Below are 57,671 nucleotides of genomic sequence, written 5' to 3' on the forward strand. Positions count from 1 at the left end.
ATGCCAGCACAGGAAGGCCAGGGCGAAGGTGAAGATGGCAGTGCCATGATTGCTAGGGAAAGAACTGTCTGGTGCATGCGCCAGGAAGGTATAGCCGATACCGGTGACAAACGGGCGCTCATGGGGTAACAGCGCGCCGATAGCTGCCGAAGCGCTCATGGCAAATAATAGCGCAATGGTCGTTTTGGCTACCACTTCTCGCTGTGCTGCCAGTTGGCTATGTGCCCCCCAGAACCACAAGCCGACAATCAGCAGGGAGATAATGGCGATCAGATCCCGTGCGATGAAGGTGGCAAGATCGATTAACCATTCTGGGCTGGCCGGGGTGGCATCGATCCAGGCGAAAAGAAGATAGTTCAACTGCTCCATTAAATATTACCTCGTCTTACGGCGAAAATAGCCGCTGATACACCAATAAACAGCCAACTGGCTGAACCAAACCCACCACCCGGCCCACAGGTTATGGGAAAGAAAATGTGCGCCCCGCATGATCTGGCCAAAGCCCATCAGCATGCCAAGCGTGATGCCGGCCAGCCAGCACCAGTAAGCCAGGCGCGGGCGTTGCGGATAAAACAGAAAGAACAGTGCCATCACGGCGAAGCCGCTGGAAGCGTGGCCACCGGGGAAGCAACGGCCAGGCCCCGGAAACGCTGGCGTGGTGCCAAACAGTGGAAATGACATTGCTTTGCCACCGTACTCCAGCAGATCCCAAGGGCATGAGTGTGCGCTAGTGGCCTTCAGGATCCCCACCACTAACGGCCCAATCCCGATCAACAGCATGGCGACGATCAGCCGCGCGTTACGGCGATAAATTCCCCAAAGCAGCGCCAGTACCGCTCCGGCGATCACCGAAATCTTTAACAACCGATGGTTGATCAGATCCAGCCAGTAGTTGTTCTGCCACGGAAAACGCTGGCTGGCGGCGTCATACCAATAATTACTGACTACCCAATCCAGCTGTTCATTGCGTGACAACCAGATAAACAACAGCGCAGCCACCACCAGCCCAAAGGCTTGCCAACGGTAAAAGGATGCGGGCAAGGAGTAAAGGGCGTCAGTCTGAATTTTGCTAGCCGTTGAGGATTGATTTAATGACGATTGTTTGGCGTTTGATGGGTTCACACGAAGGCTCATAGGCGGTAATGGATCAGACTACTGTAATCATCTCGTCTTAAGAAAACCTTAATGGATGGCGAGCGGCTTGGGGACGATATCCAGAATTGACCTATAATTTAACGGCGTAAAGTATGCTAGCGTAGTTGGGTATTTAGGTTATGAATTGTAAGGATAAAAAATGAACAAGCTTTCTATGGTAGTGACCAGCCTGCTGATGGCCGCGTCTGTCAACGTCGTTGCTGCAACCACCGCAAGTACTGACGATCTCAATATGCAGCCGTTGGAAAAAGTAGCACCGTTCCCGAAAGCGGAGCCGGGCATGAGCCGGCAGGTCATTTATTTACCCAAGCAGGAGAATGAAGAAAACTTTAAGGTTGAGCTGCTGATTGGCCAAACGCTGGAAGTGGATTGCAACCGCCACATGATGGGCGGCAATCTGGAGAGTAAAACGCTGGCCGGCTGGGGTTATGACTATTTTGTACTGCCGAAGCTCTCGGCTCCGGCCTCTACCATGATGGCTTGCCCGGATAATAGCAAGCGTCAGGAGTTCGTTGCCGCTCATCTGGGGGATGCCGCGATGCAGCGCTATAACAGCCGCTTGCCGATCGTGGTTTACGTGCCGAAGGACGTCGAGGTGCGCTATCGCATCTGGTCTGCCAGCGAAAATACTGGCCGTGCGGTAACTAAATAAACGACTGTAGACTCCGCTACGTAGGGGCGCCGCATGTGAACTGAACCCCAAATGTTGGACAAACATCTGACATTTGGAGGTACAGTTCTGATGAAGTATTCACTTCAGTTCAAACTTGACGTTGTCCGGTACTATCTTGCCGGACTCGGCGGTCAAAAACAGACCGCTAAGAAGTTTTCTATTGCCCATGTCCAACTACGCAGATGGATTGCCGCTTATCAGCATCATGGGGAACAGGGGCTGCGGTTAGGACGCAAGCAACATTACACACCTGACTTCAGGCTCTCTGTTGTCGAATTCGCGCTTTCAAATCCGCTCTCTTTAGCGACAGTCGCCGCTAAATTCAATATTCCTTCTTACCTTACTGTGGAACGCTGGATTAAACTCTATCGGGAGAATGGGGCTGAAGCCCTCAACCTGAATAAGCGTAGTCGCCAAATGCGTCAGCATCCCAAAACCCCCCATGCCGATAAATCGCCTGATGAGTTGACCCCCGAAGAGATGCGGGAGGAAATCGAGTTTTTACGTGCGCAGAATGATTACATAAAAAAGTTGAGAGCCTTGATGCAACAGAAGGAAGCCCAGACTCGTCGAAAAGGGCAAAAATAATCAGAGCATTGAGGTCAGAACACCGTTTGGAGGTTTTGCTGTGGGCCGGAAAACTGCCGCGCAGTACGTATTACTATTGTTGTAAAAGCCATCAAGCACCGGATAAGTATGGTGAAACCAAGCAGCAAATAATGGCTGTTTTTAACGAGCATAAAGGCCGTTACGGCTATCGCCGGGTGACCAGTGTTCTTCGAAAGATGGGGGCTGTGCTAAATCATAAAACCGTGCAAAAACTGATGGTTGAGCTGCAATTGAAATCGCCCGTTCGCCGTAAAAAATACCGTTCGTACAAGGGACATGTCGGTAAAGTGGCCCCGAATACCTTGCAGCGCGATTTTACCGCTCTGGAGCCTAACCAAAAGTGGGTGACCGATATCACGGAGTTCCAGGTGGCGGATAAAAAGCTGTATTTATCGCCGGTACTCGACTTGTTTAACGGTGAAATCATTGCCTATGAGATGTCCCGTAAACCTGTGTTCAGTCTGGTAAAAACGATGCTGGATAAGGCGCTCAGTACGCTAAAAACGGAAGAAAAGCCGTTGCTGCACAGTGACCAAGGTTGGCACTATCAGATGGCGGCTTATCAGCATCAGTTGCAGGAAAATGGGATAGAACAGAGCATGTCTCGCAAGGGTAACTGCCTGGATAATGCGGTAATGGAAAACTTCTTTGGCCATCTGAAAGCTGAACTGTATTATTTACAACGCTTTGAGAGTGTGGAACAGCTGTCTGAAGAGATAGACATGTACATAGATTACTACAATAACCATCGTATCAAACAGAAGCTCAAAGGCCTGAGCCCTGTGGAGTACAGAACGCAGGCTTTGATGGTTGCTTAATTTTAAACCGTCCAACTTCTTGGGGTCAGTTCACATGCGGCGCCCATCTGAATATTCAATGGCAGCGCCTAGCGGATAATACCGCGCGCCGAGCGTGAGAAGAAAGAAGTAAACCATTGCAGTAGCGGATAGGTTTCGCTCAAGCGCTGCACTTCCTGTTTCACCTCATTGATCGCCAACGCATTGTGATAAAGCATGTTATACAGGGTTTGGATCACCTGCTGTTGCTGCTCGCTAAGTGATTGGAAAGCTGCCGCTGAATCGTTTACCCCGATGGGGGCTGCGTGGTTGCCACTGGCACTGACAAAAGGTGGAACATCCTGCACCACGCCGGACTGATGGGCGATATGCGCATGGGCACCCAGCAGACAAAACTGATGTATCGCGCACATATTGCCGATCTGCACAAAATCATCCAGCTCAACATGCCCGGCCAGCCCCGAGTTATCACCGATAACCGTAGTATTGCCGACAATACAATCATGGCCAATATGGACGTTGTTTAAGAACAGGTTGTCATTACCGATGGTTGTCCGCCGATAGCCTTGAGTGGTGCCGCGATGAATGGTCGCATTCTTGCCGATCCTGTTTCTGTCGCCGATCACCACGTCCGTAGCTTCACCAGCATATTTCAAATCCTGATTCACTTCGCCGATGATGGAAAACTGCCCGATAACGTTATTGCAGCCAATCCGGGTGAGGCCGTTAATGCTTACATGGGAGGCTATTACCGTGTCATCACCAATCTCGACGCCGGCTGCGATGATGCAGAAAGGGCCAATGCTGACGCGCGCACCGATAATCGCCCCCGGTTCAACCAAGCTATTGCTTGCGACCCGGGCAGAGGAAGAAATTGACATTGCGTTATCCTGATGATGGCGCGTGGCGTTTCCGGCACTCAAGGCCAATCATGGGTAAATGATTAAGCCTTAATTTGGATTAATCTGAGAGTAAGCGTCGAATGTGAGGGGAAAGGGGTGGTCGTTGGAGGTCAGGTGATTTTTCTTATCGACAGGGCCGAGTATAAGGAGTTCCCGGGTATATCACACCATCTTATATTTTCTTTATTTTCTGAACTTTTTTGTAATGGAAGATGGGGCAGAGGAGATAAAGGTGAATCGGTTAACCGAGACCGCAGTTGGCTCACAACGTTGGGGCGCTGCCTACAGATTTTGCAGTAGTGCCTGGTGCCGAGATGGATTGTTCCAGCAGTAAAATGACAAGAGGATAAGCAACCACTCTCAGGCTAGACTAGAATTAATAGGTAGGTTATCAGGCTGGGTATTAGGTAATACGGAGGGCCGACAATATGACTTATCAACATATCGTTATTGCAACCGATCTGAGTGACGATGCCGAGCTGTTAGTGCGAAAGGGGGCTGAATTGGCTGACACACTGCAGGCCAAGCTGTCGTTGATTTATATCGATGAGCAAGCTAACCACTACAGCGAGTTTGGTAGTGGCGAATTCAACTATGCCGATAAGACCTTCTCCGAACGAGTTAAGAATATGCTTAACGCTATCCAGCAGCAGGCGGAGTATCCCATCAGTGAAGTGATCATTGGCCGTGGTGAACTCAGTGAAGCGCTGAATAGTGCCATCCGTGAGAAGGGGATTGATTTGGTGATTTTTGGTCACCACCACGATATGTGGAGCCGTTTGGTATCCAGTACGCGCCGCACGATCAACCATATTGCGGTTGATATGCTCGTAGTACCGCTCGAAAAACATTGATGGGGAAACGTTGGATCTGAATGGCGTTGAGAGTGAAAGGCATCACAATAATTAGGTCAGAGCAGTGATTCGCCCATGGATATAGAGGCCGAATCATTGCTTCTCGCCAGCACGCTATTGCCACACCCAAGTTCAAGCATATCTTATTGTGTTTTTTAGCTTTTCTGGTGATTGGATGCTGATTTTAACTCCGCCCGCTATTCTGTTATGGTAGTGTTCAGCATTATAGCAGGGGCACTTATCTGATTACTTTGTTGATTGAAAGCTTTTCTCCACAAGGTAGTTCAGTACCTTGAGCTCATCATCAAGCAGGTTAGTGGGGATGTTTTTTAGGATTTTATTTCTCACATCGGTTCTTATAAAGAAGAGTGAGGTATTGGAAAAGAAGAAAGGATCCATCAAATAAATCAAAACACCGGCGTTGTAGAGTTCCATATAGTCACTGCCGATAAACGAGGTTTTCTTTACGGCGGTGGTGTATTTTTTAGCTAGAATTGCACTGATAACGCTAAACTGATCGGTTTTCAGTTGTAAGTGTAATGCGGCTAAATTTTTATTCTCATCAAACAAGACAAAAACATCTTTAGTACTTTCAAAAACGATATCGCTTCGTTTGTCCTTATTGTTATCGGGTGTTTCTTTATAGATATTCCCTTTCAGTTCGCTGTTAAACCCCACATTTACCGCTTCAGGGTGAGTTATCTTGAACGTATCCTCCGTTGTCTGACCAAACTTCACCGTAAGCGTGCCTGTGCTAGCTGCACTTAAGTGCTCACTAAAAAAGAAGCTGGTTAAAACTAGAAAAAGGTAAGCTAAGAAACTCATTTTCATGATGCAATCCTATAAATCCTTTTGGGATTGTGAAATGACACATAAATAATCATTAAACTGCCAAAATTCGGTGTTTTATTTCTGGTGCTGTTATTGTGTTGGTTTTACATGCTCACCTCCATGGTGTAAATGATATTTATAACCGATGTCAGACGCCCTTTATGGAGCGACAATACCTCGGTGTTTCACTACGTTGTCATTAAAAGAATAGTGTTGTCAATAACCTCGATAGGTTAAATTTTGTTAGTGTAAAATATGATGTTACGGATAACGTTATTTGTAACAGAAGTCTCCTCCAGCTTTAACGCACTCCTGCATTCGGTATTTTATATTGCATTAATATAGAAATGCGTTAATTTCCGTTTGGATACTTTGCTCAATGAGTAATATGCTGCTGGTGTAAACGTGCTGATCGGCATTTATGTGTCGTACCGACAGGGTTGAGTATAAGGCGTACCTGAGCGTATCACATCATCTATGTCATCTGCCCAACCAGCATCAATATAAGCTGGGTTAAATGTTGATGCTTGCTGATGCATGAATGGAAAGATTTACAGGCCGGTGTAGTGGAGGTTGTCGGCCTGGGAAAGAATATAACCTAATAGTCCGCGATTGCCTTACCCTAACGTTCGGTGTTGGAAGTGTCAGTGCGTCGAATGAATTAAATTTATATATATCAATCAGTTGATTTATTTAAGGTTTAAGCAAGCTTCGCGTGATCAGCTTGCAATGAAATTAATAGTTGCAAACTGTATATGCATACAGATAATTGTAAGCATCGGAAGAAGGTAGGTGATGTTTTATGAGGAACAACATGAAATTTATCGCAACTGGGCGACATCGAAGTGAGTATCCAGATCCTATAACGTTCACAACTGGAACTCCGCTTACGATAGGGGGCATATATGAGGGCGATGAAGGTTGGGATGATTGGTATTTCTGTACCATAGCTAATCATTCCGGTGGATGGGTGCCAGAACAGCTGATAGAACGAAGCGACAAACCTGGCCATGGTATAGCGAAAGATGACTATACGGCCAAAGAACTTGATGTTAATGAAGGAGATGAGTTGCTGGCGATAAAATTCTTAAATGGCTGGGTATGGTGCCAGCGACTCTCGGATCAAGATATTGGCTGGGTACCGAAAAGCATTCTTCAGAACATCAAATAAGGCCGTTATTTTACATCAGAGTCTGAGTGGCGACGGATTTTAGGCTGTGCCCCTCAGTTGATTGTGGCACCGTCGCAGTCCCGAAAGCCCGTGATCAAGGCGGATAGCTCTACGTTCAAGCCCGATAACGCGTAGCACCGGCTTGGGCGCATGCTCTCTTCGGGCTGGAGCCATTTGAACTTTCTCCCCGCTTATTTGGGTCACCAAATCTCATGGATCGTGCTAGCTAGCGTCCAAATGGCCTTCAGCGTCTCATTACTAACATCGCGATGTGTAAATCAATGGGGGAAGGTCAGGCGTAAATTTCAGGCAACAAAAAACCCGCTAATCTTGAACCTAAAAAGGCGGGACTAACGGGCTCCACAAAATGGGGACATCAAAGAAAAGCAGTGGCACTAATTCAGACTATGTCCCGATCGAAAAGTTCTACCCGTTGCTAGAAAAATAAAAAAATATTTCGCCGTAGCGGCACTTCTCAGATCGCCTTGCTACCCCATTAGTCCTGGCCAGATCACCACGATGAGCGAGCCTGCCAAGGTTAACAACACGTTAGCGATGGCGTAGGTGCCTGCATATCCCAACGCAGGAATATTACTACGTGCAGTGTCACTAATGATTTCCATCGCCGGGGCGCAGGTACGTGCCCCCATAATGGCACCAAATAGCAGGGCACGGTTCATGCGCAGAATGTAGGCACCGAACAGGAAGCAGATCACTACCGGTACCAGGCTGACGATCAAGCCTGCGATCAGCATCTGGCCACCTACTGCGCCAAGGGTATTGCCGATACCTGCCCCTGCGCTCAGGCCCACACCAGCCATAAACACCATCAGGCCGAACTCTTTCACCATATTCAACGCGCCCTGAGGGATATAACCAAAGGTCGGGTGGTTGGCACGCAGGAAGCCCAGCATGATGCCGGACATCAATAGCCCTGCGGCGTTGCCGATACCAAAGGAGAAGCTGCTGGTGAACTGAATGGTGATCTGGCCGATCAGCAGGCCGATGATAAAGAAGGCACAGAACGCCAGCAGATCGGTAACCTGGCTATGAATGGAAATAAAGCCGATCTTCTCTGCCACGCTTTTTACCCGGCGGGCATCGCCGCTAACCTGCAGCACATCGCCTTTGTTCAACACGATGCTGTCATCGATCGGCATTTCAATCTGGCTGCGGATCACGCGGTTGAGGAAGCAGCCATGATCGGTCAGCTTCAACTGGCTCAGGCGCTTGCCTACCGCATTGCTGTTTTTGACCACGATCTCTTCGGTTACGATGCGCATATCCAGCAGATCCCGGTCGAACACTTCCTTGCCGTTACGGAAGCTTGGGTCCAGGCGTGCGTGAGCATCAGGGTAGCCGACCAGTGAGATTTCATCCCCGACCTGTAACACCGCATCTCCGTCCGGGTTGGCCAGAATGCCGTTGCGGCGAATCCGTTCGATGTAGCAACCGGTTTGGCGGTAAATGCCGAGCTCGCGCAGGTTCTTGCCGTCTGCCCAGGCAACCAGTTCCTGGCCAACGCGATAGGCGCGGATCACCGGCAAATAAACCTTGCGCTGGCTATCGGTATCCAGGCCGCGCTCACGGGCGATTTGTTGGGCAGAGGTAGAGAGGTCCTGATGCTGCAGTTTTGGCAGATAACGAGCGCCGAAAATCAGGCTGACCAGGCCAATCAGGTAGGTCAGGGCGTAGCCCAGGCTCAGATGGTCTTGGGCTGCAAGCAGTGCCGGGCCGCTGGTGATGGTATTACGTAGCGTATCGCCTGCACCCACCAATACCGGTGTGGAGGTCATCGAACCGGCGAGCATACCGGCGGTAAGGCCGATATCCCAGTGGAACAGCTTACCGAGTCCGATGGCGATCACCATCGCTGAACCGACCATCACCAGCGCCAGCATGAAGTAGTTTTTGCCGTCGCGGAAAAAAATTGAGAAGAAATTGGGACCCGCTTCAACGCCGACGCAAAAAATAAACAGCATGAAACCGAGGCTTAACGCTTCGGTGTTAATGGCAAAGTGCTGCTGGCCAAGCAACAGCGAGACCACTAAAACGCCAATGGAATTACCGAGTTGAACGGAGCCAAGACGAACCTTTCCGAGGCAGAGCCCCAGGGCGAGTACCACAAACAGTAACAGGATGTAGTTACCGTTTAACAAACTTGCGACGTTTATGTTCACGGGGGATAACTTATTGTTTACCAGTAAGTTCTTGATAAAGAACACTATAAGAGTTAGATTCAGCCATAGAGTATATGGATAAAGCTTAGATAACAACCAACCATCGGAAGGCGATCCGAACCATCGAATGGCGGCGCTTATTCTAGTCGCTATCACGTATGACAGCCAGCATAAAGCTGTGTCGGCATACGTATTTAACCCTTTTTGACCAAGGAAAAAGTTCAGCCAGCGCTGTCGATTTCGGCTGTGTGTCGCAGGGTCGGTGCGATAGGCTGTGTTTTACGATGTAGTCAGCGGTCACATCGCGATATCCGTCATTTTCGGGTATGGAGGGGAGAGGTGGATGGTAAGTTATCGATACTGGGTGGGCATTTTTAGCTGTTTTCTACTGTTTAGTCTGGTTTTTCTGGGCCTGAAGAGCGGTGCCGTCGGCGTGACAGAATCCGAGCATCATGGTGAAACCGGCCTGCTGTTGTTTATTATTCCCGGTTTTATCGCCAGCTATTTGTCGAGCAAGCAGCGTATTCTGTGTCCCTTGCTTGGCGCACTGTGTGCGGTACCGCTGTGTTTACTCATTCGCCACTTTTGGTTGACCCCCGGCCATTCGTTTTGGCAGGAGTTAGCTTATGCGGTCAGCGCCGTATTCTGGTGTGTGTTGGGTGGGATGTTGTATTTATTAATGCGCATGGTGTTCCATGCGTGGCAACAGTTCTATCGGCAGCAAAAACCCTAATCGTAAAAAAGGCCACCTGAGTTCGGTGGCCTTTTTTGTTCGAGCTTGAAGCTTACTGGAACAGGTTCAGGTTTTCTTTGGCGTAGGCTTCAAAATCGGTGCAGCCGCCAATGTGGGTCTGATCGATAAAGATTTGCGGCACGGTTTCTACCGGTTTGCCCACGGTTTTTTCCAAATCGGCCTTGGTGATGCCTTCGGCGTGGATATCAACATAACGGAAGTTGAAATCGTCACGCTCTTCAGTCAATTTCTCTGCCAGCTCTTTAGCACGGACACAGTAAGGACAGCCCGGACGCCCGAAGATTACAGCAAACATGTAACACTCCTAGTCTGTTATTAATCATTAACCGTTATTGTAACGACATTCCTTCCGTCATAAAAAGACTTCAGTTGCGCAATCACTCACGTCATGGCGCTTACTATGCCCGTTGGCTGAGCTAAAAAAAAGCAGGATCTGCCTCTTGGTCTGATTTATAGAACCGATTAATCAACTAGAGCTGTTGCAGCGATGGCGAATTTACTACACTGGACACAGTGAGTCTGGAGAAAAAAATATGCGTTCATTCGGTGACTTACCGCGTTCTGTGCTGGTGCTTGAAGGATTGGGCATGGTGCTGTTGATACTCTCTTATCTGAGTATTCATGACTACGTCCGCTTACCGGGTATGCTGGCTTCGCAGCAGGCGGCGGTTGGCATGATCTTTCTAGGCGTCTTCATGATGGTTCCTGCAGCCGCGTTTTTGGTCTGGCGTGTGGTTCAAGGGTTCGGCCCGCTACTGCGCGGTGGCCAGCCGCCGCAGAACGATCGGCGTACCCCGCCAAAAGATAAACAAGACCAGGGACCGCAAGACTAAACGCGGCTATGGGGAATGCCTGCCAATGCAGGTGATAACGCCTTTAGGGGTGACGAGTGAAAATTGCCATTCTTTCGCGCGATGGTTCGCTGTACTCATGTAAAAGACTGCGTGAGGCTGCAGAGCAGCGTGGGCACCGTATCGATGTTATCGATCCGCAGTCTTGTTATATGAATATCAACCCGGCGGCACCGAGCATTCATTATCGTGGCCGCCGGTTGGAACATTACGATGCGGTGATCCCGCGTATTGGTTCCGCTATTACCTTTTATGGCACTGCCGTGCTGCGCCAGTTTGAACTGCTCGGCAGCTATCCACTCAATGAGTCAGTGGCCATTACCCGCGCGCGTGACAAACTGCGTTCGCTGCAACTGCTGGCGCGCCAGGGGATTGATCTGCCCATTACCGGCTTTGCGCATTCACCGGATGACACCGGTGATTTGATCGAACTGGTGGGCGGCGCACCGCTGGTGGTGAAGCTGGTTGAAGGGACGCAGGGGATCGGCGTGGTATTGGCCGAAACTCGCCAGGCGGCGGAGAGCGTGATCGACGCCTTTCGTGGCCTGAACGCCCATATCCTGGTGCAGGAGTATATCCGTGAAGCCAATGGCTGTGATATTCGCTGCCTGGTCGTCGGCGGCAGGGTCGTTGCAGCGATTGAACGTCAGGCAAAGCCTGGGGAGTTTCGCTCGAACCTGCACCGTGGTGGCACGGCTCGTAAAGTGCATATTACCGGCAAGGAACGCGCTACGGCGATCAAGGCCGTAGAGACGCTGGGGCTGGATGTTGCCGGGGTTGATATCCTCCGTGCCGATCGTGGCCCGCTGGTGATGGAGGTGAATGCGTCACCGGGGTTGGAAGGCGTTGAAACCACCACCGGGTTGGATATTGCCGGCATGATGATTGAGTACATTGAACAACGAGCCCGACCTGGCTTTCGTCTGAAATCTGGCGGATGAGAAATGGTGCTTTCCTCTGTTGCGCCAAGCGTATACGGGGGATAGCAGGTGCGGACATGTTGTGCGATGTGACCGTATTAGTGAATTAAGCGCCTTTGATCGTGGCATCTCGATTGAATATTCCGTAAGCTATGCGCCTTTTCATGTCATTGAACCCTGTGAGGCTGGTAATTTATGGATTCACTCATCGTCCCCGATTTGGCGTTATTACGACGTTGGTTGGATCAGTTGGGGATCTCGTTTTTTGAATGTGACTCTTGCCAGGCGTTACACCTGCCGCACATGCAAAACTTTGACGGCGTATTCGATGCCAAGCTCGATCTGGTGGATAACGTGATCCTGTTTTCCGCGTTGGCCGAAGTCAAGCCAACCGCACTGATCCCGCTGGTGGCCGATCTCAGTCAAATCAATGCCAGCTCGCTGACCATCAAGGCCTTTGTTGATATACAAGACGATAACTTGCCAAAGCTGATCGTTTGCCAGTCTTTGAGCATTGCCGTGGGCGTGGCCCATGAGCAGTTTGCCCACTTTATGCAACAGGGCGAAGAACAGATCTCGATGGTGATCCTGGAAGCCAGGGCGAACGATCTGCTGTTTATGGGTGATGAAGAAGAGAACCCGGCTACCGTAGCCAGCCAACCGATGCTGCATTAATCTTCGCTGTACATTATGTGTGCCGCAGATCTGGCGGCACGCAGCCCGGACTTTCCTCCACAACCAGATATTCTGCGTTTCTCCCCTGATTGCCAGATATTTCTCGTCTTTTAGGCCGTTATTGCCGCATCACATACAGACCCCGTGCATAATTAATCGATAAACGGCGTTTTTTACCCTGGAGGCTGGCACCGTCTGGCAACTCCGGTTATGCTGCTGATCTTGCTAAAGGCTCACGCTCCTGTTTGTGACCTCGTGGGCTGGCAGGTGAGAAAATCGCATGCAATCAACTGCATAGCTATTCACTCGCGATCGCAACGATTGCGCTCGGCTAATCAAAGGCGTTGTATCCTTTCAGGATACAAATTTACCCCTTGTTTTGGAGGAAGTTACGGATGGTCACCCAACGTAAAAAGTGGTTATCGGGTGTGGTTGGCGGCTTGCTGATGACGGCTTGCCTCACCGCGTCGGCCGCAGACAATACGCTGCACATCTACAATTGGTCCGACTACATTGCGCCGGATACCCTGGCCAAATTCCAGAAAGAAACCGGCATCAAAGTGGTGTATGACGTCTTTGATTCCAACGAGGTTCTGGAAGGCAAACTGATGGCGGGCAGCACCGGTTATGACTTGGTGGTTCCTTCCTCCAACTTCCTTGAGCGCCAGTCCAAAGCCGGTATTTTTGAAGCGCTGGACAAGAGCAAGATACCTAATTACAAAAACCTTGATCCCGAGATGCTGCAACTGGTTGCGCATAACGACAAGGAGAATAAGTACGGTATCCCTTACATGATGGTGACCACCGGCATTGGCTATAACGTCGATAAGGTCAAAGCGGTGCTGGGTAAAGATGCCCCGGTCGATAGCTGGGATCTGATCCTCAAGCCAGAAAACCTGGAGAAGCTGAAAAGCTGTGGTGTCTCCTTCCTGGATGCGCCAAGCGAAGTCTATGCCACCGTCTTGCACTATTTGGGTAAAGATCCTAACAGCACCAGTGCGGAAGATTACACCGGTGCGGCCAACGATCTGTTGATGAAGCTGCGGCCGAATATCCGCTATTTCCACTCGTCCCAGTACATCAACGATCTGGCTAACGGGGATATTTGCGTGGCCATTGGCTGGTCTGGCGATATCATGCAGGCTGCCAACCGTGCCAAGGAAGCCAAAAACGGCGTCAATGTGGCCTACTCCATTCCAAAAGAGGGGGCGCTGACCTACTTTGACATGTTTGCGATGCCAGCCGATGCCAAAAACAAAGATGCGGCCTACCAGTTCCTGAACTTCCTGCTCAAGCCAGAGGTGATCGCGGATATCAGCAATCACGTGTTTTATGCCAACGCGGTGAAAGACGCCACGCCGCTGGTGAATGCCGAGGTGCGTGATAACCCGAACGTTTACCCGCCGGCAGATATTCGCGCCAAACTGTACACGCTGAACGTACAGTCGCCAAAACTTGACCGTGTAGTTACGCGGGCATGGACTAAAGTTAAAAGCGGGAAGTAAATACCCGATTCTGATGATCGGCAGGCGGGGTTAACCCGCCTGCATTGCCATTTTGGGCCATGGCAATTGCTGTGGTTGTTCGTACTGCTTTAGCCGGAGAGCACCCCGATTGAACGACGTTATCCCTCGTCCGCTAGCCAAATCGCAGAAGGTGTTCACCCCTCTGCTGGAAATCCGTAACCTCACCAAAACCTTTGACGGCCAGAATGCGGTAGAAGACGTCAGCCTGACGATCTACAAGGGCGAAATCTTTGCGCTGTTGGGGCCTTCTGGCTGTGGAAAATCGACGTTGCTGCGCATGTTGGCCGGTTTTGAACAGCCGACGGAAGGGCAAATTGTCCTCGACGGTCAGGACATGTCCCACGTGCCGCCATACCAACGCCCGGTCAATATGATGTTCCAGTCCTATGCGCTGTTCCCCCATATGACGGTGGAGCAGAACATCGCGTTTGGCCTCAAGCAGGACAAAATGCCGCGCGCGGAAATCAACGAGCGCGTCACCGAAATGCTTACGCTAGTGCATATGCAGGAATACGCCAAGCGTAAGCCGCACCAGCTCTCCGGGGGGCAACGCCAGCGTGTGGCACTGGCACGTAGTTTGGCAAAACGACCAAAGCTGTTGCTGCTGGACGAACCGATGGGCGCGTTGGATAAAAAACTGCGCGATCGCATGCAGCTGGAAGTGGTCGATATCCTGGAGCGCGTGGGCGCGACCTGCGTCATGGTCACCCACGATCAGGAAGAAGCGATGACCATGGCTGGCCGTATCGCCATCATGAACCGCGGCAAGTTTGTGCAAATCGGTGAGCCGGAAGAGATCTACGAGCACCCGAACAGCCGTTTCAGCGCCGAGTTTATCGGTTCGGTCAACGTGTTCGATTGCGTGTTGCAGGAGCGGCGAGACGATGCATTGATCTTGCAAAGCCCCGGTTTACGGCATGCGCTTAAGGTCGATCCTGATTCATCGGTGGTAGACGGTGTGCCTATTCAGGTCGCTCTGCGCCCGGAAAAGATCATGCTGTGTGAGGAAGTGCCAGAAGACGGCTGCAACTTTGCGGTGGGTGAGGTGGTGAACATCGCCTATCTAGGCGATCTGTCAATCTACCACGTGAAGTTGCTTAGCGGGCAGATGATCAGTGCGCAGTTGCAGAACGGCCATCGCTTCCGCAAAGGCATGCCGACCTGGGGTGATGAAGTGCGCCTGTGTTGGGACACCGACAGCTGTGTGGTTCTGACGGTGTAGTTGAGAAAGTGAGGAGTAACTGTCATGACATTGCTTTCTGAACGTTCGCCGGAGCCTCCGGCAAGAGTACCCGGCCCGATTAAGGCGTTTATCCAACGTTTGCAGATGGCCCATGGCCGCAAACTGGTGATCGCGCTGCCGCTGCTGTGGTTGCTGCTACTGTTTATGCTGCCGTTCCTGATCGTGTTCAAGATCAGTCTGTCTGAGCTGGCTTTGGCGGTACCGCCTTATACCGATCTGATGAGTTGGGCAGACGGCAAACTCGATATTGCGCTGAACTTTGCCAACTACCTGCAACTGACCGATGACCCGTTATACATCGATGCCTATCTGCAATCCTTGCAGATCGCGGCGGTTTCAACGCTGTGCTGCCTGGTGATCGGCTATCCGCTGGCGTGGGCGGTGGCGCACAGTAAACCGTCGACCCGCAACATCCTGCTGCTGTTGGTGATCCTGCCTTCCTGGACGTCATTCCTGATCCGCGTGTATGCCTGGATGGGGATACTGAAGAACAACGGGGTGTTGAACAACTTCCTGATGTGGCTGGGGGTAATCGATCAGCCATTGGTGATCCTGCATACCAATCTGGCGGTATATATCGGCATCGTTTATTCCTATCTGCCGTTTATGGTGTTGCCAATTTATACCGCGCTGACGCGTCTTGATTACTCGCTGGTTGAAGCCTCGCTGGATCTGGGGGCCAAGCCGTTGAAAACCTTCTTCAGCGTGATCATGCCGTTAACGCGGGGCGGTATTATTGCCGGCTCGATGCTGGTGTTTATCCCGGCGGTGGGGGAGTTTGTGATCCCGGAACTGCTCGGCGGGCCAGACAGCATCATGATTGGCCGCGTGCTCTGGCAGGAGTTCTTCAATAACCGTGACTGGCCGGTCGCCTCGGCGGTTGCTACCGTGATGCTGCTGTTGCTGATTGTACCTATTCTCTGGTTCCACAAGCACCAGAACAAGGAAATGGGAGGGCAGGGATGAATAACTTGCCGGTAGTGCGCTCACCGTGGCGCATAGCGATTCTGGTGGTTGGTTTCACCTTCCTGTATGCACCGATGCTGATGCTGGTGATCTACTCGTTCAACAGCTCCAAGCTGGTTACCGTATGGGCGGGTTGGTCGTTCCGTTGGTATATCGAACTGTTCCATGATTCGGCGATGATCAGCGCGGTTGGTCTGAGCTTGACCATTGCGGCGGCTTCCGCCACGGCGGCGGTGATCCTCGGCACCATTGCCGCGATGGTGATGGTGCGCTTTGGGCGTTTCCGGGGGTCGACCGGGTTTGCCTTTATGCTCACCGCACCGCTGGTGATGCCAGACGTGATCACCGGTTTGTCGCTGCTGCTGCTGTTTGTGGCGATGGGGCATTCCTTTGGTTGGCCTTCTGAGCGTGGGATGTTTACCATCTGGTTGGCGCACGTCACCTTCTGTACTGCCTATGTGTCGGTCGTTATCAGTTCGCGCTTGCGTGAGCTGGATCGTTCGATCGAAGAGGCAGCGATGGATCTGGGTGCTACACCGCTGAAAGTGTTTTCCGTGATCACCTTGCCGATGATTGCCCCGGCGCTGATCTCGGGCTGGATGCTGGCGTTTACTCTCTCGTTGGACGATCTGGTGATTGCCAGCTTCGTGGCCGGGCCTGGGGCTACCACCTTGCCAATGCTGGTATTCTCCAGCGTGCGGATGGGGGTTAACCCGGAGATTAACGCCTTGGCGACGCTGATCCTGCTGGTGGTTGGGATCCTCGGGTTTATTGCCTGGTGGTTTATGGCGCGGGCGGAAAAACAGCGTGCGCGTGAGCTGCAAAGGGCCGCTCGTGGCTGATGCTGCTGACGATTAATCGAGCTTTAAGCGCCGCCTGACCAGGCGGCGTTTTATCTTCTACTGCCTGGTAAGTAAGTTTTTATCCGCGTTGGGTGGTACAATCTGCGCCCTCATTGGTCATCCTGATTTAACGGTTACTATTCATGCATTGCGCTTTGTACTCGGCGGGCACCTGCCGTTCCTGTCAGTGGCTGGAAAAACCTTATCCCCAGCAACTGGAAGAAAAACAACATCATCTGCAATCCTTGCTGGCGGATCGCGATGTCGCGCAGTGGTTGCAACCGGTGACGGGTGAACAGAGTGCATTTCGTAACAAGGCGAAAATGGTGGTCAGCGGTAGCGTTGAGCGGCCGTTGCTTGGCATGTTGCACCGTGATGGCACGCCGGTAGACCTGTGTGATTGCCCGTTGTATCCGGTCAGCTTTGCTCCAATTTTCGCGGTATTAAAAGACTTTATCCCTCGCGCCGGGTTAACGCCTTATAACGTGGCGCGCAAACGTGGCGAACTGAAATATTTACTACTGACGGAAAGTACCTTCAGCGGCGGCCTGATGCTGCGCTTTGTACTGCGTTCCGAAAGCAAGCTGGCGCAACTGCGTGCGGCCTTGCCTTGGTTACAAGAACAGTTGCCGCAGTTGAAGGTGATCGCCGCCAATATTCAGCCAGTACACATGGCGATCATGGAAGGTGAGCATGAAATCCCGCTGACCGAACAGCAGGCGCTGGAAGAGCGATTCAACCAGGTGCCGTTATACATTCGCCCGCAGAGCTTTTTTCAAACCAATCCGCAGGTGGCCAGCCAGCTGTATGCCACCGCACGGGATTGGGTACGGGCGCTAGGTATCGCCAGCATGTGGGATCTGTTCTGTGGCGTTGGCGGCTTCGGGTTGCATTGCGCACAGCCGCAAACCAGGCTGACCGGCATTGAAATCAGCGCCGAGGCGATAGCCTGTGCCAAACAGTCCGCGAAAACCCTCGGCTTGCAGCAGGTGGATTTCCAGGCGCTGGATTCGACCCGATTTGCCACCGCCGAGGGAGAGGTTCCTGAGTTGGTCTTGGTGAACCCGCCGCGCCGGGGGATTGGCAACGAGCTGTGTGATTATCTCAACCGCATGGCGCCGGGTTATATTCTTTATTCCAGCTGTAATGCGTTAAGTATGGCGAAGGATTTAGCGATGCTGCCGGATTACCGCGTTGAACGTGTACAGCTATTTGATATGTTCCCGCATACTGCCCATTACGAAGTGTTGACGCTACTGGTGCGGAAATAATGGCCCTCCAGTGAGGGCCAGTAGTCTAGCGGAGGGTATTACTGTGGGAACCACTTATCGTTGATTGCCTTGTAGGTCCCATCCGCCTTGATCGCGTCCAGCGCAGCATTCAGCTTGGCCAGTAGTGCCTGATTGTCCGGGCGTACGGCAATGCCCAGGCCGGTGCCAAAGTACTGCGCATCGGTTACGTGCTCGCCTACGGCAGCCAGTTCCGGGTTATTCTTCAGCCATTCATTAACCACCGCAGTGTCACCGAACACGCCATCGATACGGCCATTCTTCAACTCCAGCACGGCGTTTTGGTAGCTGTCATAAGACACGGTATTGATTTCCGGGTGCTTGTCCTGCATGTATTTTTGATGCGTGGTGCCGTTTTCCATCCCCAGCTTTTTGCCTTTCAAATCCGCCAGCGTAGTGAACTTGCCTTTCTGAGCAATGACGATAGCCGAGTTGGCATAATAGGGCTGGGTAAAGGTTACCTGCTTGCTACGCTCTGGTGTGATGTCCATACCGGAAATCACCGCGTCATATTTTTTAAATTTCAGCGCGGCGATCAGGCTGTCAAAGGCCTGGTTGGTAAAGGTGCAGTCGGCCTGCATTTGCTTGCACAAGGCCTTGGCCAAATCGATATCAAAACCGACGATCTGGTTATTGGCATCCAGAGATTCAAACGGCGGGTAGGTCGCTGAAGAGGCGAAACGGATGGTGTCTGCGGCGGCAGCGTTAAAGGTGATCCCGGCGAGAAGGGTGGCGGCAAGTAACAGCTTTTTCATCGGTACGGCTCCTGTCGTAAATTTGATTGTTGTCTCGCCACCTTTTTTTCTGACAACGCCCCAAGGGCATTGTGAGTGGCTATGCCGATAACAATGCCATTTAGTGAATGACTATGCAATATAAATGACTGGAAAATTATTTTCGGTCATAAAAAAGCCCTGCGTAAGGCAGGGCTAGTTCAGCGAGGCTTGATTCAATTACGACGTTCAAAAGCCAAAGCGCGGCGTTCAACCAAACGCATCAATAACGTCAGCAGGCCATTCACGCACAGATACACAATGCCAGCGGCACCGAACACCATCACGTCATAAGTCCGGCCGTACATCAGTTGGCTATAGCCCATCACTTCCATCAGCGTAATGGTATAGGCAAGCGAGGTGCTCTTGAACACCAGAACCACTTCGTTGGAGTAGGATGACAAGGCACGTTTGAAGGCATACGGCAGCAGAATACGCAGCGTTTGCTTACGTGACATGCCCAGCGCTTCACAGGATTGCCATTGGCCCGCCGGGATAGCGCGTACCGCCCCATGGAACAGCAGGGTGGTGTAGGCCGCACTGTTCAGCGCCAAGGCAATCATCGCGCAGAGCCAAGGTTGCGACAGCAGGTTCCACAACCAGGGATATTCACGGATTGACGGGAACTGGCCAGGGCCGTAGTAAATCAGGAAGATCTGTACCAGCAACGGCGTACCGGTGAACAACGTAATATAGACCTTCACCAACTGCGTTAGCACCGGGGTTTTTAACGTCAGGATCACCGTCAGCACCAGCGACATCAGCAAGGCAACAATCAGTGCGACGATCGTCAGCGACAGGCTGGTATGCAAGCCTTTGAGGATTTCGGGGATGAATTCAAGCATCAGGCAGGCCCCCGCTCAAAACGCGTGGTGCGCAGCTCGATCCGCTTAAGGATGTACTGGCTCAGCAGGGTGATAACCAAATAGATTGCTGCCGCAATCACATACCAGGTAAACGGCTCCTGAGTGCGGGTGGCAATGCTTTTGGTCTGCAACATCAAATCGTTAACGCTAATCAACGACACCAGCGCGGTATCTTTCAGCAGCACAAGCCACTGGTTGCCCAGCCCCGGCAGCGCGTGACGCCACATTTGCGGCATGATCAAGCGGAAGAAGATAGCCGTCTTGCTTAGCCCGAGAGCCTGGCCGGATTCCCACTGACCCAGTGGCACCGCTTTCAGTGCCCCACGCAGCGTTTGCGACGCGTAGGCAGAATAGAGCAGGGCCAGGGCGATAACGCCGCACAGGAACGGGCTGACTTCGAAATTGTCGATGGACAGTTGCACCGGTAACTGGAACAGGCCGAAGTTCAGGACGAAGCCGTCGGACAGCATCATCAGCAGCTGTGAGGAGCCAAAGTAGATAAACAGCACTACCAGAATTTCTGGCAAGCCGCGCAGCAGGGTCACCCAGGCGGTGCCGAGCCAACTGACCGCTTTCCAGCGGGATGACTCCCAGACGGCAAACAGCATCGCCAGGATCAGGCCGAGGATCAGGGCACAAACTGCAAGGCCGACGGTCATCCCGGCGGCGCTAGCTAAAGGTTGGATTTCATTCATGGATGATGATTACTGCTGGAACCATTTTTTGTAGATGGTTTCGTAAGTCCCATCCTGCTTGATTTTATCCAGGGCGGCGTTGAATTTGCCCTGCAGTTCGGTATTTTGCAGGCGCATGGCAATGCCCAGACCGCTACCGAAGTAGTCTTTATCGGTCACTTTATCGCCCACGGCGGTCAGCGCAGCGTTTTCTTTCAGCCACTCGTTAACCACGGCGGTATCGCCGAACACCGCATCAACACGGCCATTTTTCAGATCCAGAATGGCATTCTGGTAGCTGTCGTAGCCCACGGTGGTGATTTCCGGGTGTTTATCGGTCAGGAATTTCTGGTGCGTGGTGCCGTTTTGCACGCCAACGCGTTTGCCTTTCAGCGCGGCCACGTCGGCCACTTTGCCTTTCTCGGCAATAAACAGGGCCGAGTTATCGTAGTAAGGCTTGCTGAACAGCACCTGCTTTTCGCGCTCAGGGGTGATATCCATACCGGCCATCACGGCATCGAAACGCTTGAATTTCAGGCTTGGGATCAGGCTGTCGAAGCCTTGGTTAGTAAAGGTACACTCGGCCTGCATCTCTTTACACAGAGCGTTGGCCAGATCGACGTCGAAGCCCTGGATTTTGTTATCCGCCGCGACGAATTCGAACGGAGGGTAGGAAGCTTCGGTAGCGAAACGAATAGTTTCGGCTGCTGAGGCAGAAACGCTGATGCCAGCCAGAACGGCGGCGATTAGTAGTTTTTTCATCGCAAACTCCCTGAGAACAGCAAATATCGCTATTAGTGTGATAAGTAATTGGCAAACTCTACGGTTTGCGGTTGTGCAAAGTGGCTGGCATCGCCCTGTTCGACGATATGGCCATTTTCCATATAGACCACGCGGCTGGCGGTTTTACGCGCGACTTCAACCTCATGGGTGACGATCACCTGAGTAATACCGGTGCCCGCCAACTCGCGAATGATGCTGACGATCTGTGCGGTAATTTCCGGATCCAGTGCGGCCGTAGGTTCATCGAACAGCAGCACCTGAGGTTCCATCATCAGCGCACGGGCAATGGCTACGCGCTGTTGTTGGCCACCGGAGAGATGCAGTGGGAAACGGTCGGCAAAATCGGTCAGGCGTAACCGGGTCAGCAACTTGTCGGCACGCGCCATCGCTTGTGCCTTGGTCAGGCCAAGTACGCGGCAGGGCGCTTCGATCAGGTTTTGCAACACGGTCAGATGTGGCCAGAGATTGTACTGCTGGAACACCATGCCCACGTTTTGGCGCAGTTCGCGGATGGATTTCTCCCCCGGTGACTGTTTAAAGTCGAACTGATTGCCCGCGATTTGCAGGTGGCCAGAGCGTGGCATTTCCAGCAGGTTAAGCACCCGCAGCAGTGAACTCTTACCCGCGCCGCTTGGACCAAGCAGCACCAGAGTCTCGCCGGCAGGGCAATCCAGTGTAATGTTAAACAGCGCCTGATGTGCGCCATAAAAGCAGTTGATATCTTTTAGTTGAATACTCATGCGCTGAAATTGAATAGACATTGATGCCGGGAATGGTAACTTCCACAGAATACTTATGCAATCTTTGTGAGTTAAAATTTATTAGTACGTCGCAGAATGACTAAATAATAGCAGAAGATACCGTGAGCGCTGGCGGAATGGCGGATTTGTCGCGCACACTGTGAGATAGCTAGCTATTTTTCTCAGGGCGATGGAATTTTGAGCATTTCTGAGGGGGGAATTGGCAACCGGGAAGGTGATACACCCGGCTGCCATCTTGGTGTTACTGGTTCTCAAGAACCTGACGCAGCGTACCGCTGGCGGCATGCGGCGGGATGTTGAGGAAGCGGATGTCGTCAACTACCCAGCAGGTGCCTTCACGGACCATCAGCACTTCGTCCTGCCAGTTGATTGTGTTGGCACCTTCATTCTGGTGGGTCAGCTGTACACGCAGCGGGATGTTTTTGGCATCGGTGTTAGGAATGGTGGAGGCGCTGGCAACCGATGCGCTGGTTGGCCCCTGGGCATTGCCAGAGAACAGATCGCCGGTGATGGCGTGTTTGCCAGGGTGCTGAGCGGCACTGACCAGATCCTGATACAGCACCTGGCTCAGGTAAGGCTGCAACTGTGCCAGACGGCTGCTGTCCGGCAGAGCGGTGCTTGGGCCTTGCTGAATGCGCAGGTCATAGAATTTCTGGGCTACCGTATCCGGGCCACCGTCCACGCAGGCGCCAGTGCGGACGCCAACATCCTTAAAGGCCGGTTCGACGTTGGTACAGGCGCTTAAGAACAGGGCCAAGGGTAAAACAACAGCAAGCGTTTTTGTTTTCATCTCATAACCTTATGTAAAAGTCTCTCAACCATGAAGACCGAAAACCACGGGACTAGCCTACAGTATAAAGGCGTTTTTGGTCCTTGCATTGGTGCTGTGTGCCATTGTGACACAGAACATCCGCTTAAATTAGCTGTCCTACCACAGCAATGATTTGATTTTATAAGGAGTTCTTGATGCAATTGTCCACTACCCACACCCTGGAAGGGTTTACCATCACCGAATATTGCGGCGTAGTTACCGGCGAGGCGATTCTGGGTGCCAATATTTTCCGCGATTTTTTTGCTGGTGTGCGTGATATCGTTGGTGGCCGTTCCGGTGCCTACGAGAAAGAGCTGCGCAAGGCACGTCAGCTGGCCTTTCAGGAGATGCAGGAGCAGGCCAAAGAACTGGGGGCTAACGCGGTAGTCGGCATCGATATCGATTATCAAACCGTGGGTAAAGATAGCACCATGCTGATGGTCAGCGTCAGTGGCACCGCGGTAAAAGTCAGCCGCTAAACGGGGATAACGTGAGATAACCAGGAAGTGAAATGAAAAATACCGAGCAGGGAAGCAGTGAACTGCAACTGAAAATCAGCCAACTAACCCAGGTGATGACCTGGTTGCTGATTGGGGGAGCCGCCACGCTGGGAAGGGTGTTGTTTAGTTTCTTTAGCGGCGAGTTCGATCCCATTTATGATTCGATTGAAGGCGCGCTAGGGGCGTCCTGCCTGGCGTCGTGGGGCAAGTGTTATTACGATAGACGCAAGCTGATGCAAACCTTGCAAGCGGCTGAGACTGTACCAGACTCGGTCATCCCCTGATGGCGGCGCATCACTGCGGAAAGGAGCATACTGTGGCCAAGTGGTTGTGGATCGCCGCCATTGGCGTTTTGACGGGGTGCCAACAGCAATCCACCAGCACGCTGGTGGATCACGGTAGCTATCAGTTGGAAACCCTGCATCAGGCACCGGGGGCCGATCAGCGTATTCGTTTCCTGGTGATGCATTACACCGCAGAAGACTTTCACTCCTCGCTGAAAACGCTGACGGACGAGCACGTCAGCGCCCATTACTTGCTGCCCGCCCATCCGCCACTGCAGGGCGGTAAACCGGTGGCGTATCAACTGGTGCCCGAAGAGCTGCGAGCTTGGCATGCGGGTGCCAGCAACTGGCGTGGGCGTACCAATTTGAACGATACCTCGATCGGTATTGAGATCGTCAACCGGGGCTTTACGCGTAACTTGCTGGAGACAGACTGGCAGCCTTATACGCCAGAGCAAATTGCGTTACTGATCCAACTTAGCCGCGATATTGTACAGCGTTACGCGCTGCAACCGACGGACGTCGTAGGGCATAGCGATATCGCCCCGCAGCGCAAACAGGATCCTGGTCCACTCTTCCCATGGCAACAGCTGGCGCAGGCAGGTATTGGTGCCTGGCCGGAAGAGCGGGAGGTGGAACGTTACCTGGCAGGCCGTGATAAGCATGAGCCGGTGGCGATGGCATCACTGTTGGAAAAGCTGGCGCGCTACGGCTATGGCGTTGATCCTACATGGGATGCCAAGCAGCAGCGGAATCTGGTAGCGGCGTTTCAGATGCATTTCCGGCCCAGCGATTATCGCGGTGAGCCAGATGCAGAAAGCGAGGCGATTATAGAGGCGTTGCTAAGCAAATACGGAGCTATGCGCTAACGCCAAAAGAAATGCCCTCACGCTCTCCCACAGTGGATCGTTCGAGTTTGCTGAGATTATCTTTTTACTACCAAATGTGCAGGGACTAACAGCTCCCTCTCCCTGTGGGAGAGGGTTGGGGTGAGGGGTTAGTTATAGCCCGTGCAGATTACCGTGCTCTTTCAACCAGCGAGCGGTACGGCTAATGCCTTCTTCAAGCGAAACCACGGGTTGATAACCCAGTTCCTGCTGTGCGCGAGTGGTGTTCAGCGTCAGATCGAAATTGAGCTTGGCGACGCTGTAATGGGTCAACACGGGTTCTTTATCGCTTTTACTGCCCAGCTTTTCCATGCCACGAGCCATCATATCGAGCATCGGGTAGGGCACCGAGCGGATGCGGCACTTCATGCCCAACTCATCGATCAGCTGTTGCAGCACGGTGCGTAGCGTGCAGGCTTGCTGGTTGGAGATGTTGTAGGCCCGGCCAGAAGGAGTCTCTTCCTTCACTGTGGCCAGCCACATGGCGTGTACCGCATTATCCAGATAGGTCATATCGACCAGTGCATCCCCGCCACGCGGTAGCAGCAGGCTACCGTAATGTTTGATCATATGCAGCAGGCGCGGCAGCATGATTTTGTCGTGTGGGCCAAATAGACCCTGTGGGCGCAGGATGGTGAAATGGGTTTGCGGGTTGGACAGCGCCAACTGTTGCACCACCTGTTCTCCGGCGGCCTTGCTGCGGGCAAACTCGTTGGCATAACGAATCGGGCGGAAGTCTTCATCCACATTGCGGTGATGATGATAATCAAAGTAAATCGCCGGCGACGAAATATGAATGAACCGTTCTACACCGTAGGCCGCAGCCCATTCCCCCAAACGACGGGTAGCGCGGACGTTGGCCAGTTCGAAGGCTTCTTCCGTGCCCCATGGGGAAGTGAAACCGGAGCAGTGCCACAGCACGTCGACATCCGCCAGCATAGCTTTGGCCTGTGAAGAGATCAGGTTGGTGAGATCGGCATGGATGAATTCGGCACCCATTTTTTCCAGCAGGCAACCCATGGCCTGATTGCGCCCGGTGGCACGTACTTTTATGCCTTGGCGGCGGAGATATTCAACGGCGTTACGGCCTAACCCACTGGTTGCACCGGTGACCAATACCTTCATAACTCACTCTGTTCTCACCAAAAATCAGGATGCTGAGGGCGTTTTAGCGCGCCCCAGCAAATAAGGTGCCATTCTTTCGTGATTTTGTGCGCTATGCAATGAGAAAGGACCTAACCGCAGCAGCAAACTGTGCGGTTGATCGAGAATTCGACTAATGAGGACGCTGGTTATCGTACTCTTCGGCCAATTGGGCAATCCGTTTGGCCATGCCACGGAAAATAAACAGGTGGGCAGGCATCATGACAAACCAGTATAACAGCCCGCTGAAACCGGCAGGATGCCACCAGGCGCGGACATCGAGTTGGCGGCGATCGCCCAGGTCTTTGATGCTGAAGGTCAGGCGGCCAAGCCCCGGAGCTTTCATCCCGAACATCAATGCCAGCTGCCGTAATGGCTTCTTGGTGATCACCTTCCAGCCATCGACCAGATCGCCGATTTCCAGGGTGTCACGCTGCGGTCGGCCATAAACGACGCCGTTGCCGATCATATCGTCCATGCGGGCGCGGATTTGCCACAGAATGTTGGCGTAGAAGTATCCCTCTTTACCACCCAACTGCTGCACAACGTGCCATAGCGCTTCGCTGGAAGCCTGGGTATCCACCTCACAGCCTGCATGTTTGGGGTAGAAACCATAACCGGGGCGCCAGCGGGCTCGGGCTTCAGGATCGTAACCCCAGTCGGCAGAGTCGACCACCTCGTCTTCGCGGCGTAGCGTTTCCTTCACGGCCTCATCAAAGGTTTGTAGTGGCTGTGGGATCAAGGCTTGCAGCGGTTTGCCATCGGCAGGTAAGTCATGGTTCAGCCCCTGAATGAGCGCGCTGGCAATCGAGGTTGGCACAGAGGTGATCATGCTGATAAACCATACCGAGATAAAGCGTGTCGGCAGCGGCACCGGGATCAGCCAGCGCTTTTTGCCGCTGATCTTGATAAAGCGCTCGAACAGGGTTTGGTAACTGATGTACTCCGGCCCGGCCACGTCAAAAATCCGGTTTTCCTGCGCCGGATGTTGCAGTAGCTCGGTCAGGTAAGTGAGCAGGTTATCCAGTGCGACCGGGGACGATTTTGACCGCACCCAACGCGGTGGCGTCAGGATCGGCAGGTTATAGACCATATCGCGCATAATCTCGAACGCGGCTGAACCAGGGCCAACCACGATACTGGCGCGCAATTCGGTGACGGGAATGCCGCTTTGACGCAGGATTTCGCCGGTCAGTTTACGGGCGATGAGGTGGGGGGAGCTATTGCCCTCTGGTTGCAGTGCGCCAAGGAAAATAACCTGTTTAACGTTGGATCCTCGCAAGGCATCGCGCAGGTTCTCCGCCGCCTGGCGTTCCTTTTCGATAAAATCATCGCCATCGCCCATGCCGTGGATCAGGTAGTAAACGGCATCGATCTGCCATAGCGCCGCCGTTAGCGTTTCTGGGCGATAGACATCCACGTAGCGGCAGCTTACGTGCGGCCAGTTTTGCTCTTCCAACCATTCTATACGGCGTGCTGCGGCGGTGATTTCGTGGCCCTGCTCGGTCAAACGGGGGATCAGGTGTTGGCCAATATAACCGCTGGCTCCAAGAACCAGAATACGTTGGGAGGTCATTGCGCTGCCTTAGTTTATTGATGTTAATGTGAGCATGAACGACAGGATGCCAAATTAGCGGGATAAATGCACTTTATGTATGGGTATCAATGGTTGCATCTGCACGGAGGGCGGTTCACACTACGCGGCGATCAAGCAACGAGCCCATGCCCGATGAAAATCAATTCCCTGTGTTATTTGCTGCTGCTAATTGCTCTGGCTGGCAGCCTGTGTTTTCCCGCTCCGCTGTGGACGTGGTTGCTGCTGGTAAACTTGCTGACCCTGCTGATCTACGGAGCTGATAAGCTGGCCGCCTGCAAAAGTTGGCAACGGGTGCCGGAAATCACCCTGCTGCTGTTCGGCGTGCTGGGCGGTTGGATAGGGGCCATTATCGGGCAACGGATGTTCCGTCATAAAACACAGAAACAGCCGTTCAAAACCTATTTTATTCTCAGCGTAGTGCTGAACCTGCTGCTGATACTGGTTGTGGGTTACTGGCTCTATGGCCGGATGGTGGTTTGAGTTACCGCACTATGCGTCATTAAACGGGCGCCGCATGCGCCGCCCGTTGTCAACAATCTACGTTAAGGTTTCTTCTCGCCAACGACCACCGGTGCATATTCAACCGGCACCCACGCATAACCTTTGCCTTCGACGCGTACGTGGCCCAGGCCAGGGAACGGTAAGTGCGCTCCGCCAACCCACAGCTTGTTTTCAGCCGCATCGGCAAACACCTTCTGCCGGGTAGCGATCGCCTGTTTGGAGTCCGTGTCAAAGTCCACCGCGACTTCAGGTTTGGCAAACTGCAAAGAGTGGCTGTGGACGATATCCCCCCACAACAGCAGTTTCTGGCCGCCGGAGCTGAACAGGTAAGAGGTATGCCCAGGCGTATGGCCCGGTGTCGCTATCACTTCCAACCCAGGAAGTAACTGCTCCCCAGGGCTGTACAATTTCAGCTTGCCCTGTTCGGCATAAGGGGCCACTGCGTCCTGGGCCATTTTGAACATCGGCTGCGCGTCTTTCGGGGCTTTGGACGCTATCTTTTTACTCAGCCAATAATCGCCATCGGCCTTGGAGGCATAGACAGTAGCGTTAGGGAAGGCGGCTTTGCCCTGATCGGTGATGCCGCAGGCGTGATCGGGATGCAGATGCGTCAGCAATATCATATCAACCTGCTCTGGCTGATAACCTGCCGCGCGCAGGTTGTTTTTGATAGCCCCCAAGGTTGGTCCAAAACACTGCGAGGTACCGGCATCGACCAAAACCAGATGCGTACCGGTATTCACCAGAAACGCGTTAACCGCCGTCTGTATGCCTGACTTACTGTCGGTGAACATGCGGGCGAACAGCTTTTGCATATCCGGCTCACTGACGCCATGGAACAGCTTGGTCGCAAGGTGGGTATAACCGTCATACAGCGCTGTCACCTCCAGGTTACCCAACATCATGCGGTAATAGCCGGGAGCCTGTGTCTGCTGTTGGGCCGGTGCCGGGGTGGCGCTGGCTGGCAAGGTAAACATCATTCCACTGCTAGCGAGGGTGAGAGCTAATAACGTCTGGCGCAATTTATGACTCATAGATGATATCCCTTCAGGTTTTGAAACTAGGCTGAGATAACGGGTTTGGCGAGAACCGGGAAGCGGGGCCTCCCGGTGTTACTGCAAAAAAATCAAGCGTGCTGCTGCAAGAACTCCCGCCATAGATCGACGACTTTTTGCAGATCCTGGCGGCTAACGTTCAGATGCGTCAGGATACGGGTTAACGGCCCGGCGCTGATCAACACACCACGTTCGCGCATCCAGGGGCCGAGCTTGGCCGCCAGCTCCGGGGATTGGCGTAGGTACAGCACGTTGGTTTGTGCGCCCGGTTCGGCAATATCCACGCCAATGTCACGTAGCTGTTGTTCGAGCCATTTGGCGTTGTCATGATCTTCTTTCAGCCGCTCGACATTGTGCTCCAGCGCATAGAGCCCGGCCGCCGCCAGAATACCGGCCTGGCGCATTCCGCCACCGGTCATCTTACGCCAGCGGTTGGCACGTTGAATAAATTCTTTGCTACCGCATAGCAGGGAGCCGACCGGTGCACCCAGGCCTTTCGACAGGCAAATAGTGAAGGTGTCGCAATACTGGGCAAGGGTTTTCAGCGGTACGTTAAGCGCTACCGCCGCGTTGAAAATACGCGCGCCGTCAATGTGCAGAGCCAGTTTGTGCTCACGAGTGAACTGCCAGGCCTGTTGCAGATATTCCAGCGGCAGCACGCGGCCGCTGATGGTATTCTCCAGACTCAGCAGACGAGTCTTGGCAAAGTGAATATCATCGGGTTTGATGGCGGCGGCGACTTTATCCAACGGCAGCGTGCCATCGGGATTGGCTTCGATCGGCTGCGGCTGAATGCTGCCCAGCACGGCGGCGCCACCGGCTTCATATTTGTAGTTATGCGCCTGCTGGCCAACGATATATTCCTCACCACGCTGGCAATGGCTCAGCAGGGCTACCAGGTTGGCCTGGGTACCAGTGGGCAGGAATAATGCCGCCTCTTTGCCAGAGAGCCTGACCGCTTCGGCCTGAAGGGCATTGACGGTGGGATCGTCGCCATACACGTCGTCGCCGACGTCAGCCTGCGCCATGGCGGTGCGCATCTCTGCGCTAGGTTGGGTAACGGTGTCACTGCGTAAATCGATAAGCATACGGGTCCTTGGTAGCCAATGAGGAAGAGGCTTTCATCATAACCGGATTGGCGCAGGGCAAAAGCGGAAAATGCAGGGGACAACCAACTTCATTGCCCCCAGAAGCGATTAGCGCAGCCAGTTGGTTTTAGCCAGTTCGACAACTTCATCACCCCGGCCATTGATGATGGCGCGCAGCATATACAGGCTGAACCCTTTAGCCTGTTCGAATTTAATCTGCGGCGGCATCGCCAGCTCTTGTTTGGCCGTGACCACGTCGAGCAAGGCCGGGCCAGGATGGGCTAGCATTTCCTGCAATGCCGCGTCCAGCTCGGAGGCCTTTTCTACCCGAATGCCTTTGATGCCTGCCGCATTGGCGATAGCGGCAAAGTCCGGGTTGTGCAGATCGGTGCCGTCGGTAAGGTAGCCACCGGCCTTCATCTCCATTGCCACAAAGCCCAGCACGCTGTTATTGAATACCACCACCTTGACCGGCAGCTGCAACTGGGCCAGCGACAGAAAATCCCCCATCAGCATGGTGAAGCCACCGTCACCGCACATGGCGATCACTTGCTTATCCGGTTCGGTGGCCTGGGCACCAATCGCCTGCGGCATGGCGTTGGCCATTGAGCCATGGTTGAACGAACCGAGCAGGCGGCGTTTGCCGTTCATTTTCAAATACCGAGCCGCCCACACCGTCGGCGTGCCGACATCGCAGGTGAAGATGGCGTCATCCGTGGCTGAGTTGCTGATTTGCTGTGCCAGATATTGTGGGTGGATCGGCTGGTCATCGTTGGCGGTTGCCAACCCGTCAAGATCTTTACGCGCTTCCCGGTAATGCTCCAGCGCTTTATCCAGGAACTTGCGGTCGCTCTTGGCTTGCAGCTGCGGCAGCAAGGCGCTGAGCGTCGTTTTGATATCGCCCATTAGCGCCATATTAACCGGACAATGAGCGCCGATGCTGCCGGGGTTGATATCGATCTGAATGATATTGGCATTGCCAGGATAAAACGCCCGATAAGGGAACTGAGTGCCTAGCAGCACCAAGGTATCCGCGTTCATCATGGCGTGGTAGCCGGAGGAGAAACCGATCAGCCCGGTCATGCCGACGCTGTAAGGGTTATCCCATTCGATGTGCTCTTTACCGCGTAGGGCGTGCACAATCGGGGCCTGCAGCAGTTCGGCCAGTTTGACGACTTCGTCATGCGATCCGGCGCAACCGCTGCCGCACATCAGGGTGATATTTTTGGCGCTGTTCAGCGTTTCTGCCAGCTTTTGTAGTTCGCTCATCGGTGGCTGCATCAGTGGGTGCGCAGGCGTATGCCACACCATGCTGGCATCTTCTGGCGCCATTTGCAGGGCGACATCTCCAGGCAGCACGATCACTGAGACACCCCGGTTGAGGATCGCTTTGCGCATGGCGATCTCAAGCACTCGCGGCAGTTGCTCTGGATTGGAAACCAGCTCGCAGTAGTGGCTGCATTCGCGGAACAGCTCTTGTGGGTGAGTCTCCTGGAAGTAGCCGCTGCCGATCTCGCTGGAAGGAATATGGGCGGCGATAGCCAGCACCGGGACGTGATTGCGGTGGCAATCGAACAGGCCGTTGATCAGGTGCAGGTTGCCCGGGCCGCAGGAGCCTGCGCAGACCGCCAGTTGGCCGGTGAGCTGCGCTTCGGCACCGGCGGCAAAGGCGGCGACTTCTTCGTGGCGGGTGCCCATCCAGGCGATGGTTCCCATCCTGTGCAGGCTGTCACTCAGGCCGTTGAGCGAATCGCCGGTGACGCCCCAGATCCGTTTTACCCCGGCCTGTTCCAACGTTTTGGCGATCAGCGTGGCTACTGTTTGCTTCATAGTTCCTCCAGTCATTATCCAAAATGAGGGGTACTCGCCCGATTAAAGGCAAACAGAAAGTGTAGAAGGGCATCAGGGAATACGCTTACCGATATGTGCCCCATCGGGAAGATGGGGCAAAGCTTCAGGCGAGGGTGACGTCACTTTGTAGCTGACAGCTACAGGCTAGCACGTAACCCTGCTCGATTTCCGCCGGGGTTAACGTCATGGTGCTGGTGGTGGTGTATTGGCCGTCGATAATACGGGTTTTGCACGAGCCGCAAACGCCAGCCCGGCAGGCGGCATTGACCGGTAATTTATGGGCTTCTAAAGCGGCGAGCAAGGTGCTGCCGACCGGTACGCGGAATTCACGCAGCGGCTGACCGATGCGCAATGTTAATTGTTCGTTTTTCCCATCATCCAGCTTTGCCGAGGTGTGGAACTGTTCCTGATGGAAGTTGGCAGCGGGGACACCGAGCGCCAGACAAAGCTGCTCAACCTGTTGCATGTAAGGGGCAGGGCCGCAAGTCATCACGATGCGTGAGCTGATGTCCGGCGCGGCCTGTTGCAGCACCTGTTCATTGATGCGGCCAGACAGGAAGCCGGGCTGTGCATCCTGCTCAGCCATCAATGTCAGTTGCAATTGCGGATGGGCGGCGCATAGCCGTTGCCACTGTTCGGCAAAAATCACATCGGCCGGGGTGCGGACGTTAAAGATCACCCGGATATCGCATTGCGGCTTGTTCACCACCAGCCAGCGGCACATCGACATGATCGGCGTGACGCCACAGCCGGCAGCCAGCATCAGGTAGCGATCGCTGGGGTGTTGCACGCAGCTGAATTCTCCCTGGGCGTCTGATAACCAGAGCGTTTGGCCAGGTTTGACCTCTTGCGTCAGCCAGCGTGAGCCGAGGCCATCCGCCAGACAACGTACGCTGATGCTGATAAAAGGACTCAGGCCGGGCGAAGAGGAGAGGGTATAGGCTCGCAGCGTGTCTGCACTGTCGCGAATGCTGACCAATGCAAACTGACCGGGCTGATAAGGATAAAAGTCGTTATTGATCAGGTTCAGCGTCCAGACGTCGGCGGTTTCCTGTTGCAGCGAGTGCACCTGCATCGGGTTGGGGCAAAGTGGGCTGGGTTGGCTCATGGGGCACCTCAAAACAAACGGGGCCGCCGCGATGGGCAGCCCCGGAACAACGGCCTTAGCCGAGAAGGGTTTGCATATCCTGCTCTACGGTGGTGACCGAACGCAGGCCGAATTTTTCATTCAGCACCGCCAACAGATTGTCGGTCAGGAAGGCCGGGGCGCTTGGGCCGGTGACGATATTTTTCACCCCTAGCGACAGCAGCGTCAGCAGAATGACGATCGCTTTCTGCTCGAACCACGACAGCACCAGGCTGAGCGGCAGATCGTTGACCGTGCCACCGACTTTCTCGGCGAGTTTGACCGCCAGCATCACGGCGGAGTAGGCATCGTTACATTGGCCAACGTCCAGCAGGCGCGGTAGCCCTTCCAGCGTGCCGAAGTCCAGCTTGTTGAAGCGGTATTTACCGCACCCCAGCGTCATGATCAGGCAATCTTGCGGCACGCTGCGGGCAAAATCGGTGAAATAGCTGCGTTCGTCACGGCTGCCGTCACAGCCACCCACCAGAAATACGTGGCGCAGTTTTTTCTGTACTACCAGATCAACCACGGTATCGGCGGCGCCGAGCAGTACCTGGCGGCCAAAACCGACGGTGATTAGTTGTTCGATTTCGCTGTAAGGGAAGCCAGCCAACTGCTGAGCTTGAGCGATCACGGTGCTGAAATCATCCCCTTCCAGATGGTTGACACCAGGCCAGCCAACGATGCTGCGCGTCCAGATGCGATCGCCATAGTTGCCGACGTTCGGATCGATAATGCAGTTGGAGGTCATGACGATCGAACCCGGGAATTTGGCAAATTCGGTCTGCTGATTTTGCCAGCCGCTACCGTAGTTACCCACCAGATGTGGGAATTTTTTCAGCTCTGGATAGCCATGGGCCGGTAACATTTCGCCGTGGGTATAGACGTTGATGCCGGTACCAGCGGTCTGTTCCAGCAGCAAGCGCAGATCTTTCAGATCGTGGCCGGAGATCAGGATCGCCTTGCCTGCCACTGGACGCACGTTGACCGTGGTCGGTTGTGGGTCGCCAAAGGCACCGGTTTCGCCGCGATCCAGAATAGCCATCACGCTGAAGTTCATTTTGCCGATGGCCATCGAGTTGTTCAGCAGGGTGTCCAGATCGCTCGGTTGGGTACCCAGCCAGGCCATGAAGGCGTGGTAATCGGCATAGATCTGGTTGTCGAACTGGCCCAGCACATGGGCATGTTCCATATAGGCGGCGGCCCCTTTCAGGCCGTAAAGGCACAGCATCCGCAGGCCGTGGATATCGTCGCCTACCTCGGCTTTATCTTTATTGAGGGCAAACTGCGCGGCCTGTTGTAACAGCGCAGGCATATCGTTACCAGCCAGTTGCAGCTGGGCCAGCGGATGATCGACCTGCACGCTGGCGTCGAGCAGGCGGCAGCGAACCGCCAGCGAGTCACGCAGGGCAATGGTGTCACGTGCATAGCCGATAATGCGTTCGGAATCGAAGTTAACGTTGGTCAGCGTAGAGAAGAAGGCGCGTGGGGAGAAACTGTCGACATCATGATCGATAATACCCAATGCACGCGCCTGCAAGGCCCAGGCAGAGAGCCCTTGCAGCGCCGCTATCAACAGATCCTGCAGGTCGGAGGTTTCTGCCGTTTTGCCGCACATCCCTTGAGCGTAGGAGCAGCCGTTACCTGCCGGTGTCCGGATGGTTTGTTCACATTGCACACAGAACATAATCGCTTCCTTTTTTAAAGTTGCATTTATAATGCTTGTTTTGAAGCATAGATCGATGACGCAACCTTAAAAAGGCTTTTGTGATACAACTTTAACAAAGTTTGATTTAGAACAAGTTGGCGTGCGGATGGGAATTATTACGCTTTGACAGCAGGCGCGGCGAGCCGCGCCCGTGGGCGTCAGGAGAACAGGGCGATTAACACCGGAGCCAACAGGCTCAGCAAGAATCCGTGCACGATGGCGGGAGGCACCATTTCTATCCCGCCGCTGCGTTGCAGAACCGGCAGGGTGAAATCCATCGAAGTGGCACCACATAAACCTAACGCAGAGGAGCGACTACGGCGCACCAGCGTAGGGAGCAGCATTATTGCCACCAGCTCACGAGCCAGATCGTTGAAGAAGGCGGCGCTGCCCATCACTGGGCCATAGGCGTCGGTGATCAGGATGCCGGAAAGGGAGTACCAGCCAAAACCCGAAGCCATCGCCAAACCGGCTTTCAGCGGCAACCCCAGCAGCAGTGCGGCCACTGCACCACCCGCCAGCGAACTGAGCGCCACCACCACGGCGACCATCATGCCACGGCGATTGAGGGCAATCTGGCGTAGCGTCATCCCACTGTTGCGTAACTGTGCGCCCACCAGAAGCAACAGAAACAGCAGGGCGTATTCACTGCCTTGGCCAGCAAATTGCAGCCAGTGCCACTGGGTGAGTCCCAAGGCAAAGCCACCCACCACCACCCCACAGAGCTTCAGGGATTCCAATGCCATATGCAGGCGTGAAGGTAATGTTTCTTGCTTGTGAGTACTGTGCCAGGGGCGGCGGCGTTCAAACAGCGATAACCACAGAAGATTGGCGCAGAAAATGCACAGAAAAAACACCAGGGTGTACTGAAAGATCAGCATCAGGTTGCTACTGAGGTTTTCCAGGAATGCCAGGCTGATCCCCATAATGAACAGGATCACATACACCATCCAGCTCAGCAGCCGGTTAATGGCCCGGATCAGGGTGACGCTACGCAAGGGGACAAGATAACCGACAATTAGCGGTATCAGTATAATCAGCAGTCCTGAATACATGTGAAACAAGCGTCCTTTAATCTGGAGGGAATACGGCAAACCTAACACGCTAACCAAAATGGGCGGCGGAGTAAAGTGGCGGATTTACGCGGTTTGCAGCACGCGGTGGCAATGTCTGCTTGACCTGTAATGGCTTTATTGCTCATCCTCAAGGTATCAGGCGAATAAAGGAGTCAGCAGATGTACCTGGAGCGTATTGAGATTGTAGGATTTCGCGGTATCAACCGGCTTTCACTGACGCTGGATGATAATACCGTGCTACTTGGGGAAAATGCCTGGGGCAAGTCCAGCCTGCTGGACGCCATGACCTTTTTGCTGGCCCCCGAACAGACGCTGTATCGCTTTGAAGCCAAAGATTTTTACTTCCCGCCTGGCGACGAAGCGGCCAAAGATCGTCATTTGCAGATTATCTTCACTTTTTGTGAAAAGGATACCGGCCATGCGCATCTGCCGCGCTATCGCCATCTTTCGCCGCTTTGGTCGAAGGGGGAAGATAACCTGAGCCGCATTCACTACTGCTGTGTGGGAGAATTAGACGATGATGGCACGGTATGCACCTGGCGGCGTTTTCTTGATGCCGAGGGCAACGCCTTGCACCTGCACCATATTGATCAACTGGTGCACGCCCTGATCCGTATTCATCCGGTGCTGCGGCTGCGTGATGCGCGCTTTATTCGCCGCCTGCGGCCCAGCTCACTCAGCGATCGTCTCCCTGCCGATAACGAAGCCTTGGCACAGCAGTTGGATCAACTGACGCGCGAACTGGTGCGCAATCCGCAAAAGTTGACTAATGCCGAACTACGGCAGGGCCTGGCGGCGATGCAGCAACTGCTTGAACACTATTTTGCCGAGCAAGGTTCGCAGATTGCCGGGCCTCGCCATCGTCGCCAACCGGAACAACAGGCGTGGCGATCGCTAGACAGCATCAACCGCATGATTGCCGAACCTAACAGCCGCAGCATGCGACTGATCCTGCTGGGGATGTTCTCTACGTTACTGCAGGCCAAGGGAAACGTAAAACTCGATCCCCATGCACGGCCATTATTGCTTGTAGAAGACCCGGAAACGCGCTTGCATCCCATCATGCTGTCGGTAGCCTGGGGGTTGCTCAACCAGATGCCGTTGCAACGTATTACCACCACCAACTCCAGCGAGCTGGTGTCGCTGGTGCCGGTGGAGCATATTTGCCGCCTGGTGCGCGAATCGGCCCGGGTTGCCACCTATCGCCTCGGGCCAAAGGGGCTAAGTGCGGAGGACGGGCGGCGCATTGCGTTCCATATCCGCTTTAACCGGCCCGCCTCGCTGTTTGCCCGCTGCTGGCTGCTGGTGGAAGGGGAAACCGAGGTCTGGCTGCTTAACGAACTGGCGCGCCAGTGTGGCTATCGTTTCGAGTCCGAAGGTGTGCGGGTCATTGAGTTTGCCCAATGCGGGCTGAAACCCTTGCTGAAGTTTGCCCGGCGCATGGGCATTGAATGGCACGCCCTGGTGGATGGCGACGAAGCCGGGAAGAAATATGCCAATGCCGTGCGCAGCATGCTGGATAACCACGAGGATAACGAGCGCGATCGTTTGACCGCACTGCCTGCGCCGGATATGGAACATTTCATGTATCGGGAGGGATTCAGCTCGGTTTATCACCGGGTGGCTTCGGTACCGCTAAAGGTACAGATGCCGGTGCGTAAGGTGATCCTCAAGGCGGTGCATCACACTTCAAAACCCGATCTGGCGATTGAGGTGGCCATGCAGGCCGGGGCGTGGGGCACCGACTCGGTGCCACCGTTGTTGAAGAAAATGTTCTCCCGCGTGATGTGGCTGGCGCGGGGCCGGGCGGATTAACAAAAGTGTTTGCTAATCCCCTCTTGAAGCTCATCCAGTAACTGGTAACGGCGGCGATATTCCGCGCGTTTTTTGCTGGCGATGGTTTCCATCGGCTTGCGGCCAATGCGCTCGGGTAACAGGAAATAGCCGTTATCGAGTTGCTTGCCGCCCATGGAAAGCCAGAACTGATCGTAATCGGCATGCAGCTGGCTTTTCTTTTTGTGGTGGTAGCGCCAGTTCTGGTAAATATGGGTGGTGTTGCCTACCGCGATCAACTGCCGGATCCCCAGCTGTTGGGCCAGGTGGCAAATGCCTTCCAACACCAGGCGTTTTGGAAACAGGCCGTGGCAGGCTTTGGTCGTATTCTGGATCTCAGCGTGCGGCACCGTGGAGTTGGCGCCTTGCATACCGCCGATAAATAACGTGGGTTGTTGCTGGTAATTCATCAAGGTGAAGGTCATTTCAGCCAGCATGATCCCTTGGCTATTGCGCAACAGCAGGGTCGTTTCACCCTCTTTATTCAAGTGGTCCAGAGAGGCCAGTTGCAGGCAGATCTGCTCGCCATTTTTGTCCTGTGCACGGCTTAAGGTAAAGGGATGGCTACCCAGTTGGCCGAGGTGCACCTTCAGCGGCATGCGTTGAGAGAGCAGATCGTAGTGATCGCGCAGGGCAAAAAGACGGTCGATGCGGCTCATGTTGTTCGCCAGATAGGGGCGATGCAGTTTGCAGGGTAGATTGGGTTGTGCGCTTAAAATCTCATCCAGCAGCGGGTTGGCGGCCAGCGTATTGAGCAGGCTGCGAGTCGTGGGCCAGCACAGTAGCGAACGGCCAAGAAACTTAAGGCGGAATGACGTTTTTTTCCAGGCATTGCTGGGCACTTTCTCGCCGTTGATCAGTGCCGTCATCAGTTGGCTGGCCGGTTTGGCCGATATGAGTGGATAGCTGAGCTGAGACATGATGAAATCCTGGTCTGTGTCTAAATGACTATTTCATCAAGGCTTCACTAAACAGAAGTTCAATACGGTACGGCAAAATTGCCTTGCTCGAAATACGTTGAGCCTTGGTTTAGTTATCGGAAACGCAACATGCTAATTTACTTGGGTTGCCATGGTTGGCAGCCTGAGAATGACAGGAAATAGGTAGGAACAAACATTGACGTGGTTATTCAAAAGTAAGAAACGTGGGTTGCTGGTGTGTGCCGTTCTGGTGGTGCTTGCCGTTGTGGCTTATTGGCACTTTAGCCATCCGGCTCCGGTGGAGTTTAAAACCGTCAAGGTCGCTAAACGCGATCTGGAACAAAGCGTATTGGCAACCGGCCAACTGGACGCGGTGCGTAAGGTTGATGTGGGGGCTCAGGTCAGCGGACAGTTGGAGAGCCTGAAGGTCGAGATTGGCGATAAGGTGCAAAAAGGCCAACTGCTCGGCATTATCGATCCCGAACAGGCACAAAACAGCATTCGCGAAGGCGAAGCCACGCTGCAGCAACTGCAAGCCCAGCTGCAACAGGCTTTGGCAGAGCAACAACTTGCGGCGGTGACCTTGCAGCGTAACCGCGAACTGGCCAAGGTGCAGGCGGTGTCGCGCCAGGATTTGGATAAATTCACCACTGAGCTGGCGGTAAAAAAAGCGCAGGTTGAAACCACCAGAGCACAGATCGCCAAAAATCAGGCCAGCCTGGATACCGCCAAGATCAATCTCGCTTATACCCGTATCGAAGCGCCGATGGACGGTGATGTGGTGCAGATCACCACCTTGCAGGGACAGACGGTGATCGCCGCGCAGCAAGCGCCCAACATTCTGACGTTGGCAGACATGAGTAGCATGATGGTGAAGGCCCAGGTTTCCGAGGCGGACGTGATCCACCTCAAGCCGGGGTTGAAAGCCTGGTTTACCGTGCTGGGCGATCCGAGCAAACGTTTTGACGGCGAGCTGAAAGACATTCAGCCCACGCCAGAGAAGGTCAACAATGCCATTTTCTATTATGCGCGTTTCGAAGTGCCAAACCCACAGGGCTTGCTGCGTCTGCAAATGACCGCGCAGGTGCATATTCAGCTGGCTGGCGTCAGCGATGCGCTGGTGATCCCGCTGGCGGCATTGGGGGATCAGATCGCCGATAACCGTTACCACATTTCGGTACTGAAACAGGGCAAGGAAGAGAAGCGCGAAGTTACGATCGGCATTCGCAACAATGTGGATGTGCAGATTGTCAGTGGGTTGCAGGCCGGTGAAGAAGTGATTGTCAGCCGCGGCGGCGCGGAGGCCAGCTGATGACGGCACTGTTAGAACTGAGTGATATCCGGCGTAGCTACCTCTCCGGCGACCAGACCATAGACGTGCTGAAAAACGTCAGTCTGCGCATCAACGCTGGTGAGATGGTGGCGATTATGGGGGCTTCTGGCTCCGGTAAATCGACGCTGATGAACATTCTCGGCTGCCTGGACAAGCCCAGCGCCGGGACTTACCGTGTGGCCGGGCAGGATGTGGCAACGCTTGATGGCGATGCGCTGGCCCAGCTGCGGCGCGAGCACTTTGGCTTTATCTTCCAACGCTATCATCTGCTACCCCATCTGAGTGCGGCGCATAACGTGGAGGTGCCTGCGGTTTATGCCGGGCTGGGCAAGGCAGCACGGCGCGAAAGGGCGGCGGCCTTGTTGCAACGTCTGGGGCTGGGGGAACGTATCACCTACCGGCCAAGCCAGCTTTCGGGGGGGCAGCAGCAGCGTGTCAGTATTGCGCGGGCTTTGATGAACGGTGGTCAGGTGATCCTGGCGGATGAACCGACCGGTGCGCTCGACAGCCATTCCGGTGAAGAGGTGATGACGATCCTCAAGCAACTGCGCGAGCAGGGGCACACGGTGATTATCGTCACGCACGATCCGGCGGTAGCACAGCAGGCAGAGCGGATTATCGAAATCCGCGACGGCGAAATCATCGCCGACTCTCGGCCACAGGCGCAGGGTAACCCGCAGGCCAAAATGCTGGATATGGCCAAGCCAGCGCCTTCCTGGCAGCAGGTAGCTGGCCGTTTCCGTGAGGCGTTGGTGATGGCTTGGCGTGCTATGGCAGCCAACAAGATGCGCACGGCGTTAACCATGTTGGGGATCATCATCGGCATTGCCTCGGTGGTCTCAATCCTGGTGATCGGCGACGCGGCCAAGCAGATGATCCTGGCAGACATCAAATCCATTGGCACCAACACCGTGGACATCTATCCCGGCAAAGACTTTGGTGATGACGATCCCAGCTTCCGCCAGGCGTTGAAGTATGGCGATCTAAGCGCGTTGCGTGAACAACCCTATGTCAGTGCGCTTTCGCCGAGTATCAGCAGCAGCATGCGGCTACGGTTTGGCAATATTGATGTGGCCGCCAACGTCGCGGGCGTCGGTGAACAATTTTTCCGAGTTTACGGCATGACGCTTTCCCAGGGGGTAGGCATCGATGCCCTACAGGTGCAATCCCAGGCGCAGGTGGTGGTGATCGACGCCAATACCCAGCGGCGGCTGTTCCCGCATAAAAAAAACGTGGTGGGTGAGGTGATCCTGATCGGCAATATGCCAGCCACGGTGGTTGGTGTGGCCAAGGAAAAGCAGTCGATGTTCGGCAGCAGCAAGGCGCTGAGCGTATGGGTGCCCTATAGTACGATGGCCAATCGCCTGATGGGCAACGACTATTTTGACTCGATCACCGTGCGTATCCGTGAGGGCTATAACAGCCAGGAAGCGGAACAGCAGTTGACGCGGTTGCTGACGCTGCGCCACGGCAAGAAAGATTTCTTCACTTACAACATGGACAGCCTGGTGCAAACCGCGGAGAAAACCACTCGCACGCTGCAACTGTTCCTGACCCTGGTGGCGGTGATATCGCTGGTGGTTGGCGGGATTGGGGTGATGAATATCATGCTGGTCTCGGTAACGGAAAGGACGCGTGAAATCGGCATTCGCATGGCGGTGGGGGCGCGCTCTGGCGATGTCCTGCAACAGTTCCTGATCGAGGCGGTGCTGGTCTGCCTGGTGGGGGGCGCGCTGGGGATCGCGCTGTCGTTCGCGATTGGCCTGCTGGTGCAATTGGTGATGCCGGGCTGGCAGATCAGCTTCCCGCCGGTGGCCTTGCTAAGTGCGTTCTTGTGTTCCACCGGTATTGGCGTGGTGTTCGGCTATCTGCCGGCACGCAGCGCTGCCCGCTTGAATCCGATTGACGCCTTGGCGCGCGAGTAACGGCAAAAATAAAATGCCAGCCGTATGGCGGCTGGCATTTTGAGTTGACAGTGCAGAAGTGGCTGAAGGGGAGCGTTTAGGCCATTGCCTCGCTTTCCAGCGGCATAATCAGGCTCGCGTGGTTCCCTTTCGGCCCTTGATGTACGTCGAACCTGACCTGTTGGCCCGCTTTCAACGTTCGGTAGCCATCCATTTTAATTGTTGAATAATGCGCGAAGATATCTTCACCGCCGCCTTCCGGGCAGATAAAGCCGAACCCTTTGGCGTTATTGAACCATTTAACAGTACCCGTCTCCATGTTGCTACATCCCTCGCAATGCTATTTTTAAAATGAGATGAATAACTGATCCAGGTGAGCACCAACTGGTCAAAAGACCAACAACTCACAAAATTACACTCTAGAGCAAATGATCAACACGTCAAGGGATCGGCCAATGACCGCGTCGGGCAGTTCACCAAAGTTTGAAGTAGTTAACGCTATTGACATGGTTTGGTAACAAATTGTGGCCGCGATAAGGGTGATTAATCGCGTTGTGCTGCGGCACGTTAACCGCGAAGATGGTAAAATAGTCTTGATACTCCCGTTTGAATAACCCGAACATGGCCCCATATACTGAGGCATGGCAGAGAAGATGAGCAGCAATGGGCAATAGCAACGATTGGCTAAATATTGAACACTTGGCCGAAGAAAAACAAATCGATGCGGTAAAACCGCCGTCAATGTATAAAGTTATACTTAACAACGACGATTACACACCGATGGAATTTGTGATTGACGTTCTGCAAAAGTTCTTTTCTTATGATATTGAACGTGCAACGCAACTGATGCTCACGGTCCACTATCAAGGCAAGGCGATCTGCGGTGTTTTCACCGCTGAGGTCGCGGAAACCAAGGTGGTCCATGTGAACCGTTACGCAAGGGAGAATGAGCATCCGTTGCTCTGTACGCTGGAAAAAGCCTGAAAAGGCAATCTATTGGGGAGGTGCCTATGCTCAATCAAGAATTGGAACTCAGTCTCAACATGGCTTTCGCCAGAGCGCGCGAGCACAGACATGAGTTTATGACCGTGGAGCACCTGTTGCTGGCGTTACTCAGCAACCCTGCCGCGCGCGAAGCGCTCGAGGCTTGTACGGTGGATCTGGCCGCGTTACGCCAGGAGCTGGAAGCCTTTATCGAACAAACCACACCAACGCTGCCCACCAGCGAAGAGGAGCGCGATACTCAGCCGACGCTCAGCTTCCAGCGTGTACTGCAGCGTGCGGTATTCCACGTGCAGTCCTCCGGCCGGAGCGAAGTGAGCGGTGCCAACGTGTTGGTGGCGATCTTCAGCGAACAGGAGTCCCAGGCGGCATACCTGCTGCGTAAACACGACGTCAGCCGTCTGGACGTGGTGAACTTCATTTCACATGGTACACGTAAAGATGAGCCGGGCCAGGCACCTAATGCGGAAAACCCGGTAAACGAAGAGCAGCCTGGAGGGGAAGACCGTATGGAAAACTTCACCACCAACCTCAACCAACTGGCCCGCGTCGGCGGTATCGATCCGCTGATTGGCCGTGACCGTGAACTGGAGCGCGCCATTCAGGTGCTGTGCCGCCGCCGTAAAAACAACCCGCTGCTGGTGGGGGAATCCGGCGTAGGTAAAACCGCCATTGCCGAAGGGCTGGCCTGGCGGATCGTGCAGGGCGACGTGCCAGAGGTGATGGCAGACTGCACCCTCTATTCGCTGGATATTGGCTCATTGCTGGCGGGCACCAAATACCGTGGCGATTTCGAGAAGCGCTTCAAGGCGCTGCTCAAACAGCTGGAGCAGGATAAGAACAGCATCCTGTTTATCGACGAAATTCACACCATCATCGGTGCCGGTGCGGCTTCCGGTGGGCAAGTGGATGCCGCCAACCTGATCAAACCGCTGCTGTCGAGCGGCAAGATCCGGGTGATTGGTTCCACCACCTATCAGGAGTTCAGCAATATTTTCGAAAAAGACCGTGCGCTGGCGCGTCGCTTCCAGAAAATAGACATTACCGAGCCGACGCCGGAAGAGACCATTCAGATCATCAATGGTCTGAAAACCAAGTATGAAGCGCACCATGACGTGCGTTACACCGCTAAAGCGGTTCGTGCTGCGGTAGAGCTGTCGGTGAAATACATCAACGACCGTCATCTGCCGGACAAGGCAATCGACGTGATCGATGAGGCTGGTGCGCGTAGCCGGTTGCTGCCGGTGAACAAGCGTAAGAAAACGGTCAACGTGGCGGATATTGAATCCGTGGTCGCACGTATTGCGCGTATCCCGGAAAAGACCGTCTCTGCCAGCGATCGCGACGTGCTGAGAAGCCTGAGCGACCGCCTGAAAATGCTGGTGTTTGGCCAGGATCCGGCCATCGAGGCGCTGACCGAAGCGATCAAGATGAGCCGTGCCGGTCTGGGCCAGGATCGCAAGCCGGTGGGGTCCTTCCTGTTCGCCGGGCCGACCGGGGTAGGGAAAACCGAGGTTACCGTGCAGCTGGCGAAGGCGCTGGATATCGAATTGTTGCGGTTTGATATGTCCGAATATATGGAACGTCATACCGTCAGCCGTCTGATTGGCGCACCTCCGGGCTACGTCGGTTACGACCAGGGCGGCCTGCTGACCGATGCGGTGATCAAACATCCGCACGCGGTGGTCCTGCTGGATGAAATCGAGAAAGCGCACCCGGACGTGTTCAACCTGCTGTTGCAGGTGATGGACAACGGGACGCTGACCGATAACAACGGCCGTAAAGCAGACTTCCGTAACGTGATCCTGGTGATGACCACCAACGCCGGGGTACGTGAAACCGAACGCAAATCGATTGGCCTGATCGAACAGGACAACAGCATCGACGCGATGGACGAGATCAAGAAGGTGTTTACGCCAGAATTCCGTAACCGTCTGGACAACGTCATCTGGTTCAACCATCTGTCTCCTGCGGTGATCCAGCAGGTGGTCGACAAGTTTATCGTCGAACTGCAGGCGCAACTGGATGCGAAGGGCGTGTCGATGGAAGTGAGCGACGAAGCGCGTGACTGGCTGTCGGTGAAAGGCTATGACCGTGCGATGGGCGCTCGTCCAATGGCGCGTGTGATGCAGGAAAGCCTGAAAAAACCGCTGGCCAACGAACTGCTGTTTGGCTCACTGGTGGACGGCGGCTCGGTGAAAGTCGAGCTGGACGCAGACAAGAAACAGCTGACTTACCACTTCCTCAGCGCGCAGAAGCGTAAAGCGGATGAAGGTGCGGTGCACTAAGCGGTAGGCTGGTAACGAAAAAGCGATGCCTTGGCATCGCTTTTTTTATACGTGAATTTCACGGCCTACGAAATTGAACCAGGTCGGGGCGAACAGATTCGCCTCAACAAAATGAGTGAGCCCTCTCAGTTTACCTGCGCCAACACAACTCGGTGGAGAACGTTGCTGCGGGGGTAAACGGAAAGGGCTCTTTTGAGGGATCACATCCTCGGTGTCGCCAGTGGCTGGCGACGGGTGAGCCGATTAACGGCTACGGAAGACAATGCGGCCTTTGCTCAGGTCGTACGGGGTCAGCTCTACAGTGACTTTGTCACCCGTCAGGATGCGGATATAGTTTTTGCGCATTTTACCGGAGATATGAGCGGTAACCACGTGCCCGTTTTCCAATTCAACACGGAACATGGTGTTCGGCAGCGTATCAAGAACGGTGCCCTGCATTTCAATATTGTCTTCTTTGGCCATCGAATCCTCTAGGTGTAACTACCTTAGTTTTTAACCGGCAAGATAATGCCGAAAAACCCACATTATGTAAAGGAGTGTCGGTGAACAATGCACCGATTCCACAAAATTAGTCAGTTTGGGAGGGCAGTTCAACCAGCTGTGGGGGTATGACTTGCGCTGTCCAGCATTCCGGCGCTAACACCCTGCGCTGAAGGTTGCTCAACTGCTGCAAAAATTGGCGGCGGGGAATTTCTCTCGCTCCAAGCCGGGCAGTGTGAGCGTTAAGCACCTGACAGTCAACCAATTCTCCTCCATAAGCGGCAAAATGGCGGCAAAACGCCCATAAAGCACACTTTGATGCGTTGGTGGTGCGGCTAAACATCGATTCACCGCAGAACAGCGCTCCCTGGGCGACACCGTACAGGCCGCCGACCAGCTCTTCCCCCTGCCACACCTCAATGGAATGGGCGTGCCCAAGGTGATGCAGTTGTAAATAGGCACGCTGTACCTCCTCGCCGATCCAGGTGCCTTCATCGGGGCGGTATGCACAGGCGGCGATCACGGCGGCAAAATCATGATTGAGGGTAATGCGGAACGGCGGGTTGCGCAGGAATCGCTTGAAGCTGCGGCTGACATGGTAATCCGTTGGGAACAGCACCGCTCGAGGGTCCGGTGACCACCATAGGATGGCTTCCCCAGGCGAATACCAGGGGAAGATCCCGCGCTCATAGGCTGCCAGCAGCCGCGCAGGCGTCAAATCGCCACCGATGGCCAGCAGTCCGTTAGGATCGTGCAGGGCGGCCTCTGGTGAGGGAAACGCTACAGACTGCGATGACAGCTTAACAATGCGCATAAAACCTCTTAGCGTCGCCCACAGGCGGTTCTACAGCGATAGATTACTGATACGTTGGTGGAATTGGGCGTAACGGCCAGGCTGGCGCATTAGCGCCGCGTGGCTGCCTTGTTCCACGATACTGCCACCGTCCATCACGCAGATGCGATCGAAATGCTCCAGCCCATAGAGTCTGTGAGTCACCAGAATTAATGTCTTGCCGCGACAATGCTGGCGGAGCAGGGCCAGGATCTGTTGTTCGGTTTCGGCATCCAGCCCTTCGGTTGGCTCATCAAGCAGCAATAGCGGGGCTTGATGCAGCAGGGCACGGGCAATGCCCAGACGGCGTTGCTCACCGCCGGAAAGCTGGCGGCCACCTTCACCCAGCCAGGCATTCAGCCCCTCATTTTCCAGCAGCTTATCCAGACCAACTTGTTGCAGTGCGAGGTTTAAGTCCTCATCGCTGGCCGCAGGTGCGGCGATACGCAGGTTTTCACGCAGCGTGCTGCTGAAGATATGCACCCGCTGGCTCACTACCGTAGTCATGGCGCGCAGCGTAGCTTCATCATAGCTGGCCAATGGTTGGCCGTTGAGCAGGATTTGGCCGCCGTCGGCATTCCAGGCGCGGGTCAGCAATTGCAATAGGGTCGATTTACCACAGCCGGTACGGCCCAACAGCGCAATATGCTCTCCAGCGGCGATGTTCAGCGTCACGTTGTTCAACACCGGCAGCGTCTGGTCGGGATAGGTGAAAGACACCTCGCTCAGTTGCAGTTCTGCGCACGGCTGTGAAGCTGGGCCACTGGCAGGGAAGGTGACTTCCGGTTGCTGATCGATGATCTGCTTGACCCGGGTCGCCGAAGCGATCACCTGGCCCAGATGTTGGAACGCGGCGGCGACGGGCATCATGGCTTCAAAAGAGGCCAGGGCGGCAAAGGCAAACAGGGCAATCAGGGCCCCGGGTTGGGTATCGCCACCGATCCCCGCAGCGGCAAGCCACATCAATAGCGTAACGGTGAGGCCACTTGCCAGGATCATCAGCGCCTGGGCAATCCCCCCAAGTGAAGCCTGTTGCCACTGACGGCTCTGCCAGCGCTGTTCGGTTGCGTTGAGCTTATGCCGGAAACTGTCCAGCGCACCAAACACCACCAGTTCGGCCTGCCCCTGGAGCCAGGCGGTCAGGTCGGTGCGGTACTGGCTGCGTAACAGGGTCAACTCTCCCCCGATGGGCTTACCTGCGCGATAGAAGACCGGCGGAACGGCCAGCAACAGCAATAACAATATTCCGCCCAGCGTCAGGGCTAACGGAACATCCAGCCAACTGAGGCCGAAGGTGACTACCACAATCACCACCGCAGCGCTGACCATTGGCGAGATAACGCGTAGGTAGAGGTGATCTAGCGTATCAACGTCGGCAACCAGGCGGTTAAGCAGCTCAGCCTGACGGAAGCGGGCAATACCACCCGGTGACAGCGGCAGGATCTTGCGGAAGGTAAATACCCGCAGATGGGACAACACGCGGAAAGTGGCGTCATGGCTGACGACCCGTTCTGCATAACGCCCGGCGGTACGGAAGATTGCCGCGCCCCGTACGCCAGCGGCCGGTAGCATGTAGTTGAAGGTATACAACCCCGCCAACCCGGCGAGCGAAGAGGCGGCCAGGAACCAGCCGGACAGCGCCAGCAGGCCGATACTGGCCAGCAGGGTGACGATAGCCAGCACGATACCCAGTAAAATCAGAAACGTGTGGCGGCGATACAACGCCAGGAATGGCAGCAAAACGCGCATGATTATAGCTCCCCGCTGCGGTGTGCAATCAGTTTGGCAAACAGACCGGGCTGGGCGCTCAGCGTGGCGTAGTTGCCCTGCTGCACGATTTTGCCGCTGTCCATCACCCAAATCTGGTCATAATCTTCGGTATCTTCCAACTGGTGCGTGACCAACAGCGTGGTCTGCTGATGGGAGGCAGCATTCAGCGCCTGCATCACCAAACGTTCGCTGTGAGCGTCCAGGCTGGCCGCAGGTTCATCCAGTAACAGCAAGCGGCGGGGGCTGAGCAGTGCTCGCGCCACGGCCACACGCTGAGCTTGCCCAACGGAAAGGCGGGCAGCGCCATCGCCCAGATCGGTTGCCAATCCCTTCGGTAAATGCGGCAGGAATTCACTGACGTAAGCCTGTTCGACGGCCTGCTGCAATTGGGTTTCGCTGGCCTGTGGGTAGCCGAGCAGAATATTGTCCCGCAGAGTTTGGGCTGGCAGATGGGGGTTTTGCCCCACCCAGCCCAGTTGCTGACGCCAGTTAACCGCATCCAGCTCGCGCAGTTCGATGCCGTTGATCAGCAACGAGCCACGATAGGGCAGGAAGCCCAGCAGCAGATTCAACAACGAACTTTTCCCCGCACCGCTAAGCCCGACTAAGGCAATGCGCCGGTTGGCAGGCAAGGTAAAATCAAGGGGGCCAGCAAGCACTACCCCATTGGGCGAGAGGATTTCCAACTGCTGTGCCCGTATGGTCAGTGGTTCTTCGCTATTTAGCGTTTGAGAGCCATTGCCAACCTGCTCGCCCTCGGCGGCCAGGAAGGTTTCCAGCGCTTCGGCAGCGCCCACGGCCTGGGCTTTGGCATGGTAAAAGGCGCCCAGATCGCGCAGCGGTTGGAAAAACTCCGGTGCCAGGATCAGCACCAGAAAACCGGCAAACAGCGTTACGCCCATGCCATAGCTGCCAAAGTCCAGTTCACCGAGGTAGGAGAAGCCAAAATAGACCGCCACCACGGCGATGGAAATCGAGGCGAAGAACTCCAGCACGGCGGAGGAGAGGAAGGCCAGACGCAGCACTTCCATGGTGCGCTGGCGAAAATCTTCTGAGGATTTGGCAATGTGATCGGTTTCCGCCTGGCCGCGATTAAACAGACGCAGAGTATCCAGGCCGCGCAGGCGATCGAGGAAATTGCCGCTGAGCCTTGCCAGCGCGACAAAGTTACGGCGGTTGGCATCGGCCGCACCCATACCGACCAGTGCCATAAACAGCGGGATCAGTGGGGCGGTAGCCAGCAGGATAAACCCGGCCGCCCAGTTGATCGGGAAGACGGTGATCAGGATCAGCACTGGGATAAACACGGCCAAATACATTTGCGGCAGATAGCGGGAATAGTAATCCTGCATATCCTCAATCTGCTCAACGATGATGCTGGCCCAGCTCCCGGCGGGCTTGCCCTGGATCCAGGCGGGGCCAAGCTGTTGCAGTTTATCCAGCACCTGCGAACGCATACGCTGGCGAATGACCTGCCCGCAGATGAAGCCAACCCGTTCGCGCAGCCAGCTCAGGAAGGCGCGCAGGGCAAAGGTGGCGGCCAACCAGATAAACGACGAAACCAGTTCGCCACGGGGCTGATGTTCAATAATCAGCGCATGGAGCAGTGAGGCCAACAGCCAGGCCTGGGCGACGATCAAGATGCCGCTTGCCAGGCCTAACAGCATGGATAAACGTAGCCAACGCTGCGCCAACGTACTCTGTGTTTTGAGCCAACGGGTTAACTGGTGCTGTCTGGTTTTTTTCATCAGGTGTCTGCGTCGCCGATGCCTGTTGTAGCAGGCTTGGTTAACGTACTGTTAAAAAAGTGTTTGTCTCAGCGGAAAATAAGACAAGTGAACGCTAATGTTACCTCGTCACTCGGTAGACGTGAACTAAATATCCCTTTCATCACTTGGGCAACAGTCACGTTTTTAGCGTGGAGGGGGTTGTTTTGAACTTTCAGGGGCGGGGGATAGAAATAAGGCGGCCAACAGGCCGCCTCGCTATCATTGCTGATGAGGGCTTACTTAACTTCGGCCTGTGCGATACCGTCGAGATAGCGTTCGGCATCCAGTGCGGCCATACAGCCCGTTCCGGCTGAGGTGATCGCCTGGCGGTAAATGTGATCCATGACGTCACCTGCGGCAAATACGCCCGGAATGGAGGTCTGGGTCGCGTTGCCGTGAATACCGGACTGCACCTTGATATAGCCGTTTTCCAGCTCAAGCTGCCCGCCAAAGATCGCGGTGTTCGGGCTGTGACCGATCGCGATAAATACGCCGGCAAGCTCTAACTCTTTGGTTTGCTCTTCGTCCTTGGTGCTGCGTAAGCGCATCCCGGTGACGCCCATCTGATCGCCCAACACTTCGTCCAGCGTGCAGTCCGTATGCAGGATGATGTTGCCGTTCTTCACTTTTTCCATCAGGCGATTGATCAGGATCTTTTCGCTGCGGAAAGTGTCGCGGCGGTGCACCAGGTGAACCTCAGAGGCGATGTTTGACAGATACAGCGCTTCTTCCACGGCGGTGTTGCCACCACCGACTACGGCGACCTTCTGGTTGCGATAGAAGAAACCATCGCAGGTGGCACAGGCGGAGACCCCTTTGCCCTTGAAAGCTTCTTCCGATGGCAGGCCTAAATAACGGGCCGATGCGCCAGTAGCGATAATCAAGGCATCGCAGGTATATTCGCCGCTATCACCCAACAGGCGGAAAGGACGGTTCTGCAGATCGACACTGTTGATATGGTCAAACACGATCTGGGTGTCGAACTTTTCTGCGTGCTCACGCATCCGCTCCATCAGCGCCGGGCCGGTCAAGCCTTCGGCATCGCCTGGCCAGTTCTCGACTTCGGTGGTGGTGGTCAGCTGACCGCCTTGCTCCATACCGGTGATCAATACCGGGTTCAGGTTCGCGCGTGCTGCATAAACCGCTGCGGTGTAGCCAGCCGGGCCAGAGCCCAGGATCAATAATTTGCTATGTTTAGCCGTGCCCATGAATAACCTCGTTTCCCACAATGGCGGACAATGAAACCGATTGTAGGGAAAATACGGCAGTAAAAAAAGCGCCAGGGGATGTTGTTACCGATTTGTTTGATAATCAGCGCCTATTAGCCGCGATTTTATCCTTGGGCTGGGAGAGGTAACAGCAGCAATAATTTTGTACAGCAATGGGTTAAAAATGCGTTTTTTGTCGGGTTTATGTGGGCAACTACCCGGTTTCGGGTAGGGGAAATTCCTAATAAAAAATCAGGTGCTCAGTTTTGCTGGCGGTACGTTCTACTGATTTTAGTTCTTTTACTTTGACAATCCGCTGCGCATTTGCGAAAACATCATTGGAAGAAGAAATTAACCCCGTGACAGCTGCAAATCGTAGGCATTTTCGCCACCCAGGCAGAATATTGTCGGGGCGCGACGGGTGAGGGAGGGTTTGCCCTGACGGGGTTGATGGATTTCTGAACGTAAATCATTTGAATTCGTTGCCCAGAGGTGACAGACAGGCTGGGCAACGGCGGAAGATGGTAGTGACAAAGAGTGACGAAGCACAAGGGCGGTTGGTATTACGTATCCTGTTCCCTCAGGGGGATGAACCGCTAAACACTGGCATCGGGTCTTCGCTTGGAACAAATCCTTGCACATTGACGTTGGCTAGGGTGTGGCAAGTGCAGGGAAGAACATAAGAGAGACAATAATAATGGTAGATACTAAAAAACGCCCGGGTAAAGATCTCGACCGTATCGATCGCAACATCCTTAATGAGTTGCAGAAGGATGGGCGCATTTCGAACGTCGAACTTTCAAAGCGCGTGGGGTTATCCCCAACCCCTTGTTTGGAGCGTGTGCGCCGTCTTGAGCGTCAAGGCTTCATTCATGGGTATACCGCATTGCTTAACCCGCATTATCTGGACGCTTCCCTGCTGGTCTTCGTGGAAATCACGTTGAACCGCGGTGCGCCGGATGTGTTTGAGCAATTCAACTCTGCGGTACAAAAACTTGAAGAAATTCAGGAGTGTCATCTGGTTTCCGGTGATTTCGACTATCTGTTGAAAACCCGTGTACCAGATATGTCAGCTTATCGTAAGCTGTTGGGCGAAACTCTGTTGCGTTTACCGGGGGTGAATGACACCCGTACTTACGTCGTGATGGAAGAAGTCAAACAGAGTAACCGTCTGGTTATCAAAACACGGTAAGGTGCAGGTGCAAAACCTGATTAAATTCGTTACACTCCTGTTTATTCATACAGTTTTGGCGCCGGGGAAACTTCTCGGCGCCGTTACTCTATCCGTCAACAGGAACCTGGAGTGCCTTTCTTGAGCCAGGAATACACAGAAGATAAAGAAGTTACCCTGAAAAAACTCAGCAGTGGGCGACGTTTGCTCGAGGCTGTGTTGATCGTGGTGGCAATTTTTGCCGTTTACCTTATGGCTGCATTGGTCAGTTTCAATCCTTCCGATCCTAGTTGGTCGCAAACTGCCTGGCATGAGCCTATCCACAATCTGGGCGGCGGGGTAGGCGCATGGTTGGCCGACACGTTGTTCTTCACCTTTGGGGTCCTTGCCTATGCGATCCCACCGATTATGCTGGTGTTGTGCCTGTCTGGTTACCGTCGGCGCGATAACGGCGATTACGTCGATTTCTTTGGGCTCTCGTTACGTTTGATCGGCACATTGGCGCTGGTGCTCACCTCGTGTGGCCTGGCGGCGTTGAACGTTGACGATCTCTATTACTTCGCTTCCGGCGGGGTGATTGGCAGCCTGCTAAGCAATGCCATGTTGCCGTGGTTTAACGGCATTGGCGCCACTTTGGCGCTGCTCGGCATTTGGGCAGTGGGGCTGACGCTGTTCACCGGTTGGTCATGGCTGGTGATTGCGGAAAAAATTGGTGGTGTCGTGCTGGGCGCCGCTACCTTTATGACTAACCGTTCACGCCGTGAAGACCGCTATCACGACGATGACGATGTCGTGTTCGACGATCGCGAAGAAAGCGGCCAACCTGTGGCACCTGCTGCTCTGGCAGTAGATGAGGACGACGCGTTGTTCTCTGCCTCTTCCGTGACCGAAACCGCCGAAGAAGCAGCGCAAGATGCCGCAGATCCTTTATTAAGTGGGTTGCGTGCCAGCGATGATGACCTCCCGCTTGCCGAGCCAGCGCCGGTCGTTACTGATATCCCGGTAATGCCGAAAGCGGCCGTTCAGGCTCCGGTCACCGTTGCCCCGACAGCGCCTGCTTCCATCAATCAGCATCCATTAACCCCTGCGCAGCCACAAGACACGCCGCCGCTGTATTCGTTTGAACTGCCTGAAGAGACACCGGCACCGAGAACGACGCGCGTAACGGAGCCTTATCGTGAGGAACATGAGCCGCGCCTGGGTGACTGGCAGACCCCCGTTACGCCAAAACCAGAGCCGTCACCGTTTGATTTCTCTGCGGCTCAGCGGGATAGCGACGATGTTATTGGCTCAACGGGTTTCAGCGCCAGAGAGGTAGTGAAGCCAGCGGCGGTTGCCGCAGCCACAGCAACCGCTGGCGCGGTGAACAACACCTTCATGCCTGCGTTTACAGCCACCAGTGATGCGAGCTCGCAGATCAAGCAGGGCATCGGCCCGGAACTGCCACGGCCAAATCCGGTGCGTATTCCAACCCGGCGTGAGCTGGCCTCCTACGGCATCAAGCTGCCTTCGCAGCGGATCGCGGAGCAGGAGCAGCGCAACCGTGGGGATGAACCTCAGCCAGAACCGTTCAGCAACCCGCAGGAAGAAGATGAAGTCCTGCAAGAAGCTGCATTGCGTCAAGCCTTTGCCGAACAGCAAAGCCAGCGCTATGGCGAAGAGTATTCGCAAGAACAACAAGATGACGAAGATGCGCAGCGTGAGGCCGAACTCGGTCAGGCATTTGCCGCGCAGCAACAGGCTCGCTATGGCGTAGAAGAACCGCAGCCTGAACCAGAACCAGCTCCGGTAACTCGCCCGGTGGATACCCGCCAGGCCTACAGTTTCTCACCGATGGCGGATCTGGTGGATGACGGACCAACCGAGCCGCTGTTTACCTTGTCGCCACAGCTTGAGGATAGCATCGAGCTGGAAAGCGAGTTGGAAGACGACGTGCCGTTCGGGCAGTTTGAGCCTGAGGTGCCCGCTTATCAGGCGCCGCGTCCGCAAACTAACCCTGCGCCTGGTTACCAGCCGCAACAGACTTATCAGCCACCCGTTCAGCAGCAACCGCCAGCACCAGCGATGGACAGCCTGATCCATCCATTCCTGATGCGTAATGATATGCCGCTGCAGAAACCGACTACGCCACTGCCAACGCTGGATCTATTGACCGAGGCCCCGAAAGAGGTCGAACCGGTCGATACCTTTGCGCTGGAACAGAAAGCGCGGCTGGTGGAAGCCAGCCTGGCGGATTACCGCGTCAAGGCCGACGTGGTCGATATTCTGCCTGGTCCGGTCATTACCCGCTTCGAACTGGATTTGGCTCCTGGCGTCAAGGCCGCGCGTATCTCCAACCTGTCGCGCGATCTGGCCCGCTCATTGTCAACTTCCGCCGTGCGTGTGGTGGAGGTGATCCCGGGTAAGCCATACGTCGGCCTGGAACTGCCGAACGTCAAACGGCAAACCGTGTATCTGCGCGAAGTGCTGGATTGCCCAGCCTTCCGCGACAACCCATCGCCTCTGGCGATCGTATTGGGTAAAGATATCGCGGGTCAGCCAGTGGTCGCCGATCTGGGTAAAATGCCGCATCTGCTGGTGGCCGGTACCACCGGTTCCGGTAAGTCGGTTGGGGTCAACGCCATGATCCTCAGTATCCTGTATAAGGCCACGCCGAAAGAAGTGCGCTTTATCATGATCGATCCGAAAATGCTGGAACTGTCGGTCTACGAAGGCATCCCACACCTGCTGACCGATGTGGTTACCGACATGAAAGACGCCGCCAATGCATTGCGTTGGTGCGTGGCAGAGATGGAGCGCCGCTATAAGCTGATGTCTGCCCTGGGAGTTCGTAACCTGGCAGGCTACAACGAGCGGGTCGATCAGGCCGAGGCGATGGGGCGGCCAATCCCGGATCCGTTCTGGAAGCCAAGCGACAGCATGGATATCACGCCGCCGGTGTTGGAAAAAGAGCCGTACATCGTGGTGATGGTGGATGAATTTGCCGATCTGATCATGACGGTGGGCAAAAAGGTTGAAGAGCTGATCGCTCGTCTGGCACAGAAAGCGCGTGCTGCGGGGATCCACCTGGTGCTGGCAACCCAGCGTCCTTCGGTGGACGTGATCACCGGTTTGATCAAGGCCAACATCCCGACGCGTATCGCCTTTACCGTATCGAGCAAGATCGACTCCCGCACCATTCTCGATCAGGGCGGAGCGGAATCCTTGCTGGGGATGGGTGACATGCTGTATCTGGCACCGAATTCTTCAATACCGGTGCGTGTGCACGGGGCGTTTGTCCGCGATCAGGAAGTTCATGCCGTGGTCAAAGACTGGAAAGCGCGTGAGCGGCCGCAGTATAAAGAGGGTATTCTCAGCGCCGGTGAAGACGGTGAGGGTGGCGCAGGCGGTGGTCTGGACGGTGACGAAGAGCTGGATCCGCTGTTCGATCAGGCGGTCGAGTTTGTGGTGGATAAACGCCGCGCCTCGATTTCCGGTGTACAGCGTCAGTTCCGCATCGGCTACAACCGCGCCGCGCGTATCATCGAACAGATGGAAGCGCAGGGCATTGTCAGCGAGCAGGGGCATAACGGTAACCGTGAGGTGCTTGCCCCGCCACGGCATGATTGATTGCCATCAGGCGCTGTAACCATCATAAAAGGGCCGCTTTGCGGCCCTTGTGCAAAGAAGCGTAAACCCCTGCTTTATCGGAATCGTGCTCTGGCTGTCGGCCGAGCGCTTCGGGTAGAGTGGAGGTGTTCAGGGTTATATTGACCCAGCTTGCGGTAAACGCATTTCATAAGGTAGCTGAAATAATGAAAAAACTGTTGATGGCCTGTTGTCTGCTTTCGGGATTCGCGTCTACTTCCGTGTTGGCGGATGCTGCGCAAGATTTGCAAAGTCGTCTGGCGAAAGTAAACAGTTTCCATGCCAGCTTCTCCCAAACTGTCACCAGTAGTGACGGCGCTGCTGTGCAGCAAGGGGAAGGCGAATTATGGGTAAAACGCCCCAATCTGTTTAACTGGCACATGACCTCGCCGGATGAGAGCGTGCTGGTTTCGGACGGCGAGACCCTGTGGTTCTACAACCCGTTCGTCGAGCAGGTGACGGCCACCTGGCTGAAGAACGCCACTGGCAATACGCCCTTTATGCTGATCACCCGTAACGATGCTAACGACTGGAAAAAATACAACGTGAAGCAGAAGGGCGATGATTTCGAACTGACGCCAAAGGCCAGCAGCGGTAATCTGAAGCAGTTTGCCATCACCGTGACCAATAGCGGCACCATCAAGAGCTTTGCTGCGGTTGAGCAAGATGGCCAGCGTAGCGCTTATCAGTTGAAGAGCCAGCAGAGCAGCAGCGTTGATGCTGCCAAATTCAAATTTACCCCACCGAAGGGGGTGACGCTGGACGACCAGCGCCAGTGAGGTCTACGTGAGCAACATGTCACTCGATTTTTCCCATAATGAGTTCCAGCCACTGGCCGCGCGTATGCGGCCAACCACGTTGGCACAATACATTGGCCAGCAGCATTTGCTGGCCCCGGGCAAGCCGTTGCCACGCGCCATCGAGGCTGGGCAGTTGCACTCTATGATCCTGTGGGGGCCGCCGGGAACCGGGAAAACGACGCTGGCAGAGTTGATTGGCCGCTATGGCCGGGCCGATGTTGAGCGCATCTCAGCGGTAACCTCCGGCATCAAGGAGATCCGCGAAGCTATCGAGCGCGCCCGGCAAAACCGCGATGCAGGCCGCCGTACCATCCTGTTTGTTGACGAAGTCCACCGCTTCAATAAAAGCCAGCAGGATGCCTTCCTGCCACATATCGAAGACGGCACCATTACCTTCATCGGCGCCACCACGGAAAACCCCTCCTTTGAGCTGAACTCGGCGTTGCTGTCACGCGCGCGGGTCTATCTGCTCAAAGCGCTGACGGCGGACGACATCGGCCAAGTGCTGGATCAGGCCATGGAAGACAAGGCACGAGGTTTTGGCGATCAAAACATCGCGCTGCCGCCGGAAACCAAGCGCATGCTGTCAGAACTGGTGGGTGGCGATGCCCGCCGCGCCTTGAACAGCCTGGAGATGATGGCCGATATGGCGGAAATCGACGGCAAAGGCATGCGGGTATTAACCCCGGAGCTGCTCAAAGAGGTCTCCGGTGAACGCAGCGCGCGCTTCGATAACAAAGGCGATCGCTATTACGATCTGATTTCAGCGCTGCATAAATCCGTGCGTGGCTCGGCACCGGATGCCGCCTTGTACTGGTATGCACGTATTATTACTGCTGGTGGCGATCCTCTATATGTGGCGCGCCGCCTGTTGGCCATTGCCTCTGAAGACGTTGGCAACGCCGATCCACGCGGAATGCAGGTGGCCATTGCCGCCTGGGATTGCTTCACCCGCGTTGGCCCCGCGGAAGGGGAACGCGCCATCGCACAGGCGATCGTTTATCTGGCCTGT

The 57,671-nt window shown here is 54.6% G+C and carries 53 protein-coding genes (2 of these 53 running past the window's edge); 26 read left to right on the forward strand and 27 right to left on the reverse strand.

The features are described 5' to 3' along the window. On the reverse strand, window positions 1–369 hold the 5' portion of the coding sequence (ybjG, locus tag KGP21_RS10735) for an undecaprenyl-diphosphate phosphatase (protein WP_223538105.1). The gene continues 237 nt to the left of window position 1, outside the view; 369 of the gene's 606 nt are visible here — the first part of the coding sequence; its start codon is at window positions 367–369; the stop codon falls past the left edge of the window. Window positions 370–375: 6 nt separating this feature from the next. Then, entirely contained in the window at window positions 376–1,134 is a 759-nt protein-coding gene (locus tag KGP21_RS10740; protein ID WP_223538108.1) for a phosphatase PAP2 family protein, read from the reverse strand. Between the two features lie 160 nt (window positions 1,135–1,294). Between KGP21_RS10740 and eco the strand changes: the two genes are divergently transcribed. Then, the gene (eco, locus tag KGP21_RS10745; protein ID WP_223538111.1) at window positions 1,295–1,807 is read left to right on the forward strand and encodes a serine protease inhibitor ecotin; all 513 of its coding nucleotides are present in this window, start codon (window positions 1,295–1,297) and stop codon (window positions 1,805–1,807) included. An 87-nt stretch (window positions 1,808–1,894) separates the two neighbouring features. Beyond that, a protein-coding gene (locus KGP21_RS10750) for an IS3 family transposase (RefSeq protein ID WP_371824863.1) occupies window positions 1,895–3,255 on the forward strand; the annotation gives its coding sequence in 2 pieces (ribosomal slippage) (window positions 1,895–2,410 and window positions 2,413–3,255; 1,359 coding nt in all). 68 nt (window positions 3,256–3,323) lie between these two features. Here the strand turns inward: KGP21_RS10750 and lpxA are convergent. Continuing rightward, entirely contained in the window at window positions 3,324–4,115 is a 792-nt protein-coding gene (lpxA, locus tag KGP21_RS10755; protein WP_115159834.1) for an acyl-ACP--UDP-N-acetylglucosamine O-acyltransferase, read from the reverse strand. 449 nt (window positions 4,116–4,564) lie between these two features. Here lpxA and KGP21_RS10760 point away from each other — a divergent pair, with 449 nt between their 5' ends. Then, window positions 4,565–4,990: a universal stress protein gene (locus tag KGP21_RS10760; RefSeq protein ID WP_223538114.1), complete on the forward strand. Its 426-nt coding sequence runs from the start codon at window positions 4,565–4,567 to the stop codon at window positions 4,988–4,990. A 246-nt stretch (window positions 4,991–5,236) separates the two neighbouring features. Here the strand turns inward: KGP21_RS10760 and KGP21_RS10765 are convergent, their stop codons facing one another. Next, a complete protein-coding gene (locus tag KGP21_RS10765; RefSeq protein ID WP_094982878.1) occupies window positions 5,237–5,821 on the reverse strand; it encodes a hypothetical protein in 585 nt (194 codons plus the stop codon). Window positions 5,822–6,635: 814 nt separating this feature from the next. On the opposite strand from KGP21_RS10765, the gene KGP21_RS10770 reads away from it, so the two are divergent. Beyond that, window positions 6,636–6,992, forward strand: coding sequence for an SH3 domain-containing protein (locus KGP21_RS10770; protein WP_037375028.1), 357 nt, complete (start codon window positions 6,636–6,638; stop codon window positions 6,990–6,992). Between the two features lie 488 nt (window positions 6,993–7,480). On the opposite strand, the gene KGP21_RS10775 is transcribed toward KGP21_RS10770, so the two are convergent. Next, on the reverse strand, window positions 7,481–9,172 hold the full coding sequence (locus KGP21_RS10775; RefSeq protein ID WP_037375189.1) for an aspartate:alanine antiporter: 1,692 nt from the start codon (window positions 9,170–9,172) through the stop codon (window positions 7,481–7,483). 343 nt (window positions 9,173–9,515) lie between these two features. Between KGP21_RS10775 and KGP21_RS10780 the strand changes: the two genes are divergently transcribed. Further along, window positions 9,516–9,905, forward strand: a complete 390-nt coding sequence (locus KGP21_RS10780) for an inner membrane protein YbjM (RefSeq protein WP_021804982.1) — start codon at window positions 9,516–9,518, stop codon at window positions 9,903–9,905. A gap of 52 nt (window positions 9,906–9,957) precedes the next feature. On the opposite strand, the gene KGP21_RS10785 is transcribed toward KGP21_RS10780, so the two are convergent. Next, window positions 9,958–10,221 (reverse strand): GrxA family glutaredoxin, encoded by a 264-nt coding sequence (locus KGP21_RS10785; protein ID WP_021804981.1) that lies wholly within the window; start codon window positions 10,219–10,221, stop codon window positions 9,958–9,960. 238 nt (window positions 10,222–10,459) lie between these two features. Here KGP21_RS10785 and KGP21_RS10790 point away from each other — a divergent pair, with 238 nt between their 5' ends. From KGP21_RS10790 to rlmC, 8 genes are all read left to right on the forward strand, one after another. After that, window positions 10,460–10,759, forward strand: a complete 300-nt coding sequence (locus KGP21_RS10790; RefSeq protein ID WP_021804980.1) for a YbjC family protein — start codon at window positions 10,460–10,462, stop codon at window positions 10,757–10,759. 56 nt (window positions 10,760–10,815) lie between these two features. Beyond that, complete coding sequence (rimK, locus tag KGP21_RS10795; RefSeq protein ID WP_021804979.1) at window positions 10,816–11,718, forward strand: 30S ribosomal protein S6--L-glutamate ligase; 903 nt, start codon at window positions 10,816–10,818, stop codon at window positions 11,716–11,718. A 174-nt stretch (window positions 11,719–11,892) separates the two neighbouring features. After that, window positions 11,893–12,372, forward strand: a complete 480-nt coding sequence (locus KGP21_RS10800; protein WP_223538117.1) for a YbjN domain-containing protein — start codon at window positions 11,893–11,895, stop codon at window positions 12,370–12,372. Window positions 12,373–12,767: 395 nt separating this feature from the next. Continuing rightward, on the forward strand, window positions 12,768–13,877 hold the full coding sequence (gene potF, locus KGP21_RS10805; protein ID WP_021804977.1) for a spermidine/putrescine ABC transporter substrate-binding protein PotF: 1,110 nt from the start codon (window positions 12,768–12,770) through the stop codon (window positions 13,875–13,877). Between the two features lie 109 nt (window positions 13,878–13,986). Then, complete coding sequence (gene potG / locus KGP21_RS10810) at window positions 13,987–15,120, forward strand: putrescine ABC transporter ATP-binding subunit PotG (protein ID WP_021804976.1); 1,134 nt, start codon at window positions 13,987–13,989, stop codon at window positions 15,118–15,120. Between the two features lie 24 nt (window positions 15,121–15,144). After that, window positions 15,145–16,107: a putrescine ABC transporter permease PotH gene (gene potH, locus KGP21_RS10815; protein WP_021804975.1), complete on the forward strand. Its 963-nt coding sequence runs from the start codon at window positions 15,145–15,147 to the stop codon at window positions 16,105–16,107. Then, window positions 16,104–16,949, forward strand: coding sequence for a putrescine ABC transporter permease PotI (gene potI, locus KGP21_RS10820; protein ID WP_223538141.1), 846 nt, complete (start codon window positions 16,104–16,106; stop codon window positions 16,947–16,949). Before potH ends, potI begins: the two co-directional genes overlap by 4 nt. Window positions 16,950–17,092: 143 nt before the next feature. After that, window positions 17,093–18,220 (forward strand): 23S rRNA (uracil(747)-C(5))-methyltransferase RlmC, encoded by a 1,128-nt coding sequence (gene rlmC, locus KGP21_RS10825; RefSeq protein ID WP_223538144.1) that lies wholly within the window; start codon window positions 17,093–17,095, stop codon window positions 18,218–18,220. A 38-nt stretch (window positions 18,221–18,258) separates the two neighbouring features. On the opposite strand, the gene KGP21_RS10830 is transcribed toward rlmC, so the two are convergent. The 6 genes from KGP21_RS10830 to KGP21_RS10855 all read right to left on the reverse strand — a co-directional run bounded on the left by KGP21_RS10830 (window position 18,259) and on the right by KGP21_RS10855 (window position 22,885). Next, window positions 18,259–18,993 (reverse strand): arginine ABC transporter substrate-binding protein, encoded by a 735-nt coding sequence (locus KGP21_RS10830; RefSeq protein WP_021804972.1) that lies wholly within the window; start codon window positions 18,991–18,993, stop codon window positions 18,259–18,261. A gap of 194 nt (window positions 18,994–19,187) precedes the next feature. Next, on the reverse strand, window positions 19,188–19,856 hold the full coding sequence (artM, locus tag KGP21_RS10835) for an arginine ABC transporter permease ArtM (RefSeq protein WP_021804971.1): 669 nt from the start codon (window positions 19,854–19,856) through the stop codon (window positions 19,188–19,190). Next, the gene (artQ, locus tag KGP21_RS10840; protein ID WP_098927869.1) at window positions 19,856–20,572 is read right to left on the reverse strand and encodes an arginine ABC transporter permease ArtQ; all 717 of its coding nucleotides are present in this window, start codon (window positions 20,570–20,572) and stop codon (window positions 19,856–19,858) included. The genes artM and artQ overlap by 1 nt, the downstream gene beginning before the upstream one ends. A 9-nt stretch (window positions 20,573–20,581) precedes the next feature. Continuing rightward, window positions 20,582–21,313: an arginine ABC transporter substrate-binding protein gene (gene artJ, locus KGP21_RS10845; protein ID WP_021804969.1), complete on the reverse strand. Its 732-nt coding sequence runs from the start codon at window positions 21,311–21,313 to the stop codon at window positions 20,582–20,584. Between the two features lie 32 nt (window positions 21,314–21,345). Continuing rightward, window positions 21,346–22,074 carry an arginine ABC transporter ATP-binding protein ArtP gene (gene artP, locus KGP21_RS10850; protein WP_223538516.1) on the reverse strand — a complete coding sequence of 243 codons (729 nt, stop codon included), beginning with the start codon at window positions 22,072–22,074 and terminating at the stop codon, window positions 21,346–21,348. 262 nt (window positions 22,075–22,336) lie between these two features. After that, window positions 22,337–22,885, reverse strand: a complete 549-nt coding sequence (locus tag KGP21_RS10855; RefSeq protein ID WP_223538147.1) for a lipoprotein — start codon at window positions 22,883–22,885, stop codon at window positions 22,337–22,339. Window positions 22,886–23,061: 176 nt separating this feature from the next. Between KGP21_RS10855 and KGP21_RS10860 the strand changes: the two genes are divergently transcribed. From KGP21_RS10860 to KGP21_RS10870, 3 genes are read left to right on the forward strand one after another with little or no spacing between them, the layout of a single operon-like run. Continuing rightward, the gene (locus tag KGP21_RS10860; protein WP_021804966.1) at window positions 23,062–23,385 is read left to right on the forward strand and encodes a heavy metal-binding domain-containing protein; all 324 of its coding nucleotides are present in this window, start codon (window positions 23,062–23,064) and stop codon (window positions 23,383–23,385) included. A gap of 32 nt (window positions 23,386–23,417) precedes the next feature. Continuing rightward, on the forward strand, window positions 23,418–23,690 hold the full coding sequence (locus KGP21_RS10865) for a hypothetical protein (protein ID WP_021804965.1): 273 nt from the start codon (window positions 23,418–23,420) through the stop codon (window positions 23,688–23,690). Between the two features lie 32 nt (window positions 23,691–23,722). After that, window positions 23,723–24,559, forward strand: a complete 837-nt coding sequence (locus KGP21_RS10870; RefSeq protein ID WP_223538150.1) for an N-acetylmuramoyl-L-alanine amidase — start codon at window positions 23,723–23,725, stop codon at window positions 24,557–24,559. A gap of 132 nt (window positions 24,560–24,691) precedes the next feature. On the opposite strand, the gene KGP21_RS10875 is transcribed toward KGP21_RS10870, so the two are convergent. Together KGP21_RS10875 and KGP21_RS10880 are read right to left on the reverse strand one after the other, a co-directional pair. Next, on the reverse strand, window positions 24,692–25,702 hold the full coding sequence (locus KGP21_RS10875; RefSeq protein ID WP_037375026.1) for an NAD(P)-dependent oxidoreductase: 1,011 nt from the start codon (window positions 25,700–25,702) through the stop codon (window positions 24,692–24,694). Between the two features lie 151 nt (window positions 25,703–25,853). Beyond that, on the reverse strand, window positions 25,854–27,296 hold the full coding sequence (locus tag KGP21_RS10880) for a DUF2867 domain-containing protein (RefSeq protein ID WP_059200370.1): 1,443 nt from the start codon (window positions 27,294–27,296) through the stop codon (window positions 25,854–25,856). A gap of 153 nt (window positions 27,297–27,449) precedes the next feature. On the opposite strand from KGP21_RS10880, the gene KGP21_RS10885 reads away from it, so the two are divergent. Beyond that, complete coding sequence (locus KGP21_RS10885; protein WP_021804963.1) at window positions 27,450–27,797, forward strand: DUF1294 domain-containing protein; 348 nt, start codon at window positions 27,450–27,452, stop codon at window positions 27,795–27,797. A 62-nt stretch (window positions 27,798–27,859) separates the two neighbouring features. On the opposite strand, the gene KGP21_RS10890 is transcribed toward KGP21_RS10885, so the two are convergent. The 6 genes from KGP21_RS10890 to KGP21_RS10915 all read right to left on the reverse strand — a co-directional run bounded on the left by KGP21_RS10890 (window position 27,860) and on the right by KGP21_RS10915 (window position 35,701). Beyond that, complete coding sequence (locus tag KGP21_RS10890) at window positions 27,860–28,852, reverse strand: MBL fold metallo-hydrolase (protein WP_223538152.1); 993 nt, start codon at window positions 28,850–28,852, stop codon at window positions 27,860–27,862. Between the two features lie 92 nt (window positions 28,853–28,944). Next, on the reverse strand, window positions 28,945–29,961 hold the full coding sequence (ltaE, locus tag KGP21_RS10895; protein ID WP_179253650.1) for a low-specificity L-threonine aldolase: 1,017 nt from the start codon (window positions 29,959–29,961) through the stop codon (window positions 28,945–28,947). 108 nt (window positions 29,962–30,069) lie between these two features. Then, on the reverse strand, window positions 30,070–31,791 hold the full coding sequence (gene poxB, locus KGP21_RS10900) for a ubiquinone-dependent pyruvate dehydrogenase (RefSeq protein WP_179247817.1): 1,722 nt from the start codon (window positions 31,789–31,791) through the stop codon (window positions 30,070–30,072). 124 nt (window positions 31,792–31,915) lie between these two features. Beyond that, window positions 31,916–32,920: an NADH oxidoreductase gene (gene hcr / locus KGP21_RS10905; RefSeq protein ID WP_223538154.1), complete on the reverse strand. Its 1,005-nt coding sequence runs from the start codon at window positions 32,918–32,920 to the stop codon at window positions 31,916–31,918. A gap of 55 nt (window positions 32,921–32,975) precedes the next feature. After that, window positions 32,976–34,625, reverse strand: a complete 1,650-nt coding sequence (gene hcp / locus KGP21_RS10910) for a hydroxylamine reductase (RefSeq protein ID WP_115159633.1) — start codon at window positions 34,623–34,625, stop codon at window positions 32,976–32,978. Between the two features lie 179 nt (window positions 34,626–34,804). Then, the gene (locus KGP21_RS10915; RefSeq protein ID WP_059200376.1) at window positions 34,805–35,701 is read right to left on the reverse strand and encodes a lysine exporter LysO family protein; all 897 of its coding nucleotides are present in this window, start codon (window positions 35,699–35,701) and stop codon (window positions 34,805–34,807) included. 180 nt (window positions 35,702–35,881) lie between these two features. Here KGP21_RS10915 and KGP21_RS10920 point away from each other — a divergent pair, with 180 nt between their 5' ends. Next, window positions 35,882–37,537 (forward strand): ATP-dependent endonuclease, encoded by a 1,656-nt coding sequence (locus KGP21_RS10920; protein WP_021804956.1) that lies wholly within the window; start codon window positions 35,882–35,884, stop codon window positions 37,535–37,537. Here KGP21_RS10920 and KGP21_RS10925 read toward each other — a convergent pair. Then, entirely contained in the window at window positions 37,534–38,475 is a 942-nt protein-coding gene (locus KGP21_RS10925; protein WP_059200377.1) for a VirK/YbjX family protein, read from the reverse strand. The genes KGP21_RS10920 and KGP21_RS10925 overlap by 4 nt on opposite strands. Before the next feature lie 196 nt (window positions 38,476–38,671). Between KGP21_RS10925 and macA the strand changes: the two genes are divergently transcribed. After that, window positions 38,672–39,787 carry a macrolide transporter subunit MacA gene (gene macA, locus KGP21_RS10930; RefSeq protein WP_024486524.1) on the forward strand — a complete coding sequence of 372 codons (1,116 nt, stop codon included), beginning with the start codon at window positions 38,672–38,674 and terminating at the stop codon, window positions 39,785–39,787. Further along, the gene (macB, locus tag KGP21_RS10935) at window positions 39,787–41,733 is read left to right on the forward strand and encodes a macrolide ABC transporter ATP-binding protein/permease MacB (RefSeq protein ID WP_223538156.1); all 1,947 of its coding nucleotides are present in this window, start codon (window positions 39,787–39,789) and stop codon (window positions 41,731–41,733) included. The genes macA and macB overlap by 1 nt, the downstream gene beginning before the upstream one ends. A gap of 76 nt (window positions 41,734–41,809) precedes the next feature. Here the strand turns inward: macB and cspD are convergent, their stop codons facing one another. Beyond that, window positions 41,810–42,031 carry a cold shock-like protein CspD gene (cspD, locus tag KGP21_RS10940; RefSeq protein ID WP_021804952.1) on the reverse strand — a complete coding sequence of 74 codons (222 nt, stop codon included), beginning with the start codon at window positions 42,029–42,031 and terminating at the stop codon, window positions 41,810–41,812. A 344-nt stretch (window positions 42,032–42,375) separates the two neighbouring features. Between cspD and clpS the strand changes: the two genes are divergently transcribed. Beyond that, window positions 42,376–42,696 (forward strand): ATP-dependent Clp protease adapter ClpS, encoded by a 321-nt coding sequence (clpS, locus tag KGP21_RS10945; RefSeq protein ID WP_021804950.1) that lies wholly within the window; start codon window positions 42,376–42,378, stop codon window positions 42,694–42,696. Between the two features lie 26 nt (window positions 42,697–42,722). Then, window positions 42,723–45,002 (forward strand): ATP-dependent Clp protease ATP-binding subunit ClpA, encoded by a 2,280-nt coding sequence (gene clpA, locus KGP21_RS10950; protein WP_024529873.1) that lies wholly within the window; start codon window positions 42,723–42,725, stop codon window positions 45,000–45,002. Between the two features lie 243 nt (window positions 45,003–45,245). On the opposite strand, the gene infA is transcribed toward clpA, so the two are convergent. From infA to trxB, 5 genes are all read right to left on the reverse strand, one after another. Then, window positions 45,246–45,464 carry a translation initiation factor IF-1 gene (gene infA, locus KGP21_RS10955; RefSeq protein ID WP_002211347.1) on the reverse strand — a complete coding sequence of 73 codons (219 nt, stop codon included), beginning with the start codon at window positions 45,462–45,464 and terminating at the stop codon, window positions 45,246–45,248. Between the two features lie 106 nt (window positions 45,465–45,570). Further along, window positions 45,571–46,296, reverse strand: a complete 726-nt coding sequence (gene aat, locus KGP21_RS10960; protein ID WP_094982385.1) for a leucyl/phenylalanyl-tRNA--protein transferase — start codon at window positions 46,294–46,296, stop codon at window positions 45,571–45,573. Window positions 46,297–46,326: 30 nt separating this feature from the next. Beyond that, complete coding sequence (cydC, locus tag KGP21_RS10965) at window positions 46,327–48,063, reverse strand: cysteine/glutathione ABC transporter ATP-binding protein/permease CydC (RefSeq protein ID WP_223538158.1); 1,737 nt, start codon at window positions 48,061–48,063, stop codon at window positions 46,327–46,329. A gap of 2 nt (window positions 48,064–48,065) precedes the next feature. Beyond that, complete coding sequence (cydD, locus tag KGP21_RS10970) at window positions 48,066–49,832, reverse strand: cysteine/glutathione ABC transporter permease/ATP-binding protein CydD (RefSeq protein WP_021804946.1); 1,767 nt, start codon at window positions 49,830–49,832, stop codon at window positions 48,066–48,068. A gap of 257 nt (window positions 49,833–50,089) precedes the next feature. Further along, window positions 50,090–51,061: a thioredoxin-disulfide reductase gene (gene trxB, locus KGP21_RS10975; RefSeq protein ID WP_115159636.1), complete on the reverse strand. Its 972-nt coding sequence runs from the start codon at window positions 51,059–51,061 to the stop codon at window positions 50,090–50,092. A 697-nt stretch (window positions 51,062–51,758) separates the two neighbouring features. Between trxB and lrp the strand changes: the two genes are divergently transcribed. The 4 genes from lrp to KGP21_RS10995 form a co-directional block, all read left to right on the forward strand. Further along, the gene (lrp, locus tag KGP21_RS10980) at window positions 51,759–52,253 is read left to right on the forward strand and encodes a leucine-responsive transcriptional regulator Lrp (protein WP_021804943.1); all 495 of its coding nucleotides are present in this window, start codon (window positions 51,759–51,761) and stop codon (window positions 52,251–52,253) included. 120 nt (window positions 52,254–52,373) lie between these two features. Then, window positions 52,374–55,841, forward strand: coding sequence for a DNA translocase FtsK 4TM domain-containing protein (locus tag KGP21_RS10985; RefSeq protein ID WP_223538161.1), 3,468 nt, complete (start codon window positions 52,374–52,376; stop codon window positions 55,839–55,841). Between the two features lie 185 nt (window positions 55,842–56,026). Next, window positions 56,027–56,638, forward strand: coding sequence for an outer membrane lipoprotein chaperone LolA (gene lolA / locus KGP21_RS10990; protein ID WP_223538164.1), 612 nt, complete (start codon window positions 56,027–56,029; stop codon window positions 56,636–56,638). A 7-nt stretch (window positions 56,639–56,645) separates the two neighbouring features. Continuing rightward, window positions 56,646–57,671, forward strand: partial view of a replication-associated recombination protein A gene (locus KGP21_RS10995; protein ID WP_059200383.1) — the 5' portion only. 318 nt of this gene lie beyond the right edge of the window; only the first 1,026 of its 1,344 coding nucleotides appear in the window; its start codon is at window positions 56,646–56,648; its stop codon lies beyond the right edge, outside the window.

Origin of the sequence: Serratia sp. JSRIV004, assembly GCF_019968705.1 — a bacterium.
Taxonomy (GTDB): Bacteria; Pseudomonadota; Gammaproteobacteria; order Enterobacterales; family Enterobacteriaceae; genus Chania; species Chania fonticola_B.

Excerpts from the sequence above, each read along its gene's own strand:
- rlmC (WP_223538144.1), top strand. The coding sequence starts at position 17,093 with ATGCATTGCGCTTTGTACTCGGCGGGCACCTGCCGTTCCTGTCAGTGG.
- hcp (WP_115159633.1), bottom strand. The coding sequence starts at position 34,625 with ATGTTCTGTGTGCAATGTGAACAAACCATCCGGACACCGGCAGGTAAC.
- KGP21_RS10880 (WP_059200370.1), bottom strand. The coding sequence starts at position 27,296 with ATGACCTCCCAACGTATTCTGGTTCTTGGAGCCAGCGGTTATATTGGC.
- KGP21_RS10785 (WP_021804981.1), bottom strand. The coding sequence starts at position 10,221 with ATGTTTGCTGTAATCTTCGGGCGTCCGGGCTGTCCTTACTGTGTCCGT.
- KGP21_RS10740 (WP_223538108.1), bottom strand. The coding sequence starts at position 1,134 with ATGAGCCTTCGTGTGAACCCATCAAACGCCAAACAATCGTCATTAAAT.
- infA (WP_002211347.1), bottom strand. The coding sequence starts at position 45,464 with ATGGCCAAAGAAGACAATATTGAAATGCAGGGCACCGTTCTTGATACG.
- lpxA (WP_115159834.1), bottom strand. The coding sequence starts at position 4,115 with ATGTCAATTTCTTCCTCTGCCCGGGTCGCAAGCAATAGCTTGGTTGAA.
- potF (WP_021804977.1), top strand. The coding sequence starts at position 12,768 with ATGGTCACCCAACGTAAAAAGTGGTTATCGGGTGTGGTTGGCGGCTTG.
- lrp (WP_021804943.1), top strand. The coding sequence starts at position 51,759 with ATGGTAGATACTAAAAAACGCCCGGGTAAAGATCTCGACCGTATCGAT.
- KGP21_RS10800 (WP_223538117.1), top strand. The coding sequence starts at position 11,893 with ATGGATTCACTCATCGTCCCCGATTTGGCGTTATTACGACGTTGGTTG.
- potI (WP_223538141.1), top strand. The coding sequence starts at position 16,104 with ATGAATAACTTGCCGGTAGTGCGCTCACCGTGGCGCATAGCGATTCTG.
- potH (WP_021804975.1), top strand. The coding sequence starts at position 15,145 with ATGACATTGCTTTCTGAACGTTCGCCGGAGCCTCCGGCAAGAGTACCC.
- artM (WP_021804971.1), bottom strand. The coding sequence starts at position 19,856 with ATGCTTGAATTCATCCCCGAAATCCTCAAAGGCTTGCATACCAGCCTG.
- cspD (WP_021804952.1), bottom strand. The coding sequence starts at position 42,031 with ATGGAGACGGGTACTGTTAAATGGTTCAATAACGCCAAAGGGTTCGGC.
- KGP21_RS10865 (WP_021804965.1), top strand. The coding sequence starts at position 23,418 with ATGAAAAATACCGAGCAGGGAAGCAGTGAACTGCAACTGAAAATCAGC.
- KGP21_RS10855 (WP_223538147.1), bottom strand. The coding sequence starts at position 22,885 with ATGAAAACAAAAACGCTTGCTGTTGTTTTACCCTTGGCCCTGTTCTTA.
- lolA (WP_223538164.1), top strand. The coding sequence starts at position 56,027 with ATGAAAAAACTGTTGATGGCCTGTTGTCTGCTTTCGGGATTCGCGTCT.
- artJ (WP_021804969.1), bottom strand. The coding sequence starts at position 21,313 with ATGAAAAAACTACTAATCGCCGCCGTTCTGGCTGGCATCAGCGTTTCT.
- hcr (WP_223538154.1), bottom strand. The coding sequence starts at position 32,920 with ATGAGCCAACCCAGCCCACTTTGCCCCAACCCGATGCAGGTGCACTCG.
- KGP21_RS10875 (WP_037375026.1), bottom strand. The coding sequence starts at position 25,702 with ATGAAGGTATTGGTCACCGGTGCAACCAGTGGGTTAGGCCGTAACGCC.
- artP (WP_223538516.1), bottom strand. The coding sequence starts at position 22,074 with ATGAGTATTCAACTAAAAGATATCAACTGCTTTTATGGCGCACATCAG.
- cydD (WP_021804946.1), bottom strand. The coding sequence starts at position 49,832 with ATGAAAAAAACCAGACAGCACCAGTTAACCCGTTGGCTCAAAACACAG.
- clpA (WP_024529873.1), top strand. The coding sequence starts at position 42,723 with ATGCTCAATCAAGAATTGGAACTCAGTCTCAACATGGCTTTCGCCAGA.
- macB (WP_223538156.1), top strand. The coding sequence starts at position 39,787 with ATGACGGCACTGTTAGAACTGAGTGATATCCGGCGTAGCTACCTCTCC.
- eco (WP_223538111.1), top strand. The coding sequence starts at position 1,295 with ATGAACAAGCTTTCTATGGTAGTGACCAGCCTGCTGATGGCCGCGTCT.
- poxB (WP_179247817.1), bottom strand. The coding sequence starts at position 31,791 with ATGAAGCAAACAGTAGCCACGCTGATCGCCAAAACGTTGGAACAGGCC.
- KGP21_RS10830 (WP_021804972.1), bottom strand. The coding sequence starts at position 18,993 with ATGAAAAAGCTGTTACTTGCCGCCACCCTTCTCGCCGGGATCACCTTT.
- KGP21_RS10770 (WP_037375028.1), top strand. The coding sequence starts at position 6,636 with ATGAAATTTATCGCAACTGGGCGACATCGAAGTGAGTATCCAGATCCT.
- KGP21_RS10920 (WP_021804956.1), top strand. The coding sequence starts at position 35,882 with ATGTACCTGGAGCGTATTGAGATTGTAGGATTTCGCGGTATCAACCGG.
- KGP21_RS10860 (WP_021804966.1), top strand. The coding sequence starts at position 23,062 with ATGCAATTGTCCACTACCCACACCCTGGAAGGGTTTACCATCACCGAA.
- KGP21_RS10780 (WP_021804982.1), top strand. The coding sequence starts at position 9,516 with ATGGTAAGTTATCGATACTGGGTGGGCATTTTTAGCTGTTTTCTACTG.
- ltaE (WP_179253650.1), bottom strand. The coding sequence starts at position 29,961 with ATGCTTATCGATTTACGCAGTGACACCGTTACCCAACCTAGCGCAGAG.
- KGP21_RS10760 (WP_223538114.1), top strand. The coding sequence starts at position 4,565 with ATGACTTATCAACATATCGTTATTGCAACCGATCTGAGTGACGATGCC.
- KGP21_RS10790 (WP_021804980.1), top strand. The coding sequence starts at position 10,460 with ATGCGTTCATTCGGTGACTTACCGCGTTCTGTGCTGGTGCTTGAAGGA.
- cydC (WP_223538158.1), bottom strand. The coding sequence starts at position 48,063 with ATGCGCGTTTTGCTGCCATTCCTGGCGTTGTATCGCCGCCACACGTTT.
- aat (WP_094982385.1), bottom strand. The coding sequence starts at position 46,296 with ATGCGCATTGTTAAGCTGTCATCGCAGTCTGTAGCGTTTCCCTCACCA.
- artQ (WP_098927869.1), bottom strand. The coding sequence starts at position 20,572 with ATGAATGAAATCCAACCTTTAGCTAGCGCCGCCGGGATGACCGTCGGC.
- clpS (WP_021804950.1), top strand. The coding sequence starts at position 42,376 with ATGGGCAATAGCAACGATTGGCTAAATATTGAACACTTGGCCGAAGAA.
- KGP21_RS10885 (WP_021804963.1), top strand. The coding sequence starts at position 27,450 with ATGAAAATCAATTCCCTGTGTTATTTGCTGCTGCTAATTGCTCTGGCT.
- KGP21_RS10925 (WP_059200377.1), bottom strand. The coding sequence starts at position 38,475 with ATGTCTCAGCTCAGCTATCCACTCATATCGGCCAAACCGGCCAGCCAA.
- trxB (WP_115159636.1), bottom strand. The coding sequence starts at position 51,061 with ATGGGCACGGCTAAACATAGCAAATTATTGATCCTGGGCTCTGGCCCG.
- KGP21_RS10890 (WP_223538152.1), bottom strand. The coding sequence starts at position 28,852 with ATGAGTCATAAATTGCGCCAGACGTTATTAGCTCTCACCCTCGCTAGC.
- KGP21_RS10765 (WP_094982878.1), bottom strand. The coding sequence starts at position 5,821 with ATGAAAATGAGTTTCTTAGCTTACCTTTTTCTAGTTTTAACCAGCTTC.
- KGP21_RS10915 (WP_059200376.1), bottom strand. The coding sequence starts at position 35,701 with ATGTATTCAGGACTGCTGATTATACTGATACCGCTAATTGTCGGTTAT.